Below are 51,165 nucleotides of genomic sequence, written 5' to 3'. Positions count from 1 at the left end.
GAATACAGTACAACATCAGCTGGTTAAGCTTCCTGCGGAAGCTCGAGTGCATGATGGAGACTAATGAACGAAGACAAGGTCTGCGATGTCCTTATTGCCAGATCAGGAACTTTTGCCTGAAGAGACAACCATTTCGTTTCCGAAATGGATTTTTGAAAAGCCCGAATGAAACAACGGGCCCCGATATTATAAGAAGCGGATAAATCCGCATGATAGACTTTGCCCGTTGAAAACGTGGCAAGGTCTTTTTTCGGATTCCGTTCCACTTTTCCAGAACCATCGAACGCCAGAGCGCTCGTGTTTAGTGGATTGACTCGGGAAATGCGCATGCCGAGGCAGTGCGCCATTTCTTCCACTTTGTTCTGGATGCCTGTTTTCCGCCACCCGTGAAGCTTGAAGCGAAGTTTTCTGGCTCCATAGAATCCCTTTGAAGTTTTCATTCTGCCCAGGTATTCGAATACGATGACGTCACAGCCATGCTTGGCCGCAAATTTTATTATTTCATGGCTTGTGTGGCGGACAATATGCTGCTGGTACCCATTGATCTGCCGCCAAAAGTTCGGCGCCTGAATGCGGCCGCTTGCCCGCTGGGCTTTCCGCAGCTTGTTCGTTAACGTCTGCATCCGGTCTTTTTCTTTAGGCTGGTTAATAAATGTCCGGCCTAAGACAGTGCCTTTTGCATCGATAACGGAACAAACCGCAGAATTCGTTAGTCCAAGGTCTACTGCACACACTTTTTGCTTGTTAATAGGCGTCTTGTTTAAAGTAACTTTATGTTCATAGCTGATGGAAAGGAAGAATTTCTTTCCACGTTTAATCAGCTTAGGGTTGTTCTCTTTCCATTCCCAGACACCTCGTTTATAAAGGTTCTGCCCTTTACATTCGATATCTGTCCATACCCAGTCATTCTGATGGAACACCTTGATTTGTGCAGTCGTATCAGATGTTCTGTTGAACATGTTCCCTCGATAAAAAACAGGAAATTCTTTATGCTCCGCCTGCAGGCGGGGAGGCTGTTTCCTGAATTTTTTTCCTTCGGAAAGAGCGTATTTCTGCTCTTTTTCCCAATTTTGATAGTTGGAGCGGAAGCTTTTTACTTTGCCAAAAGCAGAAGCAATGGCACTTCTGCGGAAGTAAGAAGGAAACTTGTAAAAACGCTCGTTAAATTCTTTATATTTCGGAAGAGGGTTTGATTTGGTTGCGTGAATCAGTTTTTCTACTGCAGGCACAATCGACTTTGTTGTTAGTCGTTCAGTATCATTAAATTCTTTGTTAATGACCTCAATCACATAAGCCAAAGCATCATTGTAAATATCCAGCGTAGCATTGAAGATGTCAGTCTGGTTTATAATTTTGTGCTGCAGCGACTTCGCAACTTTCATGATCAAACCCTTCTTTCCATTTTCGAATCCTTATGATAGGTAGAACGTATCAAAATGGAAATCAATTGTAAAACGAAAAGAGAATCAGTGTAAACGATGATAAGTAGGGAGTGGCAATCGGTATAATAAAAAGAAAGAAGAACAATAAGAATAAAGACCTTAGCGCCTAACCCCCACTAAATCGGAGATTTTGAAGGGGAATGTGGCGCTAATTTTTTGTTCAAAGTTCTGCTCTTCATATTTAACTCGGTAAAGCAAAAAAGCGTCAAAGAGGCAAAACAGTAAAGCGGTTATGCAGTTTATTGCATGAAAATGAATTTATCCCTATAATGACCGGAGTGAAAGGAGACGAATTACATTGTATCAAATCAAGCAATATTTATTTTTAGTCCTGGGTACTTTTATCATTGCCCTATGTTTTAATTTACTGCAAAGTCCGAACCAGATTGCTTCTGGCGGATTAACCGGCGCCTCTCTTGTTTTAGGTGATATATTTCATCTTTCGTCAGCTATTATTCTGTGGGCAGCCACACTGGTGCTGCTGATCGGCGGCAGCTGTTTTTTAGGCGTCCATACCATCTTAAAGAATATTATCGGTTCTCTTTTCATTCCTTTTTTCGTTTATGTCACAAAAGAAATTCCTCCGCTTACACATGACCCGCTGCTTGCCGCTATCTACGGCGGATTAGGGGTAGGGTTTGGCCTGGCTGTCGTTTTTCGGGCAGAAGGAAACACAGGCGGGTTTACCCTGATTGCGCAAATTCTCCACCAGAAAAAAGCAATTAAACACAGCACATCCATTTTGGTGATGGATGCAGCGGTTATGATTGCAGGAGGCATCGTTTTTTCTCCGGAGAAAGCATTGTATGCATTAGTCGGCGCATTTGTCACCCGGTTAACGATGGATTATGCAGTGCGAGTTCAACAGAAAAACTCTAAAGTGGCTTACATTATTTCTTCAATGGAATTTGAGAAGCAGATCAGCGAATCCATTTTAACGGAATTAGATCGAGGATTAACAAAGCTCTCTGGATCAGGCGGCTACACCAATAACGAAAGAATCGTGATGGTGACAGTGCTGGCTCCTTCAAAAATCGCGACATTAAAAGCTCTGGTTCAACATGTTGATCCGCATGCTTTTATTATTTTATGTGAGGCAACGGAAGTATTCGGTGAAGGATTTACTCAGCCGGTTTCTCCTCCTAAGAAGCTTGTTTCTTCCAATGCCATCTAAATACCTGCGTATGCTTCCTTCTCTCTTCTCTTCTGCTTGAATAAAGCAGGTTACGGCAAAAACGTGGTTGATCGTTATGTTAGTTTGAATACTAAACGGGTAACGAAAACTATTGAGGTTCAAACATATAGGGAGGAATGGAATATGGCAGATAAGAAATCTCGCAATGGATTAACGGTTGTCATAGCTGGCGCTTCGAGCGGACTTGGAAGGGGAACTGCACGCAGACTTGCTTCCGAAGGGGCAAACCTTGTACTGGGTGCCCGCCGTGTGCAGCTTCTTGAAGAATTAGCGGAAGAATGCGGTCCGAATGCAGCAGCTGTCGGGATGGATATCGGAAAAGAAGAAGATGTAAAGAAACTGTTCGATACGGCTATGGAGAAGTTTGGCCGTATTGATGTCTGGATGAACATGGCCGGCGTCGGATTAATTGGCCCTTATACAGAACTTCCAACCAAGGACTTGCAGCGTATTGTGCAAACGAATATACTCGGCACGATGTACGGGAGCCATTATGCCCTGCGCCAATTTAAAAAGCAAAAATCCGGCACGCTGATTAACATGGGCTCCATCGCAAGTAAAATCGCTTTTCCGTACTACACAGCCTATACGGCAACAAAATATGCTGTGTCCGGCCTGAGTGCGGGTCTGTATCAGGAAATGGAACTCGAAAACTATGAGGACATCCATGTATGTATGGTCCATCCATGGGCGACCGATACACCCTGGTTTGATCATGCTGGGAACTACTCCGGGCATAGAGCGCAAATGAAGCCGATGGACGATGCCGAAAATGTGGTAGATGCCATTGTCGATTTACTTGATAATCCGCAGGAAAGCGTCGAAGTGGGTGTGAAAACAAAAGGCTCTTCGGTTTCAAGCAACCTTATGCCGGAGCTGACTGAAACACTGAATGCCAGGTATTTAAATAAAGTGATTCAGGATGCTCCCCCTGCCCCTCCAAGCTCGGGCTCCCTTCATGAACCGATGGAGCGCGGCACTGGCGTTTCAGCCGGCCTTCGAGAGCGGATGAAAAAAGAGCAGTAAAAGATTTTTTCAAACTTCAGTAGAAAGTCCCGCCTGTTCTCATAAGCCGGGCTTTCTACTACCATCTAGTTGTTAACCATTTTTGGCACTATCTATAATTCCCTGCAATTCTGGTGTAAAACCCTTGATAGCCCGGTTTTCCCATACGGTCACCGGTACGCCTAAAAAGCCGAAACCTTCTACTTCCTGCTGGTACTTCTCACTTGCTCGTACATCTCTTACTTCAAACGGCACTTTTTCTTCAGTCAGCACACGCTTTACAAATTCGCACTCCACACAGTCATCCATTGAATATACGATTACTTGTTTTGTCATAGTCGGGCTGCTTCCTTTAGTACATTTATGCTTGATCGTTTTTTCATTTTCTCTTTATCCCTCTGTCTTCGCTGGATTTTTTCTTATTGCTGTTATTTTATCATATATTGATCGTTAGAGTTTTGACCAGGTTTTGAAACGTTAAAAACGATTCATCATTCTGCCCATCCCTTTTTCCGATTTCTCATATTCTACTGAATTGTTTTCGTTGCTGCTTTCGCTTTTGTTTACTCTTAGCCGCTTTATCAGCGTCTTCAAAAACCAGATAATTTTTAATATTTTTACTTACTCACACTTCCCTGTGATAAAATTTAAATGCTCTTTTTTATAGTTTGCCCGGAGAGCCATCATTATGCTAAAGTCCAGCCAATACTCAAGCGTTACTTGCTCCTAAAGTCATTTTTATGTGAAAGGAAGGAATACATATGCACACAGCAGCAAAACCACAGCAAGTACAGCCCGTTACCATGTACCGTATTCTCTTTATCATTAGTTTAGGGCATTTTTTAAATGATTGTATGCAGTCTGTTGTACCGGCACTTTTTCCGATTCTTGAAAAGTCGATGAATTTAAACTACACACAAATCGGCTGGATCGCTTTTGCACTTAATATGACCTCATCTATTATGCAGCCAGTGTTTGGAATAGTCGCGGATAAACGTCCTTCTCCCTTTCTGCTGCCCATCTCTATGTGCTTAAGTATGATCGGCATGGTTGGTTTGGCAGTCGCACCAAACTTTTATTTCGTTATCGCTTCTGTGCTGTTTATTGGATTTGGGTCAGCTATTTTTCATCCTGAAGGCTCTCGTGTAGCGTATATGGCTGCCGGTCAAAAAAGAGGTCTGGCACAATCGATTTATCAGGTGGGCGGCAATACAGGCCAGTCCATGGCACCGCTGTTTACCGCATTTATCTTTATCGGGCTTGGTCAGTTTGGGACAATCTGGTTTGTTCTGTTAGCGGGGTTTGGTGTTTTTATTTTATACAGCGTTTCCAGGTGGTACAAGGGAGAAATCGCCCTGCGCAAGCAAATAAAAAAGAAGCAAACTTCTGGATCTCTTAAAATGAACAGGGAAATTGTTTTTGCCATTAGCCTTCTTATTTTTCTAGTGTTCGCTCGCTCATGGTATGGTGCAGGCATTTTAAACTTTTTTCAGTTTTACGCAATTGAGAAATTCGATTTATCAATAAAAAGTGCACAGCTGTATGTATTTTTATTTATGGGTATGGGCGTGTTTGGCACATTTTTTGGAGGCCCGTTAGCCGATCGTTTCGGGAAACGAAATATTTTGCTTTTTTCTATGCTCGGCGCGGTGCCGTTTACCCTGTTATTACCCTACGCACCTATTGCATTCATTGCGCCACTGCTGATTTTGATCGGCTTTATTATCCAATCAAGCTTTAGTGTCACAGTTGTTTATGCGCAAGAACTGCTCCCCGGCAAAATTGGTCTTGTTTCAGGATTAATTGTGGGCCTTGCTTTTGGCATGGGAGCTCTCGGTGCCGTGGTTTTTGGAAAGCTAGCTGACGTATACAGCCTTCAATTCGTCATGCTGTTTTGCAGCTTTTTACCGATACTCGGCATGCTAACCTGGCTTCTCCCTAGCGATAAGCGTGTAAAAGAAATACATGAGATGTCTTAAAATGCCCTGCTTGACAAGGTTGAAATGTGGAATGAATCTTTGAAAATGATAAAGGAAGCTGGTGTTTGTCCAGCTTTCTTCAGACTGTAAACAAATGGTTGATAACTGTCACATGAATAGGATAAATCGATGTCAACAAGATTATACAGAACGAATAAGGTCGTATTTTTTAAAAGAGGAAATGTGTATCCAATCCCGGGCTGATTGATCTTCAATACCACTTAGTAAAGCCTGCCGGACGTAGACTCCTGCGGGAAGTACAGTGAGTCGGGAGATCCAGCACTGCCCTAAGGTGTGCGAAGTCCGGCAGGCTTCACTTATCGGCTCTTTTTTTGATCAAGAAAGATTTTGTCTACACACTAAAGAAAGCTGGACTTTTGTCCAGCTTTCTTTTTATTAATTATACTTTACTTTTAATCCAAGAATAATTAGCGCAAAAAACAGGGTAATCGAATTGGCCAGTATAATTGGCAGATCGTTCGTAAAAATCCCGTACACAACCCAAAGAGCCAGTCCCGCCGCAAACATACTGTACATCAGAAGGGAAATGCCTTCTGTATTTTTTTCTTTGAGTGTTTTAAGCGTTTGAGGCAAGAAAGATAAAGTGGTCAGGCTGGCGCCTAAAATACCAATGATTGTGAAAAGACTCATCATTCATCTCTTTTCCTGGCCATTATTTTTTTACCTGGTTTACAGGTTCTAACTGTTTGCCGTTTGTCGCAATGACATTTTTGTACCATTCAAATGAATCTTTCTTGAAACGTTGCATTGAACCGTTTCCTTCATTATCACGATCTACATAAATCATGCCGTAACGCTTCTTCATTTCACCTGTTGTGAAAGACACAATATCGATAATTCCCCATGGTGTGTAGCCCATCAAGTCAACGCCATCGTATGTGACGGCTTTTTCTAATGCTTCGATATGTGATTTCAAATAATCGATTCTTTGTGTGTCATGAATCGATCCATCTTCTTCTACTGTATCAATCGCACCAAATCCATTTTCGACGATAAAGAGCGGAACTTGATAACGGTCATAGAAACGATTCAATGTGTAGCGCAGTCCCGTTGGGTCAATAGCCCAGCCCCAGTCGCTTGATTTGATATACGGATTTTCTACGCCATTCGGCAGCCCGCCGTTTACGATATCTCCTGCATTATCCTGTTCCACATCACTTTTAACCGTTGTAGACATGTAATAACTGAAGCCCAGGTAATCGACTTTACCGTTACGTAGAATTTCTTCATCCCCGTCTTGGAGTGGAATGCTGTAGCCTTCTCTTTCAAATTCTTTTAGTGCATAGCTTGGGTAATAGCCGCGAACTTGTACATCCGCGAAGAAATAACGCTGTCTCATTTCTTCTTCCGCCAGCATTACGTCTTCTGGATTAGATGAGTAAGGATAAATCGGTACGTGAGACACCATTGCGCCGATTTGGAATTCCGGGTTAATTTCTTTCCCTTTTACGACCGCCAGTGCGCTGGCAACCAGCTCATGATGCCCGGCCTGATACATGACTTCTTTTGCATTTTCGCCTTCTTTAACCACCACGCCGGAGTTTGTCCACAAGAATAACGGGTTACGGACATCCATTTTATTGTTAATTTCGTTAAACGTCATCCAGTATTTTACTTTGTTTTTATAACGCTTAAAGCATACTTCTGCAAACTTGGCAAAGAACTCAACCACTTTCCGGCTTCTGAATCCGCCATATTCCCGTGCCAGATGAAGCGGCATTTCAAAGTGAGACAGTGTAATAACCGGTTCAATGCCATGCTTTAGGAGTTCATCAAATAGATCATCGTAAAATTGCAGCCCTTCTTCGTTTGGCTCCGCTTCATCGCCTTTTGGGAAAATACGGCTCCAGCCGATTGACGTGCGCAGGCATTTCAATCCCATCTCCGCAAAAAGGGCAACATCTTCTTTGTAGCGATTGTAGAAATCAATTGCTTCATGGTTTGGGTAAAACTCATTTTCTTCAATCGTATCGGTAATTTTTCTTGGCACTCCATGCGCACCTGCTGTCATTACATCAACGACACTTGGTCCTTTACCGCCTTGATCCCATCCACCTTCGAATTGGTGGGCGGCTAATGCGCCGCCCCATAAAAAGTCTTTTGGCATGTTTGTCATTGTTTTTCCTCCTTATTTTACGACCGTAAGCAGTCTGTCACTTAATGTACTTGTTTGAATTTTTTCAACAATTACTTCTTGATACGCACTTGAGTTTGTAATGATAATCGGTGTGATCGTTGTCAGTCCTTTGCTGTGAATGAAGTCTTGGTCAAATTCAATTAAGGTATCACCTTTTTTGAATTTGTCACCATCAGCTACCTTCAGCGCAAACGGCTCCCCATTTAAGTTAACCGTATCAAGTCCAATGTGGACAAGCAATTCCACTCCTGATTCTGAACGAAGACCGATTGCATGCTTCGTTGGGGCTACCATCACGACCGTTCCATCAAATGGAGCATGTAGCTTGTTGTCTGTTGGCTCAATCGCCAGCCCCTCTCCCATTGCGCCTGAGCTGAACACTTCATCCGGCACTTCAGAAAGCGGAATCACTTTGCCGTTAAACGGAGCGTATATGGCTTCTTCATTGTTATCAGGATTCGTTGATAGTGCGGCAGCTTCTTGTTGTCCACCTTCAGCTGCAGGTGCATTGTCTGCTTGCTTGGCTGTATCTTCACCGTAGCCAAAGATTTGAACCAATACGATCGGAAGTACGATCGCAATTGCAGCACCGAGTAAAATCCCCCAGATAGACATTGGGTACTCTGAATTGATTCCGTTTACAAGCGTAAGCGGTCCTGGAAGTCCTGCATAAGCAAAGTAATAGGGATTAAAGAAACTTGCGGCAACCGCACCGATTGCACCGGAAATACATCCGAAAATAAAAGGCTTTTTAAATCGTAATGTTACCCCGTAAATGGCTGGCTCTGTAATACCAAATAGCCCTGTTACACCAGCTGAAATGCTGACTTTGCGTGTTTCCTGGCTTTTTGCTTTTAAGATGACACCCAGTACTGCACCAACCTGTGCAATAACGGCGATCGTTTGGTATGCCTGGAACGAATCACGGCCGTATAAATCATAGTTTGCCAGTACCATTGGCGTAATGCCCCAATGAACGCCGAAGATCACGATCACCTGCCAGAATCCGCCGATGATGGCGCCTGCTAGAGCCGGTACATTTTCAGCTAAGAAGTTGTATCCATTCGCAATTCCAGTCGCACCCGCTGTTGTAACAGGGCCGATCAATAGAATTGTCAGCGGTACCATAATCACTAAAGATAAGAATGGAACAAGAAGCGGCCGGACAACTTCGTTGATGTTTTTGTTTAAAAATCTTTCAAGATAAGACAAAATCCATACTAAAAACAGCGGCGGCAGTACAGACGACGTATAAGTCGTTGGTGATAATGCAAGCCCTAAGAAATCCATGCCGTTTCCTTCTGAGATTTGAGCTGCGATTTCTGCCCAGGTTGGGCTTACCAATGCCGCACAGCAGGCAACGGCAATATACAAATTGGTTTTAAAATGATTGGCTGCTGTAATCGCGATAAAAATCGGCAGGAACGTAAATGGTGCCCATGAAATAAAGCTAAATACTTGATAAGTCCCTGTTTCGGCAAAGCTGGGAAACAATAAATTTATAATGATGAGCGCACCCTGCAAAATACCCGCTGCGGCCAAAACGTAGATAAATGGCGCGAACACGGCCGACATGGTCGCAATAATGCGGTTTACAACCGTGCCTTTGTTTTCATTTTGTACATCATCGGTTGTCTGCAGATTTACCAATCCAGCGAACTTCTCGTACACTTCTCCTACGTGCTGGCCAATCACAACCTGAAACTGGCCGCCGTTTTCCACTACGGTAATAACGCCTGGCATAGAGGCTACTTTATCTTTTGCTTTTGGATCTGACCGCTTCAGCACGAGTCTTAGCCGCGTCGCACAGCGTGTCGCTCCAATCACATTTTCTTCTCCGCCAACTGCTTCTAAAATATCTTTTGCAAGCTGAGAATAATCTCTCACTTTTCCGGACATTTGAAACCCTCCTTTAAATGCGTTTTGTTTTGTTAATACGCTTTCATTATAATTGTACCGGTATAATTAATCAATACCTAAACAAAAAAATTGTTTATAAATAATTTAAAATGAGGGTTGTTAGTGAGTTTATGCTATAATACTGTTATAAATAAAGTAAATAACACCAATATATAAACGAGGACGGACTATGTTAAAATACCAGCAAATCGCGGAGGAAATTGAGAAATACATTGAAGAGAATGCGCTCCAGCAGGGAGATAAACTGCCTGTATTAGAAACATTAATGACCCATTTTGAAGTAAGTAAAAGCACCATTACAAAATCGTTGGATCTGTTAGAAAAAAAAGGAGTGGTTTTTCAAGTTAGAGGCAGCGGCATTTTTGTAAGAAGGCACAAAAGAAAAGGCTATATTAGCCTCCTGTCTAATCAGGGGTTTAAAAAGGATTTAGAGGATTACAAAATTACGTCTGAAGTGATTGAGCTAGAAGTAAGAAAACCTACACAGGAAGCGGCCCACAATTTAAACATCAGCCTGGATGATGAAGTGTATTATGTTAAACGGGTCCGGTATATTCAAGAGCAGACGCTATGCTTAGAAGAATCCTACTACAATAAATCTATCGTTCCTTATTTGAATAATGAAATTGTAACTGAATCGATCTTTAACTATATCAAAGAAGGCCTGGGGTTAAAGGTTGGCTTTTCCGATATATACCTGCATATGGATAAGCTAAGCGAGGAAGAAGCAGCATATCTAGGGTTGGAAAACGGTGCCCCTAAACTTTTAGTGGAAAGTATTTTTCATTTAACCAATGGCCAGCCATTTAACTTTTCAAAAGTAACCTATAATTACCAGCAGTCACAGTTCTTTATACAAGCAAACAGCCATTTTTCATAAAATGGCTGTTTGAGCGTGTAGACAAAGTTAGAAAGCACGCTGATTGAAAACGTTTGGCTTTCAAGAAACGCGACCGGCTGTGACGCTGAAAGTGAGCGTTTATCAACAGCCGGAAGCAGTGATTTTCTTAAAATGGCTGCTTGCCTAGTTTCTTTCATGTGAGATTAGCCGGCCTCACCGTGACTCGTTAATCTATCTAAACTCAGCATTTTCTCTTCTTATAGGGCAAACAGGGTGCCCCCGTTCTTCAAAGAAATAAAAAAGACCACTAAAAAGTGATCTTTTACAGTAGAATATCGTTGTTTTGTATTTTCTATCCACCTCTTATCCCTCGGCTTTTTCATCGGAAAGAATGAGCGATCAAAGTTTCAATTTTGTTCATTTCTGATATCTTCTTCTGGCTTCGTGTGTGGCTAAATCGGCATATCTTGTTGTAACAGGCAGACGGCTTTCCTTTTCCACAAAATGCATGGTTATCTTCACCGCTGTATGTAAGTCTATCCAATTTCCGCCTGAGACAAAGACCGGCTTCACATCTGTTCTTGTTCTCAATGCACGTCCATATACTTCTCCGTCGATTACAATATCGGTATATGCGCCTGCTTTATTTTCCGGCATCGTAAAGTCGGTATTATTACCTATCTTCAAATAAGTTTTGGCAATTCCGATTGTTGGTTTCCCTAAATCAAATGAGGCTTGTGTTGCAATGCCCATATGCCGACTATGCAAGTAACCATTTCCGTCAAACATATAAAGGTCCGGACTTGTTTTTAACTTCTCAGCTGCTTTTAAAATAAATGGGAGTTCCCGAAACGCCAGATAACCGGATATATAAGGAACTTCAACTTCCCCTGCATACTCAGCTTGTTCAATGACTTTCTTCGAGGTATAATCCAATACTTGTATACAGCACACACCGTAATTCGCCTTCTGATCAGACCAGTAAGCCAGATCTACTCCCGCCACTAAACGGATTTCATCTAACTGAAACGTATTTTCCAAATGAATCTTTGCTTTCAATGTATTTTGTATATAGTCCCATTTTTCTTCACATTTTTTATCCAATAGCTTTCCGCCTTTCCACATATAATAAATTTGCAGCGAAAGAATGAAGACCATCAATACAACTCAGCTAATCTATTGCCGCCCGTGACAACACCTTATTCCACATTTTCTCAACTGCTTCTATGATTATTAACCCTACAAAATAAAGGAGAAACGGAAGCCAGAGAAACACACAGAAAAATTGAAAAAAAACTTCTTTCGGTCTTATAACCATAACAACGAAAATACCAATGCCAAGATAAATCTCAATAATGTTTAACATCATATCTCTCATAAATATCACAACTTTGATTAAATATGTAGGATTCTATTATAATGTAAACCGCCATTTGTATTGACTATCATAACACACAAAAAAGACAGCCAGATAAATGGCTGCCTTATTAAAAAATGTTATAAACAAGGATCTATTGATGGCGGGCTTTCGCCTGAATCCGGTCCTAGTAAAGAAGCCTTCTTTGATTAGTTGACTTCTAAGAGGTAAAGAGCCTCCCGGCAATCCGGCCCATTCACCGTTTTTTTCAGATTTCGCATGTCCCCATAATAAGTAAGCGGCGGTTTATCATTGGCAGTGACGGTAAAGGCATATTTCTTTTTTGTTTTTTGAATTTCTGAATAGCCATCCTTTCCTTCAACTCGAACAATGGCTCCTTCATTTACCGCTTTGATAGCTTCTGTCGGGGTGACAAATTTTTTCTTAGCTTTCTCCATAGTACCCTCCTGTTATAAAAATTAAGTACTAGTTGCTGCCATCGCCATACACATCACGCTGCTGCACTTATCTTTAACTTGTTCTTTACCCATCAAAATTCAATATAAACAGGATTTTTTTTAAAGTGGGGAATACATCAAAATAAGTGCAGTCTATTTTGGGGCGTAAGCATAAAAAAACCGGTTAAAACCTTGCGTTTTAACCGGTTCCATCTTATTTTATCTAAAGTTGATTCGATTTAAAATTTTTGCTTTCTGATAATGAAAAATAGACTGAGACAACTCAAAAATCGTTCCGTTCGTTAAACATACTGTATAGGCTTTGCCCTTTGTTATAGTTCTTCTCCTCTCGTTTCAATGATTTGCTTGTACCAATGAAACGACAGTTTTTTCTTTCGGTTCAAATTGTCCTGATGATCAACGTAAATAAATCCGTACTGCTTTTTAAACCCATTTAGCCAGCTCAGCAGGTCAATGACAGACCATGCGTAATATCCTTTTAAATGAATGCCTTCTTCAATAGCACGTTTAATTACTTTTAAATGTTCCTCAATGTACTTAATACGAGGAACATCCACGATTTCACCGTCAATGATCGGATCCTCGTCCCCAAGACCGTTTTCTGTTACATACATTTTAATATCACCATAACGATCTTTTAACATATGTAGCCCGTCCAAAAAACCTTGAGGGGAAATTTCCCAGCCCCACTTTGTATATGTTTTATCTTCCATTTTCACCGTCCGATAAAACCCATCAAATGACGGGTTACCAGGAGCCAGGGTAGATGTTTCTCTAGAATGATCCATAGAAGAGACAGCCTCGTGATTTTTTTCTACACGGATAGGCTGATAATAATTAAGACCGATAAAATCATTTTTCTCTGCATTTCTTTTTAACGTATCTAGCTCGTCTTCTGTCCAGCCTGGTGTCCAGCCTTTTTCCTGCAGCTGCTCTACCACATAAGATGGATATTCACCTTTTAAAATCGGGTCGTAATACCAGAAGGTTTCATACTCATTTGCATGCCGGGCAGCAAGGATATTTTCCTGCTGACCATCTACGCTATAAGCTGGTAGGAATACATGTGTAATGCCGATTTCACCGTATTGATTGAGCTGCTTATATAGCTCTACCGCTTTTGCATGGGCATAAAACACGTAATGTGTCGCTTGAAAGTATTTTTTTTCATCATTCTGGATACCAGGCGGATGCGCCCCCTTTAAGTAGCCTAATCCGCAAAACATAACTGTTTCATTGAATGTAATCCAGTGTTTCACACGATCACCGAACGCACGAAAACAAATATCCGCATACTTAACGAAAGCCTCGGCTGTCCGCTTGTTCGTCCAGCCTCCGTCCTCCTCAAGTGTGTTTGGCAGATCCCAGTGGTACAGCGTAACAAAAGGGACAATACCGTATTTTAAACATTCATTGATGACATTGTTGTAAAACTCCAGACCTTTTTCATTTACTTCTCCGTCGCCTGTGGGCAAGATACGTGCCCACGAAACCGAAAAGCGATACGACTCAAGTCCCATCTCTGCCATTAATTTAATATCTTCTTTGTAGCGATGATAATGGTCGATCGCTACATCTCCGTTTGTGCCTTCAAATGTTTTTCCCGGGATTTTCGAAAAGACGTCCCAATTTGTTATTCCTTTACCATCTTCATTCCATGCTCCTTCTACCTGGTAAGAAGCAGAAGCCGCTCCGAATAAAAAGTCATGCGGAAATCTCATATAATATCCTCCATTTGCTGCTTATTTTTAATTTATTGTTATGTATTTCATTTATAGGTACAAATAAGAAGCCCATTATATACCTCTTTGCGCCCTTTGACTACCTGGACTCTATAACAATCAAAAACAATCCTACATAAAAACCAGAGTCAGATACCGCCCTTTACCAAAACTAGCGTCCAACATCACTATGACCGAATAGGTATCACGTATATTTCCAAAAAACTCGGCTGAACAGCATTGGCACTTTTTCAAATCAGGGTGCTGCTTCTTCTCTTCAATAGGCTTTCAATTAAAAAAGTGTGCCATTATTATGGCCCCTGGCAGCAGAATTTATCTATTCTCGTTGTAAACAGAGAGGTAATGAAAAAACATGATCACGGAGATCAAGCATACATTAAGCCGGTTTATTAGTAGCCCAGAAGCAGTATGAAAATATTTGACGGCACAAGAACAAACGGAACGTACATTTGTTTTTCAGCAGACAAACGAAAATATGTTTGGTATACTAAAGGATGAATGTGCCAAAAGCAGGAGAGTATGATGAAAAAAAGAAGAAAAAAGAAAAAAACCGTTCCTTTCTGCTTGTATGCAATGGCAGTCACGGTTTCTGTAGTCGGAAGTAAGCTTGTTTTTGAAAATTTCACAGAAGTACGGGATTTAATATTTGTTATCTCGGCCACCCTGTTTGCTGTTTATTTTACGACAAAAGCGGCAGAATAACGCCTGTTTCCTTCCCTCAGACTTAATGTCTCTTTGTTCGCCGCTCAACCGCTGAGACTGCAAGCCTTTCTCTTTATATGAAAGAAGAAAAATATAGTGCCATTCAAACATCCACTCCGCCGTGTTGGCAGAGTGGATATTTTCTGTCTCCTTAAACCTATATCTAAAACAGCAAACGCTATCCTGGCAAAATGGCGACTGGCTTTATAGTACAGAAAGATGATTACTATTGCAACAAACGTATAAAGCAAAAATTGGCTGGAATGAATTCGGTTCAATACCGCCTTCACACTAGCCAATTATCTGCTTAGTATAAAATCTGACCTTTTGGGGTCATATCCGTTTAACGTCCTGCTTCGCTTTTACTTTGAATGGCGGCTTCACTTATTCCATCAAGATTTTTTGACTCAAAGTTATCGAGCAATGCACGCGCTTCATCAGTTGACGCTGTGTTCATTAATTGATTTCTTAATTCACTCGCCCCTCGAAATCCTTTCACATAGATCTTAAAAAAGCGATGAAGAGCTTTGTACGGACGCAGCTCTAATGCTGAATATTTATCATGAAGATCCAGATGCAGCCTTAAGAGATCAAGCAATTCTTTACTGCTGTGATCCTTCGGCTGCTTTTCAAAGGCAAATGGATTGCTGAAAATACCGCGTCCAATCATAACCCCATCAACACCGTATTGCTGAGCGAGCTTCAAGCCCGTTTGACGGTCAGGGATATCCCCATTGATCGTCAGAAGTGTATCTGGCGCCACCTGGTCACGAAGTTTTTTAATCTCCGGGATCAGCTCCCAGTGAGCATCTACTTTGCTCATTTCCTTTCTTGTACGCAGATGAATGGAAAGATTAACAATGTCTTGTTTTAAGATGTGTGTCAGCCAGCCCTGCCACTCGTCTACATCCGTGAAACCAAGTCTTGTCTTTACGCTTACCGGCAATCCCCCTGCTTTTGCTGCTTGTATTAGCTCTGCTGCAACCTCCGGCCGGCGAATAAGGCCGCTTCCCTTCCCATTCTGTGTCACATTAGGCACAGGACAGCCCATATTGATATCAAGACCCTTAAACCCGAGCTCCGCCATACCAATACTCATTTGCCGAAAATATTCAGGCTTATCTCCCCATATATGGGCTACAATTGGTTGTTCATCCTCTGTAAAAGTCAAACGCCCACGCACACTATGTTTCCCCTCCGGGTGACAATAGCTCTCCGTGTTTGTAAACTCCGTAAAAAACACATCAGGTCTAGCTGCTTCACTTACGACATGACGAAAAACAACATCTGTCACATCTTCCATTGGTGCCAGTATAAAAAAAGGTCGTGGTAATTCACGCCAAAAATTATCTTTCATATTCAAATTCAAATCCTCTCATTCATTAAAGGGATACCTGGACAACCTTATCCCAACATTAAAAAGCAAAATGTCTCTGCTTCCTTTACACTTATACCATGCTTGGGCACTTTTTATCAAACTGATCTTACATGTTTATTTTAACTTTAAAATTTCTGTAAAACCAAAATAATCTCCTGGAATCAAAAAAACGCAAACCCTTATACATCAAGGATTTACGGTTTTAAACATTGACGATTCCTACTGGGTTCAAACCAGCGACCTCTACCCTGTCAGTGTGACATAATCCATATGATTAATAACAGTTTGAGGTAGAAAGTATTGTTATAACAGGCTCAAAAGAATTTGGCAATATCACTTTACTTTCCCAAAAAGCCCTCTTCTTTTTTGTTCTGGCTGTTCAGATATAGCTTTAAACAACAGGCTGCTTGTTCGTCGGACTTCGTATATGATCACATTAAGATGATCCATATTACGTTTAACTTCTTTTTTTAATTCTGCATTCTCTTTTTTGATAGCAATAAATTCGTCCATTATAGCAGCCAATACGTCATTCGACACGGCGGTGTTGTTTGGCACTTCAACTTCAGCCGTTCCGCCTAAAGGTACAGAAGGGGGTGCGCTCAGCATACCGGCTATATCGTTAACCGGTAATTTGGATGAGGCTCTCAGCTCTTTCATCTGCGTTAACGTTGCAACATCTTGCTCCACAAACACACGAGATTTCTTTGGTTTCGCGATTACGTATCCATGTTTCTCAAGTGCGAGACTATAATTTCGCACAGTACTCTGGGAGATACCTACGATCGCAGCCACTTCACTTGTCGTATAGGCTTTTACGATTTCTTCATCCATAACATGAACTCTCCAAAATTTTTATTATTAACTGTCGAAATAAGCTGTCGAACGCCGGCAATTAAATGATCTAAAAAATAAAAAGAGCTCGAGCGTGTTACAGGATAGCACTAACCATCTGTAACCGTCCATCACGACTCAACTGTGATAAACACCTGCTCAAGCCTTTAGTACAAACTATTTTATGGCGCTAATTTTATCGTATTTTGGCAGCTTTTTCAAGAGGTTTCATTTGTCTTTTGCGGTTAAATAAAGAACTTAAAAAAGATACGAGGGAGCAGCTAGATTCCTTATTCCTACGAGGTTCGAACCAGCGACCTCTACCCTGTCAAAGCGAAACAAGCTACATAATTAATTTCAAATATGATAAGGTAGCACCTAACTTATCTAAAGAACGTTAATATAGAGAGATTTGCCGAAATATCAAATAGTCCAGATTGTATCTAATAATTCGAATGGCACCATTTCGGCACCAAAAACGGTGTAACAAAGTCCCCTCTAAACGCTGATATGGCAAGCTTCTTCTATTGCTGCGGAGATTCCGCGGCTTTTTTATATCTTCATGGTTAATTTGATTCCTCTTCAGGTTTCTCCATAGTCAATCATTCAACCAGGTAAAAACATGCGCAGAAATCTGATTGAAACGTATCACACACCTTCACAAAATCTTATCACCAGCGGTCCATAAGTTAAAAACAAATAGGTTATTGAACATAGAATAATGAACAGAATTTTGTGACAAACAAAGCATTAAAAAAGCGCCTTTTTTAGAACCTGACGATCTTGTTCAGAAAAGAACGAGTTTTAGAACAAAAAAATCACAAAATTTACAACAAGAAATAGATACTGCTTCTAATATTAAAAAAGTAAATCAAAAGCATATAAATTTTAGGTACTGAAAAAGAGAGAACAATTTCTCTCCCTTTTTAAAAAACATTGCTATTCTGATTTGTTACAATACATTTGAATCCCTTTTATTGTTATATTCTTGATATTTGAAATAAAAGCTACGCTATACCTTACTCTTGTGACTGCAACATAAAATTTATCTAAGATGATATTATCCAAGTCTCGCTCACCAGTTTGTAAATAATGAATGCAGCCAGGACTGCGTCAAAATGTCAGTTCTTAATCTTAAAAACCATAAAACCGTTTTATAAATTGTTCTAAATTGTCTGCCACATACTCAACTTTACTGTTTTCATGAGACCAATAAACAATCGGAGCTTCATTTTCTAAAGGATCCAGATCAAAACAAAAATAGTTGCCACCCTCATCACTCATAAAAGGGATTACATTGACCGGAAGCCTTTCCTTTACTGCTTGATAACTTGACCAAATATCTTCCGGCTTATCGCTTTCATTAAAAGACAGAAGTGATTTTGCGGGGATTTCTTTTGTATTTTCTGCATCAATAAGGTATGGTTCAGGACGAGCAGCATGATGTTGCTCAATTAGTTCTTTAAACTCTTGAGGAAAACCTATTTTATAAAGCTTTTCGAATGTTTCTACTTTTTGTTTTTCTTTTAATTCTTTCTTTAAAATCCATTCCATAACTATTTCCTCCTAGATTACGTATTAACGGAATTCTTGCCCGCCACCCCAAATTGCTCGACCGCCTGTATGAGGTGTTCTATCATGAATCTCTTTATCAACTAATTGTAGTACGCCTGGTTGCTCTGAGTGATGCCATACATAACCGTCAGGTGTACGTCCACGTGAAATCTGCTCAAGTTGCTCGGGTGTAAATTTCTCTGCCAACTCCGGATTAGCATCAATAGCCTCTTTAAGTTGATTTGTAGCTTCTCTAAACTGGCGGCCATCTGAATCTAAATACTGCAATTCGTCTAGTTTCGCATCAAATGTTGATTCAAACTCTGGAAACACCCCATCAACAACCTCGCCATTTCCTAAGTCAACTTCTTTCCTTTCATAGCGGACACCTGTTTCCGGATGCTCTTTTCCTTCTAAATCTGAACGCCTTGTTTGAATTTCTGTAACAGGTGTTTCTTTCACTGTACTTATTTCACTATTTTTACTGATCTCCGATGTTGCTTCAGCAATCTCTTTCGATGCTTCGATAAATTCCTTAGTTATCGCTAACACTTCACCTATCATAATTCAAAACACCTCTCTTTTAGATTCATATACTAACCATTCATCATACTGGGCTTGAAAAGATGGATTTTGCTTTAAATAAGCCAATAATAGGCATTGAATCAATAAAGAAGCATATTTTTGTTCTTTAAATTTCACATGAAGTTCAAGCGCTTTTAACATTTTGTTTCTAAACTCTTTCATATCACTTGCTTGTTGCGCATAATAAACCATCGAATTTGGATTGATAAACGAGCTAATTATACCCGAAACAAGTTTTAAACCACCCTGTTCCCAGTACTTGAATGTACCTGTACGTTTTAACCGATCAATCTCATTCTCTAGCGTTAATCTGATATGTTGTGGCATTTCTAAAGTAGCTAAACTCCCTAAACCTGCTTCGATGTTGTTCGTATTAATTGATTGATTAGGGTAAATATAACCATAAAGCAACAATTCAACGACTGCAGTTCTATGATCACGAGCTAGCTTTAATTGTTGACGACGTTTATCTTCCATCACAAAGGGTTTTTCATTTGCAAAGTGGTGAATTGAGCACAACACAGGCTCAAGCCAATTATTTTGATAAATGATCGCAACACCTGTTTCAAGTTTCGGAATTTCATCTAATTGTTCTTCGTTTAAACTTGCAGATGCTCCGACTTCCTCTCGATCTGCGCTATCTGGTAAACGCATGATAATTTTCGTGTTTGTATTACGGATAACAGATGTATCTAATAAGTTAGGCGATTGGTCTGCAATAATGAAACCTTCACCATATGTGCGCATTTCCGCAATAGCATTCGTCAGCATTTCTACAGATTTCCCCTGTAAGTTAGCACCTTCGCTAGATTGTGTCGTAGATGTTTTACGTAATAAATGATGTGCTTCTTCTAAAACGGTTACATGTTTCAATGGTATATTCATGCCATCTGTATATGCCATACGGTGCTCTTGCAAGCGCATGAACAGAATACCCATTAACAACGATTTCGTTTCCGCAGACCCTACACGACTTAAATCAACGATACAGTTTTCATCAAATAAAATCGCATTATCCACTTCTAAATCCGAGAAAATATTAGCGAAAAGTCCTGAAGTTAAAGATTTTACACGCGTAACGAGGGCACCGACATAGTTGCTCTTCACTTCTTCTGAATAGCCTGACGCTTCAATAACACGAGGCAATACAGTTACTAATTGCTTTAATGTCGGGAAAACCGGCTGATGTTCAAAATGGTATGAGTTATCCAAATCCCATCCGGCTTCAATATAAACACGCTCAATAGATTCACGCAAAACTGCTGGCATAGCAGCTGACATTTCCCAACACGCATTAAAAATTTCGACTAAACGTTCAATATGCTCTAATACGTGAATATTGTTTGGGAAGCGAAAAGGATTAATCTTTAAAACAGGCGCAAACTGTGGATTCGTGCCAAATACGTGCACCCCTTTATAACCGCCAAAAACCGATTTATATTCTCCCTTGGCTGGCTCAATAACTAAAAACTTTACCTTTTGGTTGTTTAATTGATCCAGTATACGATAAATTGCATTGGATTTCCCTGAACCTGTAGACCCTGTAATAAATGTGTGCTGCGCCAGGCTGTCGATATCCAGGTGAACATCTGTTTTTTCTTTTTGCCCCATATAATAAATGTGGCCAAGGCTAAACGTACGATGATTTTCTTTTAAACCAACCTGGTGTACATTACGGCCAAATTCCGCCATTTCAATGACCGGTATCCCATTAATTGATTTGCGCGGCAAACCATAAGCAATGGCTAACTCGCGTGAATTAATTAATGTTCCTGCAGATAAATGTGGCAGATCCTGCCCGCTCGTACTTGGCAAATACATCTTGGGATGTGACAGCTTTTCCAGATACTCAATGACTTTTGGCGTTTGCGGATTACGACTGTTCCAATTGTTAATGCTCGAGCCTTCGAGTGCTGAATTGTCTCCCCGGATAATGGCTTGATAGTTGGTTGCAGCTATGCGTGCTGTTTGCTCATCCTCTGCCAAGAAGTAGCAGCTGTAATGCCATAATCCTAAATCTTCAGCCCTCTTCAGCCTTTCTAACTGTTCATCAATTTTCTCTAATAAAGATGTAATGGTTTTGTTCTCTAAATGCACTTGCATAGTACTTGATGTTCCCTGTGTATCTGTTGTATTTTTAGAGGTATTTGTTGAAGCAGCAGTAGAAGTACCTGACGTCGATGAACTGCCTGTCGTATTCGATTGATTTGTATTGTAATTGACCGTCGTACCACGAGACGAACCTGTTTTACCTCCTGTAAACCCAACGATTGTACTTTTTATAATATTTAATCCCTGATTATCTGTATGGCTTTGGCTGTTGCCTTCTGAGCTGCCTTCTGTATAACTTTGAGTCTTTGTAATGCTGTCATTAACTGTATTTGTAATACCTTCGCTAATGCCTTCCGTTAAAGACTGGCTATCATTTTTGCCTGTTGTCAAATCTGTTTTTTGGAAAGGAATAAGGCTCGTATACATCTCTTCATAACCCTGACGGACTTTAATAGCTTCCTGGCTTGAAATCGCATCAGCGATAAACATAGCAGAGAATGCTTCGCCCCTCATGGAATCAATCAGTTTTTCCAAACCTTGGACATATTCCTTTTTATCTACTTCTTTTAATGAAGGAATACCTGTTACACTGCAAATATTTTTTGCCTGCTTATTTGGCGCCTCAAGTATTTTGGACAATATGCTATCGATATCTTTCTTCATTAAATTCTCTAGTTGAGTCCCTGGGAAGTTCCCTTTAAAACTTTTTTCAAGCCCGTCTTTGGCCGCCACTGCATTATCTGAGCGATTCCCTATAAAGAGACGCACCTCTTCCCCATCGCTGTTAATGATCAGTGTCAAAGCGCTTCCCAAACTTCCAACAGCATTGAAAACACTTACTAATTTTTCTGTTACATCCTCATTCTTATCATAAACAATCTTTGTAATTTCCAGTAAACGAATATTTTTTTGTGTAGAGATTTGTGCTAATTGACTCGATAAAGGCATGACTTCATAATTTGATAATTCATGCAAGTGGCTGCGCTCTAAATATTGCTCTACCAATTGCAGCGATTGTTCTAATTTTTCCTCTGCTCGAACCGTTGTTAATTCCATTATGCACCTCATGAAACGAATACCCCTAGGCAGCAGTCATCTAGGGGTATTCGGATTAATGTTGTTCTTTATTTTGTTCAGCATGATTTGATAGATCCAGAATTCGCTTCCGTTGCGTCTCGATTTCCTGGTCTTTTTGCTTGATTTCATTTTTTAAAGAAGCGACTTGCATATAAAAGTCTTTTTCGCTCACGTGGTTCTTATGCTCCTCAAGTTCTGCATGCAATTCACGAATAGTCTCTTCTTTTTCTAGAATTTTAGCATTAAAAAGCGCTTCTTCTTTTTCAAGCTTTTTTATTTGTTCGTTTAACCTTGTAATTTCATAGTTTTCCTGACTATGAATCTGGCGAAGCTGGTCTTGTAATCCTTTATTACGCTTTTCTTCTCTATAAAGCTGCCGGTTTAATTCATCTAATTTATTTCGTAAAGATTTAATGGCACCCAAAACAGGAAGTTCAGAAGAAAAGGGAATTTTTTTTAATATCCCATCTATTTGGTCTATTATTTCACCGCCAGATAAATGACTACTCCTACCGCCAGAACTGTTGCTCCAGCTAACAGAAACTTTCCCATATCCGATTTACCGCCTTGTTGCTGTTTAATCGAAGGTTGTTGGGCAGATTGAGAACTATTTAATTCTTCACGATATGCATGACGACCAACTTTTAATGCATGTTCTAAGCATTCTTTTGATAAGTTTGTCAATAAGTGCGACTGCAACTCAGCAAAATATTCTTTCGTCCATTTAGACCGATCAGATAAAAGTTCTGTACCATCATGCGCTTGCCAAAGCTGAATTCCTTTTGCATCGACAGTTGCCATTGCTTCTTTTACTTTTCCGGACTTATCTAATGGATCAGCTGATAAATATGCTACGATTGCCGATTTTATCCCTCTAATATTATTAGATTGTATGGCCTCATTTAATTTACTCATTCTGCTACTCCTACTTTCTCTTTTAGTTCTAAAATATTTTCTAGTTTCATTGTAAAACTTTCTAACCATTGCTTTTGCTGTTTCTTCAACTCATTTTCTTCTTCAAGTAGCTCCGTTTGTTGCGTATGTTTTTTAATTTCTCTCACACGCTCATGCATTACTTCATCCAGACGTTCAATTTCACCAATGAAAAACGCTTGTAATCGTTTCAGCTCACCTTGCATAAAGACTTGAGCATTTTCAATGTTCTCAACAAATGAATCAGTGATTGGCTCCAAGAATGATTCGGCGATATCATTCATATCCACATATTCCACATTGCCATAAACGTCTTCTTCATAAGAGCTTGATTGGAGCCACGTCCATGGTTTAAACCATCTTTTATTTTCATTGGCTACCGTTCTTGTTCCAATAACTTCTCGTTCTGTATACGTGAAATCATTTAATAATTGATCAATATCCGGTGTATCTAATGTAATTGCCTTATTCCAATTACTCACCGGAATATCAGAACGATCAAATTCAATTAATCCGTCTACGTAGTTTTGATACTCTTCTAAATATGATTTTGCTGTGTCACGTAATGACATAGATAAGATTTTTTCAATATCTGTTATAGCATCATCTTGAATCATTAATACTTCTTTCTGCATTTTATAAAGAAGAACATCTGCCTCTCCTTTTTTTATTTTCCCTGTACGTAATTGTTCAGCTACCTTATTAATATCACGACCCAACACTTTTTTATTTAAATCTCTAAAATATGGTGTGGTATCGAAGCTCATGCCTCTAATTTTTTTCTTAAATTCACTAACTTTATTCCCTTGCGCCAACTGCTCTTCTATTTCTTCCATTTTCCTTGCAAGGGCTAAACGTGCCTCTTCATTCTCTGCAAGCTCATCCTGCAGATTCTGCATGAACTGCTGCTGTTCTACGATCCGTTTGAATGTATTTACGGCGTTTGTAATCTTAGAAGTCACAGCATATTTATCAAGATACTCATTGATGGCGGCTTCTACACTCGGAACTCCTGTATAATAGAGCGCTTCTGCCTGTTTATCTTCTTCATTTTTTGCTGCTTGGATTTTTTCATTAATTGAATTTTTTAAGGAAGAGCTTAACGGTGCATATTCATTTAAATGCATGGTTTCTTCTTCCAAGAATAAATCAATGCCTGCTAATGCATTTTTTTCTTGTCGTGTTAAGCTCTCACCTTTTTGTGCTTTACGGATTACTTTGGCCGTTTGTGCAGAAACTGGATAAATATTTGGATTTTTGATTCCCTGTTGTTCTAAGTACACCCGAACATTTTCAAGGGCATCGCTTAAATACTCGCCTTTTTCAGGATCAAATACATCTACTTTGTTTACCGCGAAAATAAAGCGGTCTTTTGATTGTTTCCCGCCTACTGCCATTGCATCTGCCACTGTACGTAACAAGGCAAAGTCATCATCTGTACGTAATTGTGTTGCATTAAGTACGTATAATACCATTGGTTTATCATCACTTTTAATGACCTTTAATGTATGCTCACGGTGAGATCCATCCATTGAGTTGTTTGGCCCCGGTGTGTCAACTAATACAAGATTCATTTTACCTGATGAAATTGACGGGATATTGCCTTCAATTTCTACCATCGCAATTTCTGGATCATTGTTAAATGCATCAAAGTCTTGTAATGATGCTTCATTAATCGATTTAAATGGTAGGTAGTATTCCTCACCTTGGGGACCCGTTTCCAATTTATGCGCAACTGCTGAGAATCCTGCCGCATTTGGCGTATTGCGAATTCGGGAAATTTTTGCTGTACATGCCTCGTTTTTAGATGGCATTAAATCTGTTCCTAAAAAAGAGTTAATTAATGTTGATTTCCCAGAACTCATTGTTGCAATAACCGCAATTTCAAATTCACTGTTTAGTGCCTTTTCAAAATTCATGCGAATTTTCGGATCACGTAATTCTGGAAAAGGACCTGACTGCATTAAATCTACTAACTCTTCTAATTCGGTAAATTTGTCTTCCGTTTCTTGAACCGGTATATAATTTAACGTAATTTGGCTATTTACATGCTGATCTGTATAGGCATTGCTTGCAGATACGATATCTTCAAAGTCTGCTAATGTACCTGTAAATGTTAATTCCAATACATTATCGTTAAGTACCTCGACCAGCAATGGAAAAAGCTCCTCTACCCATACTTGTAAGCGACTTCCCTGAAATTTATCGAATTTAGTTTCTGTTATGAAGTCCAATGAATCCATTTTTAGTACTGTCTCAACTTTGAAAGGGTTATACTTCATTTGAATAATTGACATGGCTAAGCTCCTTATAAACATTTAATGACTTCTACCATACCTGAGTGCAGTAAAAGCTCTTTTTGTTGTTCAGTAATATTTTCAGCAAATTGCACATTATTTTGTAAATAGCTTTCTGTATATTGCGCATATTGAGATAAGTCATATTCCTCTTCGAGCATTAATTCTCTGAAGAAGCGTAGTTGATTACGCTCTTTTCGCGTCATAGATAAACCATTTACTTCATTTTGTACAAGTTTTGCTGCTAAAGCTGATACAAATAACACATTTGGTTGTTCAAATCCTTTAGCTTGCAAATAGCGCAGTACATTTTCCTTTAGGACTTTTACTGATTCTGTTTCGTTGTTATCAAATTCATCGACTTTATTAACAATAAAATAAATCTGCTTGTGTGGTGCTTCTTTCAGTACATCTTGAACCAATTGCAGCAGCACTACATCATCATCTGTCCCTAACTGTGTACTGTTTAGAATATAGAATATTTTTTCGTATTCTCCGCCAATGGCTTGTTCCATTACTGTGCGATGGTTAACATCCATAGAATTATTAGGACCTGGTGTATCAATAAATGTAAGATTTTTATTCGTTTGCACCGCTGCCCGCGCTGGTCCTTGGATGTAAAGTGTATGACCCGGTTCTGAGTCATTCCAATGAGCAACGACATCGGAGGTTACTTCATCGAATACCTCAGGCTCACCGGTTTTCTCCTTCCACACTAAGTACTGGCTTCGATCAGTGACACTGTACTCAAATACTTTAGCTGTACATGCTTCATTTTTAGAAGGGAAAAAGTCATATCCTAATAGACTATTTAAAAATGTCGATTTTCCGGCACTCATTGTTCCAACAACTAAAATTTTATGATTTGGTTCCAGCACTTTAAATGCTTGCAACTGGAACTCTCTTACATATAAGGCTAGATCACTGTACTTTGTAATTTTCGTAAATACATCCGCGTACTGGTAAACTTCTGCCTTTAGTAAATTTGTGAACTGTATAATTTCTTCAACTTCTTGTGTATTCAGTTTTAAATTTATCAGTAGTTCGTTGTTTATCTTCTCACCAATATGGACAAATTTCGGTACGAGAAGCATGGTCTCTGTAAGCAACAAGGTGTTCCATGATTCACGCTCAATATGATCCGCACTCAAAATCAAACGTGGTGCACAAAAATGTTTAATTTCTTGTAATGTTTTCAAACTAGCAGTTTCAGAAATACCTAGTTTATTTGCAAAAATTTGTGCGTTTTCAACATGTGCCGGAGCAAGGTGGTTTAAAATAGCCGCCAAGGCTTCAACGTAACTTTTTCTGAACTCAAGATTTTTAGATTGAATTGGGTGATTTTTCAAATTCAAATTTTCTAAAAAACAAGCGTAATCCTCATTTAAACGATTAAACAAGCTGTTTTGCGCCATTTTTTCACATTTTAAAGAAAACCATTCGTTATATTTCTGAACATCAAAGTTCTTTAAACAAGCATTTATTTCATCTTCAGAAAGGGGTGACACTCGTTCAACATAATCTAATAGCTTGTTTAAGTGTCTTGATTCACTTTCACTTAATGTTTCTTTACGAAGTAACTCTATAGTTTCGGTCGCAAAATAGGCTTGAAGTTCAATTTTTTTTAGTTCTTTTTCAAGCTGGTGTCGTTTCATTATTGACATACGCTGTTTCAACTTGAAATTTATCAGTAGTGCAGATTTAAAGGCTTCTATCCATTTAATATAAAGCTGATTTTTAAAATGAAAAGAAGTGGCTTTATCTACTTTTTCATGAAGTATAACAGACAATTTGACACATCCTCTTTAATCAATTTGTTCTTTGTCTGGCCTTGCCGGCCTTTATCCCCGTAACTATGTATTAAAAAGTACACTACTGGCACCTACTCTTTTAAATTCCTCCCTCATACTCTCAGGCCTAATCACCTCCACATTCTCCCCTTGACTCCGTAGCCACATCTTAATTCCAGTCCCAAACACTTCTGCCTCAAATATCACACTGCCTTTATCTTGATCCACAATTTTAGCGGTCGGAAGCCGGTCTAGTACGGCTTGAGGAGACGCACCAGTGAAGCGGAATCTGACGGTGATGAGTTCGCCGGCATGCATGAACTGGACGCGCTTGCGAAATTCTCCTTCTTCAAAGCGGTGTGGTGTCTTGAAGTGTTCATTTGTAACATTGCAGCTGGTGACGCGGTCAATCCGGTAAATCGTCGGGAAACTGAGCTCGCGTGTGGCCTGGTAGGCGAGCAGGTAAAAGTAATACTCGGAAAACAGGATCCCGACAGGCTTGAGTGTACGTTCATCTGCTTCTTGTTCATTCTCTTTCTGGTAGCGGATATTGATGACTTTTTTCGTATGTATCGCTCCGGACAGCTTCCAGATGAGCGGGAACAGTGGCTTTTTATGCTGTAGGTCTACATACAGGTGTTTTTCGTTCCTCATTAATTTTTTAATAAAATCCTGGTTGGCGGGCGGTGCAAGTGCGGTCAGCTTGTCGATCAAGCGATGCATGTCGGACTTTGGAAAAGCGCGCGATTCAATCAGGATCTTAACAATGGCGAGCACTTCTTCATTGTGCAAGTGGGTATTGCTGCCCTGCTGGAGCTTGTATCCGTTTTGCTCACGATCATAGTCCAAGTATTCATTCGGCACATCTTTTTCAAGAAAACGCCGGATGCTGTCAAAATCGCGCTGAATCGTTTTTTCCGTTACATTGAAACGAACGGCTTGCTCCGCTTTGTTCAGCACATACCCTTTTTGAAGGCGGCTGTATATCTGTAAAATGCGCTCTGTTTGGCTCATTTTCCTTCCTCGCTTGTCATACGCTGTAGGGATCAGCTTATTACTTATAGTGTAGACCTCCAGATGGACACATTGTGTACATCTGTAAAAAAATAATGATTTTTTTCTTAATTCTATAGTACCAAAAAGCGTTTGTCGAATAATGTCGAACCATGAAAGAATAGAAGATTTAATATGATTATTTGTAATATGAAGTGCAATGTGCAGAAATAAGAAAACGCCCATGACGCTTCGTGTAAGATGTAAATTCCTACATAGACATTCACGGAGGGCTGTCATGAGCAACCCAATTCTTAGAATATTTGGGCGGACACGCCTAAAAACACTAAAAGAATCTGGCTATTCCCTCCGAGATCTTATCAGAAGAATTGGCGTTCTGCTTCTACTGTTTCACACAAGTTGGCATGAAAAGCTCTCCAGGCGGAATGTACAATTCTGAAACCGCACAGCGCTAGTATAAACAGCAACTGCCGTGGAAAGTGGTACTCCACCGTACTGAAAATCATTGAAGAGAAGCTGGATCCGCATAAAAAAACACGCCTCCTCTCGGATAGCGTGCGACATTTACGTATTCTCTTACACCTTTACCCTGCGGACAAGTCATAGCTATGTCACCGCAAAATAAAAAGCACCAGAAACGTCGATTTAACAAGGTTCTGACGCGATGTATGATTCCTACTGGGCTCGAACCAGCGACACCTACCCTGTCAAAGCGAAACAAGCTATATAATTAATTTCAAATATGATAAGGTAGCACCTAACTTATCTAAAGAACATTAATATAGAGGGATTTGCCGAAATATCAAATAGTGCAGATTGTATCTAATAATTCGAATCGCACCATTGCGGCACCAAAAATGGTGTAACAAAGTCCCCTCTAAACGCTGATATGGCAAGCTTTTTCTATTGTAATTTTATCATCTAAAAAAGGCATTTATTCGGCAGCATAACGGATAATATTATCTAGCAGGTACACTTTATTTGAACGTCGTTAGTACATTTTCACCTCCTACATGTGTTGAGTAGTTTTTACAGATGACGGATTGTAATATTAAGTGCAACACCAAAAAGCAAAGTATTCGATTTACAAATTATTATCTACAAACTCTTTAAGTTCTAAGACAAAGTTAGATGGCCCATAATTTTGATACCTATCATAGTAATCATAATACCATCCCGAACATAATAAATGAATTTCATCTTTTGCTCTAGTTAGACCTACGTAAAATAATCTCCTTGACTCATTTATCTTATCTTCACGAGCATTCACCCAAGGTATCCTTCCATGCTCCAAACCAAACATAATGACATACTTAAACTCCAATCCCTTAGAACTATGTAATGTATATAAATTTAAATGACTTTTAGATCCTACTTGTCGAGATAAAGAGGATACTTTGAAGTCTTTTAGTTGTCCATTTTTTGCCGATTCCATTAATTTATCATATTCTTTCACTATATCTGGCTCTTCAGTAAAACAATCTAATAATTCGGAAACAATACTATTATTAAATTCATCAAGCCAATCACTTAGTTTAAGTTCAACATCTCTACTTCGAAATAAAAATTTGAATAGATTTAATTTCTTGCTTTCTAGTTTTGCTTCTGAAATATTTGAATTTGAAAAAAATGAACTGAAAGTACGCTCAATTTCAGAAAATTGGGGACTTCCCTTTAACCATCCTCCAGAACACCACATTGCACAGTTTTCTATCCACACAGTTAGCTGATTTTTATTGTAAGGAGCATTTCCATCCACTCGAATATATTGCAGACCTTCTTTTACTACTTTCTCAGCAATTCGATCCCCATCATTTTTATCAATATACAACACTCCAATATCCCCAAGCGCACTTGAAGGATCTAAAGTAAGAATTTTAGGGATTATTTCTTTGCAAATATAATCACATTGCGCATCTATACCGTCCCTAATACCATAAAACTTAATACTTCCTTCTTCATCTCTGCTTGAAACAAAATCTCTTTCTTCTGATAACGCAGCAATCGATGCCTTAACGATATTTCCCTTTGATCTGTAATTCTTTTTTAGTCTAATTTTTAATACACCTGATTGATGAGCAAGGTCATTTAATAAACTAGGTTGAGCCCCTGTAAACCCATATATTGATTGATCAGGATCCCCAACTGCTAAAAGACGAGTGTCATTTTCTATACAGAGAACTCTTATTATTCTATCCAACGATGCACCTAAATCTTGATACTCATCAACTGCTATAACAGGAAACTTAGCTTGAAGTAATCCTTGAATCCATTGATTTTCCTCAATCATCCACAACCCATTCAAAACCATATCATCATAATCAATTAACCCTTGATGTCTTAATGAATTTTCGTAATTAAGAATCCATTCTGCTATATCGCTGTCGTTAGTTTTCCATTCGGATGATTTCCTCTCTATAAACGTTCTTCTATAAACATTAAACGCTGTTGACCAGCTTGAAGTATACCGTTCATTCTTTCCAATAGTTAAGTTGAATGTTCGAAGCATTGTTTCCCTTACTTCCTTTGAAGTAGCAACTTTAATTTCTTTTGGTAAATTAGTGTTTGCTAAATGTCTGTATGGTCTAATCACATGATTTAAACAAAAAGAATGTACAGTATCAATAAAAACTGTAGATGATTCAATGATTCCTAAATTGTATAGCTTCTCTTTTAGTTCTCTAGCGCATTCTTTATTGTAAGTTAAACAAGCAACTCCTTGAGGTGCTTCTATATCTTCATTCAAGATTCTTGCTAACTTTAATGTGAGAATTTTGGACTTTCCACTACCTGGACCCGCAAGAACGACACAATTCCCTGTAGAATCATAAACTTTTAGTTGTTCTTCGTTGTTTGATAAATCTTTAGAAGCTTCTCTATAAAGTACCTTGTCAAACTCTAGCGATGACATAATCTAAGGCTCCCTTCACATACTCAGGAACAACTGATGAATTTGTAAGATTAGTCGATAATCTCTGAGAAAATCTTCCTTTACCAATACTTTCTATGTCGGAAAGATAGCTTTTTTCATCTCCTTTAATGCTACTTGCTAACTTCCAGCCTTGTGCTCTACTGGTTGCCTTACCATTTGTTGTCAATTCAATTAACGTTTCTGTAATTTCATCAGGCATTGTATCAAATAGATCGACCTCTAAAGTGTGGCTATTTGTAAAAATACCAAATTTTTTTCCATAGGTAATTAGATCTTTAGTTTCTAAATCTTTATATTCATGTTTTTTATCTATAAAATTTAGCAATTTTATTAAGCGATTATGAATTAGAGGTAGCGTATCTCTTGGATCGTAGTCGGTAAGAATTGCAAAAGGAATATTTAATCCTTCACTCCCCAAAAGCTTAATATATGGAAGAAAATTGGTGCCAGATACCGAGCACACAGTGATTCCATGTTTATCCAGATCAATTCCATGCAATTCTGACAGTGAAGGTAACAGAAATTCTTCAGCATCTCCTTCAACTAATATTACCCCTTTAGAAAAAAGAACTTCCCCTCTTGTGACATTAGTGTAGCGCTCCAAATCTTTCACATCTTTATCATCTAAAGAAATTTTTGCAGTAGAGACTATTTTTGTGGATTTATCTTCTCCATGCGTTCCTTTTAATAAAACGATAGATTTTAATGGAGCAACACTTACAATATGAGGTGAGTGCGTTGTTAAAATATTAGAAACACTATGAATTTGATGTTGCTCTTGAGAACCTTCGACTATCAACTTATCGTGATTCAACAAATATTTGTAAAGTAATCTTTGTAAATGAGGATGTAGATGTGCCTCTGGTTCTTCAATAGCTAAAAAAGTATGAGCACGTTCATTTTGATCTACATATTGTTCTAAAGAAAGAAGCTTGAGCACTAAATAAAGCAAATTGGAAGATCCTAAGCTGGCCTCATTAATTCCTCTATTTCCATCATCAATAAACATCTTTATTGCACGGTAAAGTTTTGAAGCATCAGCAGGAGAAAAACCTAGGCTGGTTTCTATCGAATGTCTATCTCCTACAATGTTTTCTAATTGAGTATTTATTCTTTCAGTTAATGATCCAATTTCGTCCAATTCTTTCAAAGAATCTGTTGAACGAGTAATTTCCTCAGCAACATTCTCTAGTTCTTGCTTATCTGTAGTTTCGATTGCTCTTTCAATTAAAGGCCTTAAAGGAGATTTTCTCCAATTTGATAGATCACTCTCGGTGTCTCTTAGCCCTGATAACACCTCAAGTGGTAGCCATTTCCTTTGTTCATAACTAAAAATATTTTCTGTTTCTGTTCCATAAACTTTAAAATTATAAACTTTATTTCCGTTTTCATCTTCTGGAAAAAATCTATACGTTAAGCCTGCAGTTAATGGCGAAGCTTTCACTAAAAAATCAGAAAGGACAGATTTTAATTTATCATCTTGTTCAAACTCAGTAAGTTCAATATCTATTCTTATTTCTTCGTCGTTTAATGGTCGAGTTAGACCATCCCAAAAGTCTGAAAGCTGTAATAAACGGCTTGATTCAGATAAAGTTGGATCTAAAACCAATCTTAGCGCATGTATGAAGTTAGACTTTCCAACTTTATTTTCCCCAACAATAACCATTTGTTTTCCTAATTCAACTTCTGTTTCTTTAAAATTTCTAAAATTACTTATTTTCACTTTGCTGATATACATAATAATGGTTCCTCCCATATGTTTTTCCAATGTAAAAATCTTCTTTATATTTAGTATATCGAGCATGAACTAATATATCTAGCGAATATATAATTGAGCTATCTGTAAGGAAAGCTGTAAAATTGAATCATCCACTTCTTTATCCCTGTTCAAAGGGAATAAAAAAAATCTACAGCGATTGATAAAAATATTAATCACAGTAGACTAGTTTTAGTAAATTACTATTAAAAGTTATTTTATTATCGGAAGATACATCTATACCTCCCCAAATTCTAAATATGTCTGAAGTAAAGATTATAGGCGAGGTGGTCAAAATTGGATTAGATATTTGATCGTTATTCTTTTTCCTATACAAAGAAAAAAGTAACCATCACCAAAGGTGATGGAATATTTCTATTTTATTTTCTTTCTTGGTTTATCTTTCATTTTCAATTTTAATACTTTATTTTTTATTTAATTTATAGAGAAGGATTTTCCTTATCATTTCTCAAAATTTTTTTTGAAATAAAAGAAATTCCCTTAGTTAAGCTAAAAAAATTTGCTTGGCTAAGGGATTTTTCATTAGTGATTCTCAATTATCCGGAATGGATATATGAATATTATTTTTGTCCTTTATTACCTCTTCGATATAACGGAAGTAATCATTTTGTACCGCTAAGACATTAGAGTAACTTATGTCAGATTTAAGCCTTTGAATATAAGCTGTATAGTCTTTGCTTTTAACTATCTCCCCTATTCTGTGCTGAACCCCTCTATCACAAATAGATTTAGGCATGTTCGATTGATACTCTTTTTGGGCAGAATGTGTTAGCTCTGACATTATTAAATAAGGGTTTAATGGCAAAGGCCTTACATAATAATAATATCTTTCATTGTATTCATACACTTCTAAGAAGTTCTTTTCCTGGAGTTTCTCTATATTTGCTCTAACGGTATCAACCCCTATGTCGAGCAGACTAGATAGTGCCTTTCTCGTTATCGTGCTCTCTGATTTAAAGCCCATGGACATATAAATCTCCTCAAGCACAAGTTTCTCAGTAGGCGAAACTCTTTTACATCTTCTAATCGCATGTGGAATCGTTGAATATCCCTTATTATACAGCCAATCAATTTCACGTTCAGCTGGATCTAGCCCTTGTGAGAAATCCACTAAATAAGCTGCTACAGGAAATTTCCCTTCTACTTCTTCATAATAACTAAGTACGTTTACCATAATATCTCCTCCATTAATAGTAGGGATTCAACTAAGAATCCCCTCATTCCTTATTAAAATAATTCTCTGTTTTTGGCTCTTCTAAGTATGGCTAGGTTCTCTTGCTTTGAACTTTTCCGCATATAGGTAACGCCATCACGCACAAAGCAAAGAAATTCATCAGAATACCCTATTGCCTCTCTTACAAAGGACTCAGGCTGCCCTGTTTCTTCACAAAATTCTTCCACTGTAAAGTATTCTTCTCTGTTAAACACGAAAGGCTTTTCCTCCTTTCTCTTTATTTCTTGCTTGCGCTTCGGCAAACCGTACAAATAATTCATTTTCATGGCTAATATGCCTCCTACTATTTTGTTAAAGGTTAATTTATAACCCTTACACCTAAGTAGTCGCATCTCATTCTCAAAAAGTTGCACTGAATTTTAATTTTTTATTTTTCCTTTTCTGTTAACTTTTTTTCAGTAAAAAATTAGTATCAATGCCGGAAGAAAATTAGAACTTTTAATTAAGACGTACAAACTTATTTTTCAGATGGAATTCTGGATTGTCAACAATAAATCAGACAACTTCTTTAAGGGATGATCGTTTATATTCAATTGGGCTTACGTAGCCTAGTGTTCCATGAATTCGCAGCTTATTAAACCAGTGAACATAATCACTGAATTCAAGCGTAAGGTGCTCCAGGCTATCAAATTTCATTTGGCTGATAAACTCTGTTTTGATGATTTTAAACGTGGCTTCCGCCACGGCATTATCATATGGACAGCCTTTCATGCTTAAAGAGCGCCCAATCTGGAAGACGGCTAATGTCTCGTCGATTAGCTGATTTTTAAACTCGCTGCCACGGTCGGTGTGGAACATCTGGATGTCTCGCAGATCACCTTGAATAGAAGAAAAAGCCCGTGCGACAAGGCTCGCATCTTTGTTGGGTCCTGTGCTGAAACCAATGATTTCGCGATTAAAGAGATCGACAAAGATACATACGTAGTGCCATTTATTTTTGACTTTGACGTATGTTAAATCACTGACGACTACTTTTTTCGCTTCTGTCTGCTGAAACTCGCGTTTCAATTCGTTTGCCTGAGTTGACTCATTACAGGGAGTTTTCTGCGGCTTGAATTGTGCCATTGTATAGGAAGAAACAAGCCCTTGTTCTTTCATGATACGGCCAATACGTCTCCTAGAAACCTTAAATCCACGCTTGTGCAGTTCGACTTTGATTTTGCGCGTGCCGTAGGCACTTCGGTTTTGTTCGAAAATCTCTATGACAGCGCCTGTTACATCGTCTTCTGATCGACGTTCTTTGGCCTCATAGTAGTACGTACTACGTGAGATTTGCAGGACGCTGCACATTGCTGATACCGAGTATTTGTCTTTATTTCGCTTAATGACATTTACTTTCGTCCCATGATCAGCGCGGCTTGCTTTAAAATATCGTTCTCCATTCTAAGCTGCTTTAGTTCTTTGCGGAGTTCCAAAAGCTCCTGCTGTTCAGGAGAACGATTGTCTTTCTCTTTAAAAGAACCGGAGGTTTCATCCTGGTTGATCCACCGGTCAAGAGAGGACGGAGTCAGATCATATTCATTAATAATAGCTCGTTTCGTTTTTCCATTCTGGTACAGCTGCACCATTTGCTTTTTGAACTCGGGCGTGAATGTGCGGCGTTCTCGCTTTGTCATAGTTAGAGCTCCTCATCTGTTTTAGGTCAAGTGTACGTGACCTTAATTTTTCTGTCCAGATAAGTGTAGACGCTCCAAGATGGGTCAAGTTGGTACTATACGACAGAGCTAGGCGTTGATCCTGTTACAGGAAAGCGCAAACGAAAGAAGCAGCGTGGCTTTAAAACAAAAAGGGATGCTGAAAAAGCTCTTGCTTTAGTAGAAGCTGATGTACTAAAGGGCACCTACTTTGAGCAATCTGCCATTTTGTTTAGGGATCATTTAGAGGACTGGTTTAAAACAAAGAAGCACAGCATCAATATCCAAACAGCAAAAACATATGACTCTTATATAAAGAATCGTATCGTTCCCAGGCTTGGATACGTCAAGCTGGCTCATCTAAGTCCGAAGCTTTTACAGGGATATGTAAATGATTTGATTGAGGATGGACTGGCCAGCAGCACGATTAAGAAAGCATACAATATAATCAAGTCTTCGTTGGATTATGCAGTTGATATGGAGTTAATCTCAAGCAATCCTGTGAAGAAGATACAGCTGCCGAAACCGAAAAAGGCGGAAATCACAGTATGGGAGTTAGATGATGTTCAAACTTTCTTGAAAGCCGCCTCTCCCCACCGCTGGTACGCTGCTTTTCATTTAGCCATTACAACGGGAATGAGGCGCGGGGAGATCTTAGGACTTCGCTGGAAGGATGTTGACCTAGAAAAGGGAATTCTGTATGTACGCCAGACCCTTAGTAAGGACGGGAAACAGTTTCTCACGGGCGCTAAGACCGCTTCAGGGGTAAGAAGTATCAAGCTTTCCAATGAGACTGTAGTGGTCTTAAAAAAGCATAGAGCAGCAATTGCAAAAGAGAAGTTAAAGACCGGCCCTTCATACCAGGATTACGATTTAGTCATTTGTACTGACTCGGGTACTCCTGTTAATCCGGAGAACTTGAAAAAGTCTTACAGCCGACTAATTCAGGCAGCGGGTGTTCCGAAGATCCGCTTTCACGATCTGCGTCACACTCATGCTACTATGCTTTTGTCGCAAGGTGTAAATGCGAAGGTGATTTCAGAAAGACTGGGTCACAGTAACATCAAAACGACTCTGGACATCTACTCGCATATACTTCCTAATATGCAGGAAGAGGCTGCAAATCAAATTGATGCCCTGTTCTCAAAATCAAAATAGACCGCTTCGGCACCAATATGGCACCAAACCAGTTTTTCAGTGATGAAAACAAAAAAAGATCACCTCCGAAGAAGTGATCTTTTCCGTTGAAACCCTTGTTCCATAAGGGTTTCCGTGGGTTTGGCACCCTATGATTCCTACTGGGTTCGAACCAGCGACCTCTACCCTGTCAAGGTAGCGCTCTCCCAGCTGAGTTAAGAGATCATGTTGATATACATCTAATTAATTGATATCAATGGATTGGTCACTTGATCGTAATCAATCCGCGCTATATCCTCAAAATAGAAGCCCTTCTCATTTGAGAAGGGCTTCTTGCTTTACTTTACTGCTTTATTTGCAAATGTTACGTTACTAATAGGATCATAGCTTTCAGAGTTAAATGCATTGAGTTTACCTGACACCGTTTCTGGCACCCCTACGTCACCTAATTCGCTAATATCAATTGTGACAAATCCTTTTGAGTTAGGTGCTACACTATCACTTGTTGTGTTGCCGGAAGTGCTAAATCCATTAATGGAGAAACTATCGTCTTGCACAGTCATTGCTATCGCTGTTTTGTTCTCTACTAGAAGTTTGGCATCCGTTCCATCCACTCCTGCAAAGCTAACTTTAACACTGTCGTCTTCAAACACTGGAGTAGGTGCTTTCTCAGCTGGTGCTGCTTCCTCTGGTTGTTCCTCTGTCTGTGCATCTGCTGTAGCGACTTCTTCCTCATTCTCTACAACTTCATTGACAGTTTCTGTTGAAGTATCCCCGCTTGGTGCTACCATGATCCCAAGGACAAATCCAATTAGTATTAGCCCCAATACTTTTAGTGTTTTTTTCATATTGCTTTCCCCCTGTTTTTCTATCTATGTATATAATACTATTGCATTTTACTTGTGATTTTCATAAAAGGAAACACCTAAAATATTTCCAGTACTTCTTGCTTTCATTCTTACACCTCCCCGGTATACTCGTTCGCTTACGCCCAGTATTTTAAAAGGTACTAGCTATTAAAGCTCCTGCAAAGTGAACTCCACAACTTCAAAGCGTTGGACATATAACGTCTAATTTTGCAGCAGACAATATAAAAGACGGGTTTGATTAATTTGTTTTAATAATAATGGTTTACATTAAGACGCTATATTCAACCAGCCGTTTCAACACTAAAAAAGCCCCAATAAGGGACTCTTCTCCGTTTAATTTTATTAGATATTAATTACTAACGGTTCAGTTTCCCTGACTGTTTCTTTACGAATTCACCTTGTTCTTGCAAAAATTCTTGGTGCCCAATCTTATATAACATCGTTTTCATGAACCCATCATCTTGTTCAATGGTTAATTTCTTGTCCTCATGACCAAATATATGACCAATGAAGCGGAGCGGATATAGGAGAACAAAATAAAAAAGAACCGCTTTGAAAGCAGTTCTTAATAACATAAACAGATTGCCTTTTTAATAAACAAGGTATTGTGATGATACATAAGCAACCTTGCCGTAGTAATCAACTTTTGCCCACCCGTTCGAGTACGTCCCATAAATATAAACGTCTTCATATTTCTGCAGTTGGCCGATCACTTTTCCTTTTGTGCCCGGAGTTGACCGTACGTTCAAGTTACTTGCGTTAGAATAACCCCAGTCCCGATAAGCATAAAAATAAACATCATTACCAGGCGAAGAGTTTGATCCCTGCTCGACCAGGTAGCTTGAAGCTACGTATCCAGCTTTCCCATTGTATTTGATTTTTGACCAGCCGCCCGGCTCCGTATTATAAACAAATACAACAGTTCCATTTTTAAGCGACCCTACTACTTTTGCCCTTGGGCTGGGTTTTTCCCGCACGTTTAATTTAGTTTCTACCTTTACTTTGTAGTGCTTGTTTACTGTTGCCGCCTCTGCCTGTATAGCAGGGGTTACCAGGCTCAAAAACAAAATAAAAACCAGGAAATATTTCATCAATCTAGCCATGTCCTCTCTCACACTCCTACTCCTTAATCGTTACTTTTCACTTACAAATTTACCATAAAATACATGGTGTGTAACTACTTATTTGAATAGATAACAAAAAATTCAAACAATTATCTGTATAATTGAGCCGTTTTCTCTCTAACCATTAAATACATATAAATGTATTAATACGTATAAAAAAACGGCCTTATGACAGTTCAAATCGGGTCTTTTCCTTATGCTTGCTGTTGAAGTTCTTTCGCAATAATAAGTATATGGATTTCCCATCCTGTATGTGCAGCAGTTATCATTTAGATGGAATGTTCACTGCTGATTAGGTATGTCTCTGACTGCCGGTTTTGCCAGCTCATGATTTTCTCTATAAAAAATGGCCCCTCCTACTGTAGAGTAACAGTAGGAGGGGCCGACAAATGGCAATTTTTATCCTATCTTACGGATATTGATTTGTTTTCCTTCTTTACGCCATTCTTTAAATTCAGCTGTTGCTGTGAAAAGAACGTCTGTAGACGAGTTAAGGGCCGTTTCAAATGAATCCTGTAAAACCCCGATGATAAACCCTACTCCAACGACTTGCATCGCAACATCAGCCGGGATACCAAATAAGCTGCATGCCAGCGGAATCAGTAGTAAAGATCCCCCCGCAACGCCTGAAGCACCACACGCGCATACCGCTGACAGCACGCTTAAGATAATAGCTGTCGGGATGTCCACCTGAATGCCAAGCGTGTGAACGGCTGCAAGTGTCAGTACAGAAATCGTAACAGCGGCACCGGCCATATTGATCGTTGCACCTAGTGGAATCGATACGGAATAACTGTCTTTATCCAGGCCCAATTTTTCACACAATCTCATATTCACTGGAATATTAGCAGCGGAGCTGCGTGTAAAGAACGCGGTAATTCCACTTTCCTTTAAGCACTTGAACACAAGCGGATAAGGATTTTGCCGGATCGCAGCAAACACAATGATTGGATTCACAATGAGCGCTACAAAAGCCATACAGCCAATCAGCACAGCAAGCAGTTTCCCGTAGCTGAGCAGTGACTCAAGTCCATTTGTTGTAATGGATTCAATTACGAGACCCATGATTCCCAGTGGAGCAAGCTTAATTACCCATGCAACCATTTTCGATACGGCATCTGAAAAATTTGAAATGAGCGTTTTTGTCGAGTCAGCCGCATTTCTTAGTGCCAAACCAAGCACGATCGCCCAAGCTAAAATTCCGATATAGTTCGCATTTACAAGTGCATTTACCGGATTATCGACAACGTTCAGCAGTAATGATTTCAACACTTCTGTTACACCGCTGGGAGGCGTTACTCCTTCAGCACCCTCTGCAAGCGATAAGCTTACAGGAAAAATAAAACTGGCAATAACAGCGATTAAACCGGCTAAAAACGTTCCCGAAAGATATAAAACAACAATTGATTTCATATTTGTTTTATGGCCGCTTTTATGCTGCGCGATAGCCGACATAACCAGGACAAGTACCAGCACCGGTGCAATGGCTTTTAAAGCACCGACAAATAACGTTCCTAAAATAGCAGCTGGCTTTGCTACTTCTGGAATTGCAACAGCCAGGATAATACCAATAACCAAACCGACAAGAATTTGTTTAACCAGGCTCACCTGATTCCATTTCTGCAGTATATTTCTCATATTTGTTCCCCCAATGGTCTACGATAAAATTATAAGATTGTCTCTATTAAGCTATTTCATTTTTATTCCACCTGACAAGGACAACTGTCTTCGTCATAAATAGTATTATAATATGTTTTCTGTATATTACAATACTATTTATATTATTAAAAAATGTTGTAATAATTAGAATATTTAAATAAAATCACCTCTAAAAAAATTATCTACCAAAAATTTTATTAGATGTTCTTTCTCGTCTTACCGTATTTATGGTTTCTTAATGTCGCAAACAGGTGTCCATCTCTACGAGACATAGTTTTATAATGATGAATGACAAAGAAAAGCCTTTCTTTTCTCGCTCAAAAAATGGCTTATTTTCTCAATAATCTCTTCTAAACAGCTCCTCATGAAACGACAGGTGTCCAAACATCCTTTCCTTCTCCGGGCAAACCTGTCAAGGAAAAACGAGCTCACGCAAAACAGCCTTCTAAGCGTGGCGGCACTTTGTTGCAGACTGGATAGTAGCCGGGTCAAAATTACTGGCAGTGCCATTTAACTTACCTTCAAACCCATATATAAAAATAAGGATTGTATATCCTCCAAAAACTCCTTTTAAACGTAACTTTATTAAAAAAAGCAAATAGATAAAAGAAAGTCGTATTCTAACCCCTATTTGCTAAATGAAGTTTACTATTTTTCACAAAGGCAATATAAACCAGTATAGACAACCACAGGTTGTACATGTGAAATCTTTTTAAAAGGAGTTTTTCAAATGCCAAAAAATCCATTAGAACAGTACTTTAACGGTAAATTCCCGGAACAATTTCAAGAGCCGCCCGGCCTGCAAAAAGAGATGAGCCCCCTTCCCGACTGCGGCGAAACCAGTTATAAAGGTTCTGGTAAATTAACGGGCAGAAAGGCGCTTGTTACAGGTGGCGATTCCGGCATTGGCCGTGCAGCTGCGATCGCTTACGCCCGCGAAGGTGCTGACGTGGCAATTAACTACCTGCCTGTTGAGCAGCCGGATGCGGAAGAAGTCAAAGAGCTGATTGAAAAAGAAGGCCGGAAAGCGATTTTGATCCCGGGTGATCTGCGAAACGAGGAATTTTGCCAGGACATGGTTGAAAAAGCCCACAGTGAGCTGGGCGGGTTAGATATACTGGCACTTGTAGCCGGTAAACAGCAGGCTGTAGAAGACATTATGGATCTGACAACTGACCAAATTAAAGCGACATTTGAAACAAATGTGTTTTCTTTGTACTGGACTGTAAAAGCGGCCATGCCTCACTTATCCGCAGGGGCATCGATTATTACCACAACGTCTGTTGAAGCTTTTACTCCGTCACCGATGCTGTTGGATTATGCAGCGACAAAAAGCACGATCATGAACTTCACAAAGGCCTTTGCCAAACAAGTAGCTTCAAAAGGCATACGGGTTAATTCGGTTGCACCAGGCCCTATCTGGACTCCTCTTCAAATTTCCGGAGGACAGCCAACTGCAAACATTCCCGATTTCGGTCAGGGTAATCCGCCTACACCGCTACAGCGTGCCGGACAGCCGGTAGAGCTGTCAGATGTATATGTGTTTTTAGCTTCTGATAGTGCCAGCTATGTGACAGGCCAGATTTACAGTGTAACCGGCGGTATGCCAACTGCTTAACAAGCTTTTCTTTTACAGTTTTTCTTCCGAACGATAGACAAAGCGGTGAATAAAGCCCGCTTTGTCTTTTTCTGTGTTAAAAAGCCGGAGGCGTAACTGAAAATAAAATGCTTACCTCGTGGCTGGTGGTATTGGACCACTTATGCTCCGTGTAAGCCGGGATTTTAACGCTGTCGCCTGTCTGCAGCTCATATTCGTCTCCTAACAGTGTTAAGCCAATCGGTCCTTCTACCACAAACGCCACTTCTTCCCCTTTATGGGAAAGCGGCTCTTTAGAAGAATGGCTGCCAGGTGATAAGCGCATAATCGCCGTAGCAAGCTGACTGGTAAAGTCCGGTGAAACCAATTCGTAATGAAGCCCGTCAATCAACATCTGCTTGCGGTCTTCCTTCTTCACAATAAGCTCTTTTGTATTAATCTCTTCCATGAGAAATGTAAAAACCGGCACATCCAATACTTTCGCCAGAGACTTCAGTGTTTGAATGGACGGATTGGCACTGCTCTTCTCAATCTGACTTAACATAGAGGGAGTAATCCCTGCTCGTTTCGCCAATTCCCTTAAAGAAAGATCCATATTTTTTCTTAATTCTTCTACTTTTTGACCAATGGAAAATTGATTCATTCTGCACCTCTTGTTTAATTAAAATTAACTTATTAATTTAAATTGTACAATACACTTTCATATGTTAAATTAAATTTAACATATTCAATAAGAACGAGCCATTCTTAAGGAGGGACCAAATGCTTGCTTTTATCATAATGACGCTATTTGTAGTAATGAGCCCGGGTGTTGATACTGCCCTGATTACAAAGCGTACAATGGCCGATGGACGAAAAGCCGGATTTCAAATGGCAGCGGGCATTACAGCCGGGTCTCTTGGACATACCATTGCATCGGCATTAGGCTTATCTGCTCTTTTAGTACAATCTGCTATCGCCTTTAACCTGATTAAATGGATCGGTGCTGTGTATTTGATTTATTTGGGGATCACTGCTTTTTTACCGAAGAAAAAAGGACCTGTAAATGAAAAGCAAGATCCTAATAAACAAAAATCCGCTTTCCGGGAAGGACTGCTTTCCAATCTGCTTAATCCAAAAGTGGCCGTTTTCTTTCTAACCTTTTTGCCTCAGTTTGTCACAAATCCAAATCATGCCATGCTTGACCTTTTCCTGATGGGCTGTACGTATGCCCTGCTGTCTATCGTCTGGTTTGTGGTGTATGTTTTCTGTCTTCACTTTATCCGCGAATGGCTGCTGTCTCCCACTGTACAAAACTGGATGGAAAGGGCAACAGGGGTTGTATTAGTCGGATTTGGTATCAAGCTTTTATTTACAAAAACAGAGGCTGGATAAGGATCAATAAAATTAAAAAAACCACTCGAAAAAAGTGGTTTTTTGCGCTGGAACCTTTGTGATAAAAACTGCAGAGATTCTTTGTATCATTCGTGCTGTTTCCCCCATAAGTGCATATTCAGCCCCCTTATTCAGCCGGTCTCGGACCCGGATCCATACCGGAGCTTTGCACAGTCATTACAGGGCGGATTGTCATATCCCCGTTCACTCGGACCTGGCAGGACAAGCGGATATTATCTTCTACCAGCCCTTTGTCGTCAAATGCTTTTCTTTCAATATTGGTTAAATCGTCAAAGTCACCTTCCAATATTTCTACACGGCAGGTTGTACATCGGGCTTTGCCTCCGCATCGGTGAAGAACGCCTATTCCATTATCTTCTAATGCCAGCACCAGCTTTTTCCCTGCATCTACTTTAAATGTATTTTCTCCTACTACCGTTATTTTCGGCATCATTTTACCCCTTTCTTTAACCAGCATGTTAATAGGAAACGAACAGCGCAGCTAAAAGTCTGCATTCCGTCTAACTTCTCACAGGCTCAGTATCTCCAATCAACGCTTCTCTTAAAAACAAAAAAACCTTTCAGCCGCTTTTTGGGTATATAATACCCGCATTCAGCTGAAAGGTGTTTTTTTCTCTTGCTTAAAAAGGTTCGTTGTGATACAGATCATGTTTAAATAAGGTCTGCAGTCATTGAACGTTTTTGAAGACTATCAGAACATACGCTGTAGGCGATTACTTTGTTATTATACTGCTTTACAACATCAACGTGGTCGTCGTAACGATAGACAAATAACCGTACGGCTTTGCGGCCTCTTTTCGTATCCACTACAAATGGAATCCCTCCATTTTCCGGATGCAAAAACAACGACTCATTTCCAGGAAAGATATAATATTTTTTTAGAACCGCTGCTTCATTGAACTCATGAATCACTTGCGCTTTTTCTTCACCTTCTAGGCGTACACCATCCAACGTAATGGTTGTTTTTTCTTCACTTAGTTTTGCATGCATTTCGTACTTGCGGATCAATCGTTCCACCGCGCCGGTTGGAAGGCATGTGACTAATATTTTAAACAGCCCAAAGAGTGCTGTTAGAATCAGAGCAGTCGTTGACATCTTCATCATCTCCATTTTTATTTTCAATATAAAGGTACCTTTTACTCCCTGTTTACTATCATACTAGATTTCTCGAAAAAAGAACCAGCCAATTTATCTCTTTTTAGGCCATCCAATTAAAAGAGCTGGCTTGTTTATGTTTGCGTCAAGGATTGAACTGCCTTTAGGGCTTCTGCAAACCGGACAATTCCCTTTCGGATGGCTTCAGGTTCTTCCCGCCCGAATGTCAACCGGACATAGCCAGTTTTTGAGCCCATAATGCTGCCCGGCACAAAAGCGACGCCTCTTTTCATAGACTCGTTTAACAGCTCGTATTCATTAACTTCTTCTTTTAATTTGCACCATAGGTGGATACCGCCCTGCGGCATGAAAAATTCAACCTGGTCTCCTAGAATCTTTGTCAGGGTTGATGTTATTTCATTTCTTTGTGCTTCTAATTTCCCTCTCAGCATGGCAATATGGTCGTGAAACTGCTCTGATTCTAGAAATTCCTTCGCCACCCACTGCGGAAAAATACTGTGGCCAAAATCAACCTGCTGTTTGGCATCAGCGAGCCGCTGAATAACCGTGCTCGGTCCAATTACCCAGCCGATCCGCAGCCCTGACGCGACAATTTTAGATAACGAGCTGACATATAGTACATTTCCATTTTCGTCCATTGATTTCAGTGTTGGATGCACTTCTCCATTAAAAGACGTTAAACTGTATGGATCATCTTCGATTACAGGAATACCAAATTCGGCCGACAACTCCAGCACTTTCCGACGTCTTGCCTGTGACATAGCCGTTCCACTCGGATTTTGGTGGTCTGGATTCAAAAAAACCATCCGGATCTTATGCTTTTTATGAAGATTCACCAAATCCTGAGGATTCATGCCCTGTTCATCGACAGGAAGGTGAAACGTTTTCAGCCCGGCAGACTGAAAAATCGGCAGCGAGTAACAATAAGAAGGATCCTCTATCGCAACAGCATCTCCCGGCTTCAGCAGGCACTGGATAATCAAATGGAGAGCCTGTTGGGCACCCGAGGTAATCAACACAGAGGCTGGATCCGCTTTAATTTTTTTGTGTTGCTCAACATGAGCACAGATGGCTTTCCTTAGAGATTCGTTTCCTTGCGGATGATCATAGCCCAGGTAACCAGTAAATGGCTTCTGGAAAAGAATCGCTTGAAATTCAGTATTCGGAAACAGCGCCTCGGTGAGCTCGCCGCTAGCCAGATTAATCAAATCGTTTTTGTATGTTTCTGTGCGAATACGCTGAACCATAGGAAGATTCGGTAAAAAAGAGCCGTCTTCTACATAGCGGCCCCAGTTCGGAACCCGCTTGTGGGCGATCCCCCAAATGTTTGTACTGACTCTTGTGCCGCTTCCCTTTTTTCGTTCAACCACGCCCAAAGACTGTAATTCTTCATAAGCCGCCACAACGGTACTTCTGTTCACTTGCAGCTCACTGGCCAAGGCGCGTTCGGAGGGTAGCAGGCTGTCAGCTGAAAACGTGCCTTCGGAAATTCCCTGCTCTATGTAATCTGCAATCTGCTTGTAGATCGGTTTTTTGTCCGTTCGGTCCGGTCTCCAGTCCATGTACATTCCTTCTTCCCTGATGTCCTTTTTCATCGTTTATATAAAAAGAGCCACAATCACAACCTTTTTATCACTAATGTTATTTTAAACCCTGAGCGATGTAATCATCCACTTTTATCCCTTTTCACCCTCCACTTTTGTGCTTTTGTATGTAAACAACAGGCTTATTTTACACAATTACCTTGACTGTTTAGCAAAAGAAAAAGTACCTTGTAAGATCCTTTAGCTGTCATTATTGAGCTGAACACCATCGTTGGTTAAAGAATATACGGAAAAACAAAGCCACAAAATGCTACAAACCAAGATGATCATCCATAAATAAAATCATCCAACTTACCTTCCATAATCCTTACACTAACCTGTTAGCTTTAGAAAAATTGTAAGTACAGTATTTATCTTATACCAGCTTCAGCAAAACAACACCAGCCAGGATTGATAAAATGGAAAAAAGCTTCCTTTTACTCCGCGATTCTCCAAATACGAAAATACCAAGTAATGCGGTACTTACAATCGTCAGCCCAGCCCAAACTGCAAAGACAACGCCTGTCTCTAAATACCGGGTAGATAATGACACAAAGTAAATGCAGATAATAAACAGTCCAAAAGCAGCGATTGACGGCTTGATCACTTTAAAACCATTTGACACCTTTACACATAACTGGCCTGAAACACCCAATAAAATGCTTAGGCCCAAGAATACATACCCCATTATAAACGTTCCCCTTCCAGCGGCGATTTTGTGTCAGGCTTCGTATTAATAGCCACGGCACCTGCGACAATTAAACCAATGCCAAGTAATTTAATCACGGATATACTTTCATGAAACAAGAGAATTCCCAGAAGAGTAACTAAAGCTGTTCCAGTTCCTGCAAAAACAGCATTCACGATTCCTACTTCACGATTTGCCGTAATGAAAATATAAATCGCAATAGATGAACAATAAAATAAAATGGCTAAAACCGTTGGTATAAAAACAGTAAATCCATCCGCGAGGTTAAGAAAAGTCACCCCAATGACTTCAAATAGGATGGAAAGGAGTAATAAGCTATAATAAGCCATAGATAAAAGCCCCATTTCAAGGAAGTGTATGTAGTTGAATAATCTTAGATCAATCGAATACTTTGTTGCGGTAGCAGAATACGGTACGCTGACCAAGGCAGCGCATCATCTTCACGTTACACAGCCTGCTTTAAGCAAACAAATAAAGTTATTTGAGAACGAACTTGGATATAAGCTGTTTGAACGCTCTCACCAAGGGATGAAGCTTACAGACAAAGGAAGAAACCTGTATGAGGATGTTTCTCCCCTGTTGCTTGCTTTGAAAAATAAAATGAAGGAACACAGTGTAATTAAAAACATCCGCTTCGGCGTCTCTCCTTTTCTGGCTACCTATTACCTTCCTGAGTTAGAAGCCGAACAGAAAATTAAAATAGATTTTACGGTCACACGGGAAGAATGCAGTGAATTTCTTCCTATGCTTGAATCAGGAAAAATCGATTCTGCTATTGTGCAGGATTATGCTTCTTACCCGGGCCTTTTTTCAAAGTTTATTTACGAAGAGGAGTTCCAGGCCGTAGTGCCTAAAGGGCATCCTTTAACCGAAAAAACATCTATACATATAAAAGACTGCCTGCGCTATCCGCAGGTTTTGCCGCCAGAAGACAGTCAGTTGTATCGTAATATTCAGTCATTCATAAAAGAAAAGAACATCGACCCAGTGAAAATTGTTTGTATGCGCTATCACACTATTACGGATTATGTAATGAAAGGATATGGGATCACCTACCTTCCTGCTCTTATGATTGAACATCTGTCTTACAAAAATCTGCAGTTTATTCGATTAGAAAACAAAGAGCTGATCAGAAAGCTATATCTTTTTGCAAATAGCCGCCACGTTTTTGATATAGTCTGGCAGCAGTTACAGGAGGAACATTCTTTGTAATTATTTTAGCGGCTTTGGGCCATCAGAAAAATTGACCAATCGATATAAAGGTATAACTTACAGTTATACCTTTATAGCCATTCTTTCTTGAAATTGGTTATTCGATAGAAAACTTCTAAATGCCCCTGCTCATTTGTTTAACTCAAAACCAGGGTAATTTTAAAAGATAAAAGACCATCTCTTGGCACTAGGTAATAACGGAAGATAATATGATATAATACAATGATCATGTTTGTATTTAGGAGGCAACTATGGACGATTTATTAAAATTAAAAGGGAAAACCATTGTCGTGATGGGAGTAGCAAATGAGCGAAGCATTGCCTGGGGAGTAGCAAAATCTCTTCACAAAGCAGGAGCGAATCTTATTTTTACATACCGGAAAGAACGTTCACTTCAAAAACTAGAAAAAGCTCTGGCTGCTACCAGCATAGAAGCAGAATTGATTGTTCCCTGTGACATCAATAGTGATGAAAGCATTCAAGAGGCCTTTTCCCGTATTGGAGAAAAAGCAGGCACTATTCATGGCGTTGTTCATTCTATCGCTTTTGCACATGCAGAAGACCTTAAAGGCGCGTTTATCGACACGTCCCGCGACGGTTTTGCCTTTGCGCAGGATACAAGTGCTTATTCCCTCATCGCGGTAGCGAAAGCAGCAAAACCTTTCATGACAGAAGGCGGTTCGATTATCGCGATGAGTTACCTTGGTGCTGAACGTGTAGTTCCAGGCTATAATGTAATGGGTATTGCTAAAGCGTCGCTTGAAGCTTCTGTCAGATATTTAGCGGAAGATTTAGGTGCAAGTGATATTCGTGTAAACGCCATTTCAGCAGGAGCTGTTCGTACCTTGGCCGCAAAAGGCATCCCATCTTTTAACGAGATCCTTCATCAAATCGAAGAAAAAGCACCACTTAGAAGAAATGTTACACAAGAAGAAGTGGGCGATATGACTTTAGCGATGCTTAGCCACCTTTCAAGAGGCGTCACAGGCGAGATTGTGTACGTAGACTCGGGCTATAACATTCTCGGTTAAATAATACATGAGGCCCTTTGCAGACACAGCGGGAAAGCTTATCTGTTAAAGCCTTTGCATGTCGTCTGGCTGCTTCTCATGCAGTTAAAATAAAACAAAATCCATAAAAAGTGTAACCAGCTGTTATACTTTTGTAGATGTCCGACTGTAGAAAAAATGGTTCTCAAATCTCTGATTTGAGGCCACTTTTTCTTTTTTATGCGTTTTGGAAGCCCTGCTCAAGCTGGCTGCACTGGTTTCCACGACCAGCTGGCCAGCTTTTTAAGATTCATGGCCGCAAAAGTAAGCATCGCTTGCGTGGAGAATGTGTATACCCTAAGAATAAAGTAAAAACAAGCCTGCCGGTAGAAAGCGGGCTTGTTTTCACTTCAATTCGAAGCCAATTTTCTGTAATGCTTTTTCCAAATCTTTTTCAAACACCATTTCTTCTAAATCTGCATTCATCTGAACGGCTTTCATAGCCAGATCAGGACGTAATCCGGTCACCGTGCATTTTACACCTACCAGCTTTAAAACGGTGGAGATTTTTAAAAGTGAGGCTACAACTGTATGATTTATATGCAAAATGCCGGACAAGTCCACAATAAGACACTCAAGCTCTAATTCACGACTTTTAAAAAGCGCTTTTTCGATAATGCTTTCTGCGCGCTGTTCATCGATATCACCTACAACGGGCAAAATCGCGATGCCTTTTGCGACTTTTACAACGGGTGCCGATATGCGAAATAACTGCTTGTTCGTGTAATCAAGCTCTAATACATAAGATAAGAGAGTAGACATCGTCTCAAACATCTTGATCTGTTTTTTTGTAAATGTTTGCTTTTCTGTATCAAGGCCGCAAATTGTTCCATAGTTTTTTCCGTCTTTATAATTAATCGGAATCGCAATAAACGTCCCGCCGCCAAGCTTCTCGGTAACATTCATGTTTTTTGTGTTTATATGCTGTTTTAAGTCTGGAATGACAAGAACCTGTTCGCCATGTTCTACACTTAAGCTGCAGTACGCTTCCGGAAGTGGGCGTTCATCCCCTTCATTCACAAGCTTTTCACTTTTGTTTAATACCTTTACCATACGGTTCGTTTTGCCGTCGTTACGGGCAATAAATAACGTGTTTACATGGATGAATTCCGCCATAATTTGAAGAACCCGGACCGCCGCTTCTTCAAAATCTTGAAAACGAATATCCAGGGATGGGTTTAATCTTTCTGTCATTTCAATATCCTCGATTCTATTAGATAACATCTTTCTTATGTATACTACTATGAAAACCAACCAACCCAAAAATTTTAATCTGCTTTTCAGGAATAAAAGTTAAGAGGGGATGCTGGAGGCAGTTTATTCGAACAAATATTATCTACCCTTTTTAAAGCAAGTTAAAACCTGTTGCAGTCTGCCTTTTAAAAGAAACAAGAGCCCAATGGCTGTTATTCCCCGATTGATAGACACGCGCAGCCCGTTTATGTATGTGTATTGACGCAAAAAAAGCGGCTGCCAATCGCAGTCCGCTTTCAAGAAATTTTGAGGGCACCACTTTTTTTATTAGTTTATGAATTTCTTATTGAATGTTCCGGTCACCTGCTCCTTTATATTGTTTTTAGCTTTTATTTTCTGCTTTCAGCCTTCTAGATATCTTTTTTTATCTATTTTCATGTTCGTGCACCTTATTAAGCACCGCCTTGGGCTAATTGCTTTTTGATTTTTAATTCATTCATTGACGAAATAAAAAAAGCACCGAATAAACACCACCTGTGCGTTTATTTAGTGCCCTTGAGATTTGTTTCTTCGGCTTTGTTTTTGATTGTTTTTTACGCACGCGAGATTT

At 39.6% G+C, this 51,165-nt stretch carries 42 protein-coding genes, 1 tRNA gene and 2 pseudogenes; 10 read left to right on the top strand and 35 right to left on the bottom strand.

Annotated elements, in window-relative coordinates:
• Window positions 1–23: 23 nt before the first annotated feature.
• The gene (locus VP97_RS00835; RefSeq protein WP_050179717.1) at window positions 24–1,382 is read right to left on the bottom strand and encodes an RNA-guided endonuclease TnpB family protein; all 1,359 of its coding nucleotides are present in this window, start codon (window positions 1,380–1,382) and stop codon (window positions 24–26) included.
• Window positions 1,383–1,740: 358 nt separating this feature from the next.
• Here VP97_RS00835 and VP97_RS00830 point away from each other — a divergent pair, with 358 nt between their 5' ends.
• Together VP97_RS00830 and VP97_RS00825 are read left to right on the top strand one after the other, a co-directional pair.
• The gene (locus tag VP97_RS00830; protein WP_050179716.1) at window positions 1,741–2,616 is read left to right on the top strand and encodes a YitT family protein; all 876 of its coding nucleotides are present in this window, start codon (window positions 1,741–1,743) and stop codon (window positions 2,614–2,616) included.
• Between the two features lie 144 nt (window positions 2,617–2,760).
• Entirely contained in the window at window positions 2,761–3,663 is a 903-nt protein-coding gene (locus VP97_RS00825; protein ID WP_050179715.1) for an SDR family NAD(P)-dependent oxidoreductase, read from the top strand.
• Window positions 3,664–3,735: 72 nt separating this feature from the next.
• Here VP97_RS00825 and VP97_RS00820 read toward each other — a convergent pair whose 3' ends face one another.
• Window positions 3,736–3,978, bottom strand: coding sequence for a glutaredoxin family protein (locus VP97_RS00820; protein ID WP_050179714.1), 243 nt, complete (start codon window positions 3,976–3,978; stop codon window positions 3,736–3,738).
• A gap of 425 nt (window positions 3,979–4,403) precedes the next feature.
• Between VP97_RS00820 and VP97_RS00815 the strand changes: the two genes are divergently transcribed.
• Window positions 4,404–5,621 carry an MFS transporter gene (locus VP97_RS00815; protein WP_050179713.1) on the top strand — a complete coding sequence of 406 codons (1,218 nt, stop codon included), beginning with the start codon at window positions 4,404–4,406 and terminating at the stop codon, window positions 5,619–5,621.
• Window positions 5,622–6,017: 396 nt separating this feature from the next.
• Here VP97_RS00815 and VP97_RS00805 read toward each other — a convergent pair whose 3' ends face one another.
• From VP97_RS00805 to VP97_RS00795, 3 genes are read right to left on the bottom strand one after another with little or no spacing between them, the layout of a single operon-like run.
• Window positions 6,018–6,275: a SemiSWEET transporter gene (locus VP97_RS00805; protein WP_245629802.1), complete on the bottom strand. Its 258-nt coding sequence runs from the start codon at window positions 6,273–6,275 to the stop codon at window positions 6,018–6,020.
• A 19-nt stretch (window positions 6,276–6,294) separates the two neighbouring features.
• Window positions 6,295–7,758 (bottom strand): 6-phospho-beta-glucosidase BglA, encoded by a 1,464-nt coding sequence (gene bglA, locus VP97_RS00800; RefSeq protein ID WP_050179711.1) that lies wholly within the window; start codon window positions 7,756–7,758, stop codon window positions 6,295–6,297.
• Between the two features lie 12 nt (window positions 7,759–7,770).
• The gene (locus VP97_RS00795) at window positions 7,771–9,678 is read right to left on the bottom strand and encodes a beta-glucoside-specific PTS transporter subunit IIABC (RefSeq protein ID WP_050179710.1); all 1,908 of its coding nucleotides are present in this window, start codon (window positions 9,676–9,678) and stop codon (window positions 7,771–7,773) included.
• A gap of 190 nt (window positions 9,679–9,868) precedes the next feature.
• Between VP97_RS00795 and VP97_RS00790 the strand changes: the two genes are divergently transcribed.
• Complete coding sequence (locus VP97_RS00790) at window positions 9,869–10,579, top strand: GntR family transcriptional regulator (protein WP_050179709.1); 711 nt, start codon at window positions 9,869–9,871, stop codon at window positions 10,577–10,579.
• A 378-nt stretch (window positions 10,580–10,957) separates the two neighbouring features.
• Here VP97_RS00790 and VP97_RS00785 read toward each other — a convergent pair whose 3' ends face one another.
• The 4 genes and pseudogenes from VP97_RS00785 to VP97_RS00770 form a co-directional block, all read right to left on the bottom strand.
• Window positions 10,958–11,644 (bottom strand): endonuclease V, encoded by a 687-nt coding sequence (locus VP97_RS00785; RefSeq protein ID WP_245629801.1) that lies wholly within the window; start codon window positions 11,642–11,644, stop codon window positions 10,958–10,960.
• Between the two features lie 462 nt (window positions 11,645–12,106).
• The gene (locus VP97_RS00775) at window positions 12,107–12,355 is read right to left on the bottom strand and encodes a hypothetical protein (RefSeq protein ID WP_050179707.1); all 249 of its coding nucleotides are present in this window, start codon (window positions 12,353–12,355) and stop codon (window positions 12,107–12,109) included.
• 219 nt (window positions 12,356–12,574) lie between these two features.
• A pseudogene (locus tag VP97_RS23070) lies at window positions 12,575–12,670 on the bottom strand (GntR family transcriptional regulator); the annotation flags it as partial.
• Window positions 12,671–12,687: 17 nt separating this feature from the next.
• Window positions 12,688–14,097: a glycoside hydrolase family 1 protein gene (locus VP97_RS00770; protein ID WP_050179706.1), complete on the bottom strand. Its 1,410-nt coding sequence runs from the start codon at window positions 14,095–14,097 to the stop codon at window positions 12,688–12,690.
• Window positions 14,098–14,640: 543 nt separating this feature from the next.
• Between VP97_RS00770 and VP97_RS00765 the strand changes: the two genes are divergently transcribed.
• Window positions 14,641–14,820: a hypothetical protein gene (locus tag VP97_RS00765; RefSeq protein WP_050179705.1), complete on the top strand. Its 180-nt coding sequence runs from the start codon at window positions 14,641–14,643 to the stop codon at window positions 14,818–14,820.
• A 343-nt stretch (window positions 14,821–15,163) separates the two neighbouring features.
• Here VP97_RS00765 and VP97_RS00760 read toward each other — a convergent pair whose 3' ends face one another.
• The 15 genes from VP97_RS00760 to VP97_RS00690 form a co-directional block, all read right to left on the bottom strand.
• On the bottom strand, window positions 15,164–16,177 hold the full coding sequence (locus VP97_RS00760; RefSeq protein ID WP_050179718.1) for a tRNA dihydrouridine synthase: 1,014 nt from the start codon (window positions 16,175–16,177) through the stop codon (window positions 15,164–15,166).
• A 354-nt stretch (window positions 16,178–16,531) separates the two neighbouring features.
• Window positions 16,532–17,032: a helix-turn-helix domain-containing protein gene (locus tag VP97_RS00755; RefSeq protein ID WP_050179704.1), complete on the bottom strand. Its 501-nt coding sequence runs from the start codon at window positions 17,030–17,032 to the stop codon at window positions 16,532–16,534.
• Window positions 17,033–18,166: 1,134 nt separating this feature from the next.
• A complete protein-coding gene (locus tag VP97_RS00750) occupies window positions 18,167–18,586 on the bottom strand; it encodes an SMI1/KNR4 family protein (RefSeq protein ID WP_050179703.1) in 420 nt (139 codons plus the stop codon).
• Between the two features lie 24 nt (window positions 18,587–18,610).
• Window positions 18,611–19,150, bottom strand: a complete 540-nt coding sequence (locus VP97_RS00745; RefSeq protein WP_050179702.1) for an HNH endonuclease — start codon at window positions 19,148–19,150, stop codon at window positions 18,611–18,613.
• Window positions 19,151–19,153: 3 nt separating this feature from the next.
• Entirely contained in the window at window positions 19,154–22,279 is a 3,126-nt protein-coding gene (locus VP97_RS00740; protein WP_050179701.1) for an ATP-binding protein, read from the bottom strand.
• Window positions 22,280–22,334: 55 nt separating this feature from the next.
• Window positions 22,335–22,724 carry a hypothetical protein gene (locus VP97_RS00735; protein WP_050179700.1) on the bottom strand — a complete coding sequence of 130 codons (390 nt, stop codon included), beginning with the start codon at window positions 22,722–22,724 and terminating at the stop codon, window positions 22,335–22,337.
• Window positions 22,725–22,780: 56 nt separating this feature from the next.
• Window positions 22,781–23,215, bottom strand: coding sequence for a hypothetical protein (locus VP97_RS00730; RefSeq protein WP_050179699.1), 435 nt, complete (start codon window positions 23,213–23,215; stop codon window positions 22,781–22,783).
• Window positions 23,212–25,530, bottom strand: a complete 2,319-nt coding sequence (locus VP97_RS00725; protein ID WP_050179698.1) for a dynamin family protein — start codon at window positions 25,528–25,530, stop codon at window positions 23,212–23,214. Before VP97_RS00725 ends, VP97_RS00730 begins: the two co-directional genes overlap by 4 nt.
• An 11-nt stretch (window positions 25,531–25,541) precedes the next feature.
• Window positions 25,542–27,320 carry a dynamin family protein gene (locus VP97_RS00720; protein ID WP_050179697.1) on the bottom strand — a complete coding sequence of 593 codons (1,779 nt, stop codon included), beginning with the start codon at window positions 27,318–27,320 and terminating at the stop codon, window positions 25,542–25,544.
• Window positions 27,321–27,383: 63 nt separating this feature from the next.
• Window positions 27,384–28,334, bottom strand: coding sequence for a helix-turn-helix transcriptional regulator (locus VP97_RS00715; protein WP_050179696.1), 951 nt, complete (start codon window positions 28,332–28,334; stop codon window positions 27,384–27,386).
• A gap of 1,084 nt (window positions 28,335–29,418) precedes the next feature.
• A complete protein-coding gene (locus tag VP97_RS00710) occupies window positions 29,419–31,245 on the bottom strand; it encodes an ATP-dependent helicase (protein ID WP_050179695.1) in 1,827 nt (608 codons plus the stop codon).
• Window positions 31,226–33,034 (bottom strand): ATP-dependent nuclease, encoded by a 1,809-nt coding sequence (locus VP97_RS00705; protein WP_216594913.1) that lies wholly within the window; start codon window positions 33,032–33,034, stop codon window positions 31,226–31,228. Before VP97_RS00705 ends, VP97_RS00710 begins: the two co-directional genes overlap by 20 nt.
• A 541-nt stretch (window positions 33,035–33,575) precedes the next feature.
• Window positions 33,576–34,217, bottom strand: coding sequence for a hypothetical protein (locus VP97_RS00700; protein WP_050179693.1), 642 nt, complete (start codon window positions 34,215–34,217; stop codon window positions 33,576–33,578).
• A 53-nt stretch (window positions 34,218–34,270) separates the two neighbouring features.
• Entirely contained in the window at window positions 34,271–34,543 is a 273-nt protein-coding gene (locus VP97_RS00695; protein ID WP_050179692.1) for a hypothetical protein, read from the bottom strand.
• A gap of 229 nt (window positions 34,544–34,772) precedes the next feature.
• Window positions 34,773–35,893, bottom strand: a protein-coding gene (locus tag VP97_RS00690; RefSeq protein WP_156153372.1) for an IS3 family transposase whose coding sequence is annotated in 2 segments (ribosomal slippage) — window positions 34,773–35,644 and window positions 35,644–35,893 — 1,122 coding nt in all. Because the reading frame shifts where the segments join, the coding sequence is not laid out codon by codon here.
• Window positions 35,894–35,983: 90 nt separating this feature from the next.
• Between VP97_RS00690 and VP97_RS24835 the strand changes: the two are divergent.
• A pseudogene (locus VP97_RS24835) lies at window positions 35,984–37,069 on the top strand (site-specific integrase); the annotation flags it as partial.
• Window positions 37,070–37,199: 130 nt separating this feature from the next.
• Here the strand turns inward: VP97_RS24835 and VP97_RS00675 are convergent.
• The 4 genes from VP97_RS00675 to sstT all read right to left on the bottom strand — a co-directional run bounded on the left by VP97_RS00675 (window position 37,200) and on the right by sstT (window position 40,679).
• Window positions 37,200–37,274 (bottom strand) — tRNA-Val (locus VP97_RS00675).
• Between the two features lie 112 nt (window positions 37,275–37,386).
• Window positions 37,387–37,896 (bottom strand): hypothetical protein, encoded by a 510-nt coding sequence (locus VP97_RS00670; protein ID WP_050179689.1) that lies wholly within the window; start codon window positions 37,894–37,896, stop codon window positions 37,387–37,389.
• 611 nt (window positions 37,897–38,507) lie between these two features.
• The gene (locus VP97_RS00660; RefSeq protein ID WP_156153371.1) at window positions 38,508–39,020 is read right to left on the bottom strand and encodes an SH3 domain-containing protein; all 513 of its coding nucleotides are present in this window, start codon (window positions 39,018–39,020) and stop codon (window positions 38,508–38,510) included.
• Window positions 39,021–39,440: 420 nt separating this feature from the next.
• On the bottom strand, window positions 39,441–40,679 hold the full coding sequence (gene sstT / locus VP97_RS00655) for a serine/threonine transporter SstT (protein ID WP_050179686.1): 1,239 nt from the start codon (window positions 40,677–40,679) through the stop codon (window positions 39,441–39,443).
• Window positions 40,680–41,430: 751 nt separating this feature from the next.
• Here sstT and VP97_RS00650 point away from each other — a divergent pair.
• Complete coding sequence (locus VP97_RS00650) at window positions 41,431–42,318, top strand: SDR family oxidoreductase (RefSeq protein ID WP_050179685.1); 888 nt, start codon at window positions 41,431–41,433, stop codon at window positions 42,316–42,318.
• A 76-nt stretch (window positions 42,319–42,394) separates the two neighbouring features.
• Here VP97_RS00650 and VP97_RS00645 read toward each other — a convergent pair whose 3' ends face one another.
• Window positions 42,395–42,940, bottom strand: coding sequence for a helix-turn-helix domain-containing protein (locus VP97_RS00645; protein WP_050179684.1), 546 nt, complete (start codon window positions 42,938–42,940; stop codon window positions 42,395–42,397).
• Window positions 42,941–43,059: 119 nt separating this feature from the next.
• On the opposite strand from VP97_RS00645, the gene VP97_RS00640 reads away from it, so the two are divergent.
• Window positions 43,060–43,671, top strand: a complete 612-nt coding sequence (locus tag VP97_RS00640; protein ID WP_050179683.1) for a LysE family translocator — start codon at window positions 43,060–43,062, stop codon at window positions 43,669–43,671.
• Window positions 43,672–43,798: 127 nt separating this feature from the next.
• Here VP97_RS00640 and VP97_RS00635 read toward each other — a convergent pair whose 3' ends face one another.
• The 5 genes from VP97_RS00635 to VP97_RS00615 form a co-directional block, all read right to left on the bottom strand.
• A complete protein-coding gene (locus tag VP97_RS00635) occupies window positions 43,799–44,122 on the bottom strand; it encodes a 2Fe-2S iron-sulfur cluster-binding protein (protein ID WP_050179682.1) in 324 nt (107 codons plus the stop codon).
• Window positions 44,123–44,343: 221 nt separating this feature from the next.
• Window positions 44,344–44,787 carry a YfmQ family protein gene (locus VP97_RS00630; RefSeq protein ID WP_050179681.1) on the bottom strand — a complete coding sequence of 148 codons (444 nt, stop codon included), beginning with the start codon at window positions 44,785–44,787 and terminating at the stop codon, window positions 44,344–44,346.
• A 134-nt stretch (window positions 44,788–44,921) separates the two neighbouring features.
• A complete protein-coding gene (gene pdxR, locus VP97_RS00625; RefSeq protein ID WP_050179680.1) occupies window positions 44,922–46,370 on the bottom strand; it encodes a MocR-like pyridoxine biosynthesis transcription factor PdxR in 1,449 nt (482 codons plus the stop codon).
• 397 nt (window positions 46,371–46,767) lie between these two features.
• A complete protein-coding gene (locus VP97_RS00620) occupies window positions 46,768–47,079 on the bottom strand; it encodes a DMT family transporter (RefSeq protein WP_050179679.1) in 312 nt (103 codons plus the stop codon).
• On the bottom strand, window positions 47,079–47,429 hold the full coding sequence (locus VP97_RS00615; protein ID WP_050179678.1) for a DMT family transporter: 351 nt from the start codon (window positions 47,427–47,429) through the stop codon (window positions 47,079–47,081). Before VP97_RS00615 ends, VP97_RS00620 begins: the two co-directional genes overlap by 1 nt.
• Before the next feature lie 34 nt (window positions 47,430–47,463).
• Here VP97_RS00615 and VP97_RS00610 point away from each other — a divergent pair, with 34 nt between their 5' ends.
• Both VP97_RS00610 and fabI read left to right on the top strand, forming a co-directional pair.
• Window positions 47,464–48,312 (top strand): LysR family transcriptional regulator, encoded by an 849-nt coding sequence (locus tag VP97_RS00610; RefSeq protein ID WP_050179677.1) that lies wholly within the window; start codon window positions 47,464–47,466, stop codon window positions 48,310–48,312.
• A 251-nt stretch (window positions 48,313–48,563) separates the two neighbouring features.
• Window positions 48,564–49,343 (top strand): enoyl-ACP reductase FabI, encoded by a 780-nt coding sequence (fabI, locus tag VP97_RS00605; protein WP_050179676.1) that lies wholly within the window; start codon window positions 48,564–48,566, stop codon window positions 49,341–49,343.
• A 363-nt stretch (window positions 49,344–49,706) separates the two neighbouring features.
• On the opposite strand, the gene VP97_RS00600 is transcribed toward fabI, so the two are convergent.
• Complete coding sequence (locus tag VP97_RS00600; RefSeq protein ID WP_050179675.1) at window positions 49,707–50,555, bottom strand: STAS domain-containing protein; 849 nt, start codon at window positions 50,553–50,555, stop codon at window positions 49,707–49,709.
• Window positions 50,556–51,165 lie beyond the last annotated feature (610 nt).

The sequence above is a fragment of the Domibacillus robiginosus genome (genome assembly GCF_000966195.1).
In the GTDB taxonomy this organism is placed as follows: domain Bacteria; phylum Bacillota; class Bacilli; order Bacillales; family Domibacillaceae; genus Domibacillus; species Domibacillus robiginosus.
The sequence above is the reverse complement of the archived record's forward strand: the minus strand, read 5'-3'. Positions and strand labels throughout refer to the sequence as shown.

What these genes read in the sequence shown, in the direction of transcription:
- VP97_RS00835 (WP_050179717.1), bottom strand. Translation starts at nt 1,382, where the DNA reads ATGAAAGTTGCGAAGTCGCTGCAGCACAAAATTATAAACCAGACTGAC.
- VP97_RS00645 (WP_050179684.1), bottom strand. Translation starts at nt 42,940, where the DNA reads ATGAATCAATTTTCCATTGGTCAAAAAGTAGAAGAATTAAGAAAAAAT.
- VP97_RS00760 (WP_050179718.1), bottom strand. Translation starts at nt 16,177, where the DNA reads ATGAAAGATAATTTTTGGCGTGAATTACCACGACCTTTTTTTATACTG.
- sstT (WP_050179686.1), bottom strand. Translation starts at nt 40,679, where the DNA reads ATGAGAAATATACTGCAGAAATGGAATCAGGTGAGCCTGGTTAAACAA.
- VP97_RS00745 (WP_050179702.1), bottom strand. Translation starts at nt 19,150, where the DNA reads ATGATAGGTGAAGTGTTAGCGATAACTAAGGAATTTATCGAAGCATCG.
- VP97_RS00765 (WP_050179705.1), top strand. Translation starts at nt 14,641, where the DNA reads ATGAAAAAAAGAAGAAAAAAGAAAAAAACCGTTCCTTTCTGCTTGTAT.
- VP97_RS00630 (WP_050179681.1), bottom strand. Translation starts at nt 44,787, where the DNA reads ATGTCAACGACTGCTCTGATTCTAACAGCACTCTTTGGGCTGTTTAAA.
- VP97_RS00670 (WP_050179689.1), bottom strand. Translation starts at nt 37,896, where the DNA reads ATGAAAAAAACACTAAAAGTATTGGGGCTAATACTAATTGGATTTGTC.
- VP97_RS00710 (WP_050179695.1), bottom strand. Translation starts at nt 31,245, where the DNA reads ATGTCATCGCTAGAGTTTGACAAGGTACTTTATAGAGAAGCTTCTAAA.
- VP97_RS00640 (WP_050179683.1), top strand. Translation starts at nt 43,060, where the DNA reads ATGCTTGCTTTTATCATAATGACGCTATTTGTAGTAATGAGCCCGGGT.
- VP97_RS00825 (WP_050179715.1), top strand. Translation starts at nt 2,761, where the DNA reads ATGGCAGATAAGAAATCTCGCAATGGATTAACGGTTGTCATAGCTGGC.
- VP97_RS00700 (WP_050179693.1), bottom strand. Translation starts at nt 34,217, where the DNA reads ATGGTAAACGTACTTAGTTATTATGAAGAAGTAGAAGGGAAATTTCCT.
- VP97_RS00695 (WP_050179692.1), bottom strand. Translation starts at nt 34,543, where the DNA reads ATGAAAATGAATTATTTGTACGGTTTGCCGAAGCGCAAGCAAGAAATA.
- VP97_RS00795 (WP_050179710.1), bottom strand. Translation starts at nt 9,678, where the DNA reads ATGTCCGGAAAAGTGAGAGATTATTCTCAGCTTGCAAAAGATATTTTA.
- VP97_RS00725 (WP_050179698.1), bottom strand. Translation starts at nt 25,530, where the DNA reads ATGTCAATTATTCAAATGAAGTATAACCCTTTCAAAGTTGAGACAGTA.
- VP97_RS00715 (WP_050179696.1), bottom strand. Translation starts at nt 28,334, where the DNA reads ATGAGCCAAACAGAGCGCATTTTACAGATATACAGCCGCCTTCAAAAA.
- VP97_RS00820 (WP_050179714.1), bottom strand. Translation starts at nt 3,978, where the DNA reads ATGACAAAACAAGTAATCGTATATTCAATGGATGACTGTGTGGAGTGC.
- bglA (WP_050179711.1), bottom strand. Translation starts at nt 7,758, where the DNA reads ATGACAAACATGCCAAAAGACTTTTTATGGGGCGGCGCATTAGCCGCC.
- VP97_RS00790 (WP_050179709.1), top strand. Translation starts at nt 9,869, where the DNA reads ATGTTAAAATACCAGCAAATCGCGGAGGAAATTGAGAAATACATTGAA.
- VP97_RS00775 (WP_050179707.1), bottom strand. Translation starts at nt 12,355, where the DNA reads ATGGAGAAAGCTAAGAAAAAATTTGTCACCCCGACAGAAGCTATCAAA.
- pdxR (WP_050179680.1), bottom strand. Translation starts at nt 46,370, where the DNA reads ATGGACTGGAGACCGGACCGAACGGACAAAAAACCGATCTACAAGCAG.
- fabI (WP_050179676.1), top strand. Translation starts at nt 48,564, where the DNA reads ATGGACGATTTATTAAAATTAAAAGGGAAAACCATTGTCGTGATGGGA.
- VP97_RS00650 (WP_050179685.1), top strand. Translation starts at nt 41,431, where the DNA reads ATGCCAAAAAATCCATTAGAACAGTACTTTAACGGTAAATTCCCGGAA.
- VP97_RS00615 (WP_050179678.1), bottom strand. Translation starts at nt 47,429, where the DNA reads ATGGCTTATTATAGCTTATTACTCCTTTCCATCCTATTTGAAGTCATT.
- VP97_RS00660 (WP_156153371.1), bottom strand. Translation starts at nt 39,020, where the DNA reads ATGGCTAGATTGATGAAATATTTCCTGGTTTTTATTTTGTTTTTGAGC.
- VP97_RS00755 (WP_050179704.1), bottom strand. Translation starts at nt 17,032, where the DNA reads ATGGATGAAGAAATCGTAAAAGCCTATACGACAAGTGAAGTGGCTGCG.
- VP97_RS00600 (WP_050179675.1), bottom strand. Translation starts at nt 50,555, where the DNA reads ATGACAGAAAGATTAAACCCATCCCTGGATATTCGTTTTCAAGATTTT.
- VP97_RS00770 (WP_050179706.1), bottom strand. Translation starts at nt 14,097, where the DNA reads ATGAGATTTCCGCATGACTTTTTATTCGGAGCGGCTTCTGCTTCTTAC.
- VP97_RS00815 (WP_050179713.1), top strand. Translation starts at nt 4,404, where the DNA reads ATGCACACAGCAGCAAAACCACAGCAAGTACAGCCCGTTACCATGTAC.
- VP97_RS00805 (WP_245629802.1), bottom strand. Translation starts at nt 6,275, where the DNA reads ATGATGAGTCTTTTCACAATCATTGGTATTTTAGGCGCCAGCCTGACC.
- VP97_RS00740 (WP_050179701.1), bottom strand. Translation starts at nt 22,279, where the DNA reads ATGGAATTAACAACGGTTCGAGCAGAGGAAAAATTAGAACAATCGCTG.
- VP97_RS00635 (WP_050179682.1), bottom strand. Translation starts at nt 44,122, where the DNA reads ATGCCGAAAATAACGGTAGTAGGAGAAAATACATTTAAAGTAGATGCA.
- VP97_RS00730 (WP_050179699.1), bottom strand. Translation starts at nt 23,215, where the DNA reads ATGAGTAAATTAAATGAGGCCATACAATCTAATAATATTAGAGGGATA.
- VP97_RS00750 (WP_050179703.1), bottom strand. Translation starts at nt 18,586, where the DNA reads ATGGAATGGATTTTAAAGAAAGAATTAAAAGAAAAACAAAAAGTAGAA.
- VP97_RS00620 (WP_050179679.1), bottom strand. Translation starts at nt 47,079, where the DNA reads ATGGGGTATGTATTCTTGGGCCTAAGCATTTTATTGGGTGTTTCAGGC.